Source organism: Paraburkholderia sp. (assembly GCF_024281035.1).
Taxonomy (GTDB): Bacteria; Pseudomonadota; Gammaproteobacteria; order Burkholderiales; family Burkholderiaceae; genus Paraburkholderia.
The window spans coordinates 1-50,431 of record NZ_JAMXLH010000071.1 but is presented as its reverse complement, the minus strand read 5'-3'; the positions used below and the strand labels follow the sequence as shown (position 1 = coordinate 50,431).

General features: G+C 62.5%; 38 protein-coding genes and 1 pseudogene. 23 read left to right on the top strand and 16 right to left on the bottom strand.

Annotated elements, in window-relative coordinates:
• From Q0L30_RS23245 to Q0L30_RS23230, 4 genes are all read right to left on the bottom strand, one after another.
• The coding region (locus Q0L30_RS23245) for an efflux RND transporter permease subunit (protein WP_296662005.1) at positions 1-2,601 on the bottom strand (2,601 nt) is incomplete at its 3' end.
• 18 nt (positions 2,602-2,619) lie between these two features.
• Positions 2,620-3,801: an efflux RND transporter periplasmic adaptor subunit gene (locus Q0L30_RS23240; protein ID WP_296662008.1), complete on the bottom strand. Its 1,182-nt coding sequence runs from the start codon at positions 3,799-3,801 to the stop codon at positions 2,620-2,622.
• Between the two features lie 729 nt (positions 3,802-4,530).
• On the bottom strand, positions 4,531-5,769 hold the full coding sequence (locus tag Q0L30_RS23235; RefSeq protein ID WP_296662004.1) for an NnrS family protein: 1,239 nt from the start codon (positions 5,767-5,769) through the stop codon (positions 4,531-4,533).
• Positions 5,750-5,932, bottom strand: coding sequence for a hypothetical protein (locus tag Q0L30_RS23230; protein ID WP_296662003.1), 183 nt, complete (start codon positions 5,930-5,932; stop codon positions 5,750-5,752). Before Q0L30_RS23230 ends, Q0L30_RS23235 begins: the two co-directional genes overlap by 20 nt.
• A 469-nt stretch (positions 5,933-6,401) precedes the next feature.
• On the opposite strand from Q0L30_RS23230, the gene Q0L30_RS23225 reads away from it, so the two are divergent.
• From Q0L30_RS23225 to ubiM, 11 genes are all read left to right on the top strand, one after another.
• Positions 6,402-7,775: a nitrate/nitrite transporter gene (locus Q0L30_RS23225; RefSeq protein WP_296662002.1), complete on the top strand. Its 1,374-nt coding sequence runs from the start codon at positions 6,402-6,404 to the stop codon at positions 7,773-7,775.
• A 50-nt stretch (positions 7,776-7,825) separates the two neighbouring features.
• Complete coding sequence (locus Q0L30_RS23220; RefSeq protein ID WP_296662001.1) at positions 7,826-9,211, top strand: NarK family nitrate/nitrite MFS transporter; 1,386 nt, start codon at positions 7,826-7,828, stop codon at positions 9,209-9,211.
• Positions 9,212-9,425: 214 nt separating this feature from the next.
• The gene (locus Q0L30_RS23215) at positions 9,426-13,151 is read left to right on the top strand and encodes a nitrate reductase subunit alpha (protein WP_296662000.1); all 3,726 of its coding nucleotides are present in this window, start codon (positions 9,426-9,428) and stop codon (positions 13,149-13,151) included.
• Positions 13,148-14,701, top strand: coding sequence for a nitrate reductase subunit beta (gene narH / locus Q0L30_RS23210; protein WP_296661999.1), 1,554 nt, complete (start codon positions 13,148-13,150; stop codon positions 14,699-14,701). The genes Q0L30_RS23215 and narH (Q0L30_RS23210) overlap by 4 nt, the downstream gene beginning before the upstream one ends.
• A 15-nt stretch (positions 14,702-14,716) precedes the next feature.
• Positions 14,717-15,382, top strand: a complete 666-nt coding sequence (gene narJ / locus Q0L30_RS23205; protein ID WP_296661998.1) for a nitrate reductase molybdenum cofactor assembly chaperone — start codon at positions 14,717-14,719, stop codon at positions 15,380-15,382.
• Positions 15,379-16,062, top strand: a complete 684-nt coding sequence (gene narI, locus Q0L30_RS23200; RefSeq protein WP_296661997.1) for a respiratory nitrate reductase subunit gamma — start codon at positions 15,379-15,381, stop codon at positions 16,060-16,062. The genes narJ (Q0L30_RS23205) and narI (Q0L30_RS23200) overlap by 4 nt, the downstream gene beginning before the upstream one ends.
• 95 nt (positions 16,063-16,157) lie before the next feature.
• Positions 16,158-16,691, top strand: a complete 534-nt coding sequence (gene mobB / locus Q0L30_RS23195; RefSeq protein WP_296661996.1) for a molybdopterin-guanine dinucleotide biosynthesis protein B — start codon at positions 16,158-16,160, stop codon at positions 16,689-16,691.
• 23 nt (positions 16,692-16,714) lie between these two features.
• Positions 16,715-18,676 (top strand): type IV pili methyl-accepting chemotaxis transducer N-terminal domain-containing protein, encoded by a 1,962-nt coding sequence (locus tag Q0L30_RS23190; RefSeq protein ID WP_296661995.1) that lies wholly within the window; start codon positions 16,715-16,717, stop codon positions 18,674-18,676.
• A gap of 28 nt (positions 18,677-18,704) precedes the next feature.
• Entirely contained in the window at positions 18,705-19,397 is a 693-nt protein-coding gene (locus tag Q0L30_RS23185) for a response regulator transcription factor (RefSeq protein ID WP_296661994.1), read from the top strand.
• Between the two features lie 460 nt (positions 19,398-19,857).
• Positions 19,858-20,106 (top strand): DUF3079 domain-containing protein, encoded by a 249-nt coding sequence (locus tag Q0L30_RS23180; RefSeq protein WP_296662007.1) that lies wholly within the window; start codon positions 19,858-19,860, stop codon positions 20,104-20,106.
• A 32-nt stretch (positions 20,107-20,138) separates the two neighbouring features.
• Positions 20,139-21,368, top strand: coding sequence for a 5-demethoxyubiquinol-8 5-hydroxylase UbiM (ubiM, locus tag Q0L30_RS23175; protein WP_296661993.1), 1,230 nt, complete (start codon positions 20,139-20,141; stop codon positions 21,366-21,368).
• An 88-nt stretch (positions 21,369-21,456) separates the two neighbouring features.
• Here the strand turns inward: ubiM and Q0L30_RS23170 are convergent, their stop codons facing one another.
• Genes Q0L30_RS23170 through Q0L30_RS23145 form a run of 6 tightly spaced genes read right to left on the bottom strand, consistent with a single transcriptional unit; the run spans position 21,457 to position 30,328 of the window.
• Positions 21,457-22,737, bottom strand: coding sequence for a nitrate/nitrite transporter (locus Q0L30_RS23170; protein WP_296661992.1), 1,281 nt, complete (start codon positions 22,735-22,737; stop codon positions 21,457-21,459).
• Between the two features lie 50 nt (positions 22,738-22,787).
• Positions 22,788-23,576 (bottom strand): peptidylprolyl isomerase, encoded by a 789-nt coding sequence (locus Q0L30_RS23165; protein ID WP_296661991.1) that lies wholly within the window; start codon positions 23,574-23,576, stop codon positions 22,788-22,790.
• Between the two features lie 31 nt (positions 23,577-23,607).
• Positions 23,608-24,291 carry a respiratory nitrate reductase subunit gamma gene (gene narI, locus Q0L30_RS23160; protein ID WP_296661990.1) on the bottom strand — a complete coding sequence of 228 codons (684 nt, stop codon included), beginning with the start codon at positions 24,289-24,291 and terminating at the stop codon, positions 23,608-23,610.
• Between the two features lie 43 nt (positions 24,292-24,334).
• Positions 24,335-25,030 (bottom strand): nitrate reductase molybdenum cofactor assembly chaperone, encoded by a 696-nt coding sequence (gene narJ / locus Q0L30_RS23155; RefSeq protein ID WP_296661989.1) that lies wholly within the window; start codon positions 25,028-25,030, stop codon positions 24,335-24,337.
• A gap of 1 nt (position 25,031) precedes the next feature.
• Positions 25,032-26,555 carry a nitrate reductase subunit beta gene (gene narH / locus Q0L30_RS23150; RefSeq protein ID WP_296661988.1) on the bottom strand — a complete coding sequence of 508 codons (1,524 nt, stop codon included), beginning with the start codon at positions 26,553-26,555 and terminating at the stop codon, positions 25,032-25,034.
• Positions 26,552-30,328 (bottom strand): nitrate reductase subunit alpha, encoded by a 3,777-nt coding sequence (locus Q0L30_RS23145; RefSeq protein ID WP_296661987.1) that lies wholly within the window; start codon positions 30,326-30,328, stop codon positions 26,552-26,554. The genes narH (Q0L30_RS23150) and Q0L30_RS23145 overlap by 4 nt, the downstream gene beginning before the upstream one ends.
• A 1,050-nt stretch (positions 30,329-31,378) precedes the next feature.
• On the opposite strand from Q0L30_RS23145, the gene Q0L30_RS23140 reads away from it, so the two are divergent.
• Both Q0L30_RS23140 and Q0L30_RS23135 read left to right on the top strand, forming a co-directional pair.
• Positions 31,379-31,687 (top strand): DUF1840 domain-containing protein, encoded by a 309-nt coding sequence (locus Q0L30_RS23140; RefSeq protein WP_296662006.1) that lies wholly within the window; start codon positions 31,379-31,381, stop codon positions 31,685-31,687.
• 126 nt (positions 31,688-31,813) lie between these two features.
• Positions 31,814-32,233: a hypothetical protein gene (locus Q0L30_RS23135; protein WP_296661986.1), complete on the top strand. Its 420-nt coding sequence runs from the start codon at positions 31,814-31,816 to the stop codon at positions 32,231-32,233.
• A gap of 55 nt (positions 32,234-32,288) precedes the next feature.
• Here the strand turns inward: Q0L30_RS23135 and Q0L30_RS23130 are convergent, their stop codons facing one another.
• The 3 genes from Q0L30_RS23130 to Q0L30_RS23120 form a co-directional block, all read right to left on the bottom strand.
• Positions 32,289-32,702, bottom strand: a complete 414-nt coding sequence (locus Q0L30_RS23130; RefSeq protein ID WP_296661985.1) for a MarR family winged helix-turn-helix transcriptional regulator — start codon at positions 32,700-32,702, stop codon at positions 32,289-32,291.
• Between the two features lie 134 nt (positions 32,703-32,836).
• A complete protein-coding gene (locus Q0L30_RS23125) occupies positions 32,837-33,235 on the bottom strand; it encodes a hypothetical protein (RefSeq protein ID WP_296661984.1) in 399 nt (132 codons plus the stop codon).
• Positions 33,236-33,380: 145 nt separating this feature from the next.
• Complete coding sequence (locus Q0L30_RS23120; protein ID WP_296661983.1) at positions 33,381-33,788, bottom strand: PAS domain S-box protein; 408 nt, start codon at positions 33,786-33,788, stop codon at positions 33,381-33,383.
• A gap of 447 nt (positions 33,789-34,235) precedes the next feature.
• Between Q0L30_RS23120 and Q0L30_RS23115 the strand changes: the two genes are divergently transcribed.
• Entirely contained in the window at positions 34,236-35,426 is a 1,191-nt protein-coding gene (locus Q0L30_RS23115) for a DnaJ domain-containing protein (RefSeq protein ID WP_296661982.1), read from the top strand.
• Here Q0L30_RS23115 and Q0L30_RS23110 read toward each other — a convergent pair.
• On the bottom strand, positions 35,388-36,965 hold the full coding sequence (locus tag Q0L30_RS23110; protein WP_296661981.1) for an inorganic phosphate transporter: 1,578 nt from the start codon (positions 36,963-36,965) through the stop codon (positions 35,388-35,390). The genes Q0L30_RS23115 and Q0L30_RS23110 overlap by 39 nt on opposite strands.
• A gap of 576 nt (positions 36,966-37,541) precedes the next feature.
• Here Q0L30_RS23110 and Q0L30_RS23105 point away from each other — a divergent pair.
• From Q0L30_RS23105 to Q0L30_RS23095, 3 genes are all read left to right on the top strand, one after another.
• Positions 37,542-38,060: a sigma-70 family RNA polymerase sigma factor gene (locus Q0L30_RS23105; protein ID WP_296661980.1), complete on the top strand. Its 519-nt coding sequence runs from the start codon at positions 37,542-37,544 to the stop codon at positions 38,058-38,060.
• Positions 38,057-38,887 carry an anti-sigma factor gene (locus tag Q0L30_RS23100; protein WP_296661979.1) on the top strand — a complete coding sequence of 277 codons (831 nt, stop codon included), beginning with the start codon at positions 38,057-38,059 and terminating at the stop codon, positions 38,885-38,887. Before Q0L30_RS23105 ends, Q0L30_RS23100 begins: the two co-directional genes overlap by 4 nt.
• 169 nt (positions 38,888-39,056) lie before the next feature.
• On the top strand, positions 39,057-40,889 hold the full coding sequence (locus Q0L30_RS23095) for a diguanylate cyclase (protein ID WP_296661978.1): 1,833 nt from the start codon (positions 39,057-39,059) through the stop codon (positions 40,887-40,889).
• Positions 40,890-41,673: 784 nt separating this feature from the next.
• Here the strand turns inward: Q0L30_RS23095 and Q0L30_RS23090 are convergent.
• Positions 41,674-42,192 (bottom strand): DUF1697 domain-containing protein, encoded by a 519-nt coding sequence (locus Q0L30_RS23090; RefSeq protein WP_296661977.1) that lies wholly within the window; start codon positions 42,190-42,192, stop codon positions 41,674-41,676.
• Between the two features lie 244 nt (positions 42,193-42,436).
• On the opposite strand from Q0L30_RS23090, the gene Q0L30_RS23085 reads away from it, so the two are divergent.
• A complete protein-coding gene (locus tag Q0L30_RS23085) occupies positions 42,437-42,961 on the top strand; it encodes a hypothetical protein (RefSeq protein WP_296661976.1) in 525 nt (174 codons plus the stop codon).
• Here Q0L30_RS23085 and Q0L30_RS23080 read toward each other — a convergent pair.
• Entirely contained in the window at positions 42,930-43,271 is a 342-nt protein-coding gene (locus tag Q0L30_RS23080; RefSeq protein ID WP_296661975.1) for a hypothetical protein, read from the bottom strand. The two genes, Q0L30_RS23085 and Q0L30_RS23080, sit on opposite strands and share 32 nt — an antisense overlap.
• 12 nt (positions 43,272-43,283) lie before the next feature.
• Between Q0L30_RS23080 and Q0L30_RS23075 the strand changes: the two genes are divergently transcribed.
• From Q0L30_RS23075 to Q0L30_RS23055, 5 genes and pseudogenes are all read left to right on the top strand, one after another.
• A complete protein-coding gene (locus Q0L30_RS23075; RefSeq protein WP_296661974.1) occupies positions 43,284-44,657 on the top strand; it encodes a tryptophanase in 1,374 nt (457 codons plus the stop codon).
• Between the two features lie 1,274 nt (positions 44,658-45,931).
• Positions 45,932-46,123: pseudogene (locus Q0L30_RS23070) on the top strand (transposase); the annotation flags it as partial.
• A gap of 703 nt (positions 46,124-46,826) precedes the next feature.
• Complete coding sequence (locus Q0L30_RS23065) at positions 46,827-47,846, top strand: peptidylprolyl isomerase (protein ID WP_296661973.1); 1,020 nt, start codon at positions 46,827-46,829, stop codon at positions 47,844-47,846.
• A gap of 22 nt (positions 47,847-47,868) precedes the next feature.
• Positions 47,869-48,003 (top strand): hypothetical protein, encoded by a 135-nt coding sequence (locus tag Q0L30_RS23060; protein WP_296661972.1) that lies wholly within the window; start codon positions 47,869-47,871, stop codon positions 48,001-48,003.
• Between the two features lie 209 nt (positions 48,004-48,212).
• Positions 48,213-50,431: ESPR-type extended signal peptide-containing protein (locus tag Q0L30_RS23055; protein WP_296661971.1), on the top strand; the 2,219-nt coding region annotated here is incomplete at its 3' end.

Here is a 50,431-nt window from a genome sequence, read left to right as displayed (position 1 = left end):
GGTGATCAGGGCGGCCAGGATCAGAATGGGTTCGTTGGCGATGGACTTCAAGAAAGCCGCGGCGGTGCCCTGGAAGGTGGCCCGGACGCTTGGCGGCATGCCCAGCTCCCCTTTCACCCTGTTGATGGCGTCCACGGCATCGCCGAGCGAAGCATTGGGGGCCAGATTGAAGGACACAGTGACCACCGGGAACTGCCCCTGATGGTTCAGGGCCAGAGCGCTCGGCGCGGTCGAGACGGTAGTGAACGTACTCAGCGGGACTTGCGTGCCGTTCGAAGAGCGCACGTAGATGTCCTTGAGCGCGTCGGGAGTCTGCTGAAACTTGGGATCCGCCTCGAGCACCACGTGATACTGGTTCAGCTGGGTATAGATGGTGGAGACCTGGCGCTGGCCGAAAGCGTCGTACAGCGTGTTGTCGACGTCCGCCGGCAGCACGCCCAGCCGTGATGCGGAGTCGCGATCGATGGTCAGATGCACCAGCAGGCCGCCATTCAACTGGTCGCTCGCGACGTCGCGGAGTTCCGGAAGCTTCTTCAGACGCTCCATGAAGCGCGGCACCCACACCGCCAGTTCTTTGGGATCCACATCTTCCAGGCTGTACTGAAACTGGGTGCGGCTGACGCGGTCTTCCACGGTCAGGTCCTGCACCGGCTGCATGAACAGCGTGATGCCGTCAATTTTGTCGAGCCTCGGCTGCAAGCGACGGATGACGTCGGAGGCGCTGAGCTTGCGTTCCTTGAGCGGCTTCAAATTGATCTGGATGCGGCCGCTGTTGAGGGTGGTGTCGGTGCCGTCGATGCCGATGAACGAGGAAAGACTCTCTACCGCGGGATCCTCGAGAATGGCGTCAGCCAAAGCTCGTTGCCGCTCACCCATGGCCTGGAAAGAGATGCTCTGCGGCGCTTCAGAAACCCCCAGGATCACCCCGGTGTCCTGCACCGGGAAGAACCCTTTGGGAACGTAGATGTACAGAAGAATGGTGCCCACCAGAGTGGCAGCGGTGACCAGCAGGGTGATGGTCCGGAAACGCAGGACAAACTGCAGGGTGCGGCCGTAAAACCGGATGACGGCGTTAAACACGTCTTCCGATTTGCGATAAAACCAGGTGGCCTCCTCCTTTTTCTGATGGCGCAGCAGCTTGGCGCACATCATGGGAGTCAGGGTCAGCGAGACCACCGCCGAAACCAGGATGGTAACGGCTAGAGTAATGGCAAATTCGCGGAACAGGCGGCCCACGATTTCGCCCATGAACAGCAGCGGAATCAGTACGGCGATCAGCGAAATGGTCAGCGAGAGAATGGTGAAGCCGATCTGTCCCGCACCTTCGAGCGCCGCCTGCAAGGGCCGTTTGCCCTCTTCGAGGTAGCGCACGATGTTCTCGATCATCACGATCGAATCGTCCACCACGAAACCGGTCGCGATGATGAGCGCCATCAGCGAGAGGTTGTCGATGGAGTAGTTCAGCTCGTACATCAGCGCGAGCGTGCCGATCAGCGAGACCGGCACCGAAATGCTCGGAATGATCGTGGCGGGCACGTTGCGCAGGAACACGAAGATCACCGCGACCACCAGCACGACGGCGAGCACGAGTTCGAACGCCGCGTCGGCCACCGATGCGCGGATCACGCCGACGCTGTTCGAGACCACGGTCACCTGCATGCCCGCGGGCAGCGTCGATTCGAGCTGCGGCAACTGCTTCATGATCTGGTTGACCGTGGCGATCACGTTCGCGCCCGGCTGGCGCTGCACGTTCAGCACGATGGCGGGCGCGTGGTTGTACCAGGCGCCGCGCTCGATGTCCTGCGCCGCGCTCGTCACGCGCGCGACGTCGCGCATGAACACGGGCGAGCCGTTCTGGTAGGCGATGACCGTATTTTCGTAATCCTGCGGCGCGGAAATCTGGTCGTTCGAATTGATCGTGTAGTTGAGCTCGGGGCCGTCGAAGTTGCCCTTCGGGTTGCTCACGTTCACGTTGGCGAGCAGCGTGCGCAGATCGTCGAGATTGAGGCCGTAGGCGGCGAGCTTCTGCGGGTCGGCCTCCACGCGCACGGCGGGCACGTTGCCGCCTGCGGTGGTGACGAGACCCACGCCGGGCACTTCGGAAATCTTTGTCGCGAGGCGGTTGTTGGCCGCGTCCTGCAACTGCGTGAGCGACATCGACTTCGACGTGACCGCGAGCGTGAGAATCGGCTGATCCGCGGGATTGACCTTCGCGTAGGTCGGCGGTGCGGGCAGGCCGCTCGGCAGGAAGCTGTTGGCCGAGTTGATGGCCTGCTGGACGTTCTGTTCGGCGACGTCGAGATTCAGCGCGAGGTCGAACTGCAGCGTGATGATCGAGGCGCCTTCCGAACTGTACGAGACCATCTGCTGCAGGCCAGGAATCTCGCCTAGCTGAACTTCGAGCGGCGCGGTGACGGTGGTGGCCATCACCGAAGGGCTCGCACCGGGATAGAAGGTCTGCACCTGGATCGTCGGGTAATCGACCGAGGGCAGCGACGAAACCGGCAAGAACTTCATCGCAACGAGGCCGATGAGCACCATCGCGATCATCAGGAGCGATGTCGCGACCGGCCGGAGGATAAACAGGCGGGAAATATTCATCGGCGCCGGATCAGAGGCTTACGACGCCGGCGACGCCGGTGATGCGGGCGACGCTGCGCTGCTCGCGTGCGCGCCGCTCGCCTCGTGTGCGCCGCCGGTCGCTGCGGGGTGCCCGGTCGAAGGCTTGATCTTCGCGCCGTCCGCGAGGCGGTCGAGGCCGTCGGTCACCACGCGCTCGCCAGCCGCGAGGCCCGCGACGACCACCGTGTGCTTGCCGTCGCTCGGCCCGAGCGTGACTTTGTGGACCGAGACGGTGTCGTTGGCGTTCACGAGATAGACGTAATCGCCGGGCGCGCCGGTCTGCACGGCGGGCGTGGGCACGAGCACGGCGTTTTGCAGCGTGTCGACCAGCAGCGTCACGTTCACGAATTCGTTGGGGAAGAGCGCTTCGTCGTTATTGGGCAGGCTCGCGCGCAGCGTGACCGTGCCGGTGGCCGTCGCCATCTGGTTGTTGATCGCGAACAGCTCGCCGGTGGCGATCCGCCGCGTGTTGTCGCTGCTGAAGATCGTGACCGGCAGCTTCGCCCCCGCGTTGACGCGCTGCAGCACGCCGCCCAGCGCATTCTGCGGCACAGCGAACTGGACGGTGGTGGGCTTCATCTGCGTGATCACGACGATGCCGGGCTGGCTCGACGCGGTCACGAAGTTGCCCGGATCGACGAGCCGCAAACCGACACGTCCGGCCACCGGCGCCGTGATGTGGCAATACTCGATGTCCAGGTTGAACTGCGCGATGCTCGCGAGGTCGGCTTTCACGGCGGCCTCGGCTTGCTGGACGACGAACTGCTGGTTGAAGAACGTCTGCTCGGCGATGGACTGGCGCTCGTGCAGCAGCGTAAAGCGCTGCAAGTCGGCACGGGCCTGGGCGAGCGCGGCCTGGTCTTTCGCGAGTTGCGCCTCGGCCTGCTGTTTGCTGATCTCGTACTGGCGCTGATCGATCTGCGCGATGAACTGGCCTTTCTCGACGTCCTGGCCTTCGTGATAGCCCACGGCGGTCAAGAAGCCGCTCAGTTGCGGCAGGACCGTGACGGTGGCGATGGGCGTAATCGTGCCGAGTGCGTTGAGCGTCACGGGCATCGGGCCGAGTGCGACGGTGGCCACGGTGACGACCTGTACGGTCGGCCCGGCTGCGGGCTTCTTGCCGCGCAGCAGATGCACGACGACGAGCGCAATCAGGATGATGACGATGAGGGCGATCACGAGCGGGCCGCGCCGTTTGCGCGGCGGCTGCGCGGGCGGTTGCGCCGGTGGTTGCGTCGGTGGCGGGCCCGGCGGCTGCTCCGATGGCTGCGATGGCTTTTGCGATTCCGGTTGCGACTGCGGTTGCGACTGCGGGGTTGGCGCGGTGCTCACGCTTGCCTCCATCGGTAAGCGGTCACTGAAAGACGGCGTGCCTGTTCGGACGCGGGAGCGGCGGGCATCCGAAGCGCGGATTCCGTGTGGTGCGTTGAACGCGGTGGCCATATCGCGTCGACGGCATGCCGGGAGCTTTCGGATCGCTGCATACGCATTCTCATGGTTGTTATGTCGTCGCTGCGCAGCCGGACGGGCTACGCAGAGAAGGCTCAGACTCGAAGTCTAACCAACCCGGGCGCGGATTTCGAAACGTCAGTGATTTGAAAGGTTATGGCGCGTTACAACGACCCGATTCTGTGACGCGATGTAACGGAGCGCGGTGAAACTGGCGCGAGGCTGGCGTGCTTGTCAGCGAGCGTTGTCGCGCGCACGCAGCCGTGTGAAACGGCGCTTGAACTGCGCGCGCGATCGGTGCGGAAAACGAGGAGCCGTTGCCACGGCAAGTGGCGCGCGCGAAGCGGGTGCATGGTGCACCCGCTTCGCGCTGGCTTGGAGAGTTACTGCGATGGTTACTGCGGATATCGGCGTGTTCCGAGGCCGGAAACATCCCGGCCCGTCACGGGACGCTGCGCGTTAGCCTTCCTTGCCGTCGATGCGCGCCCTCACGAGCCAGGGCGCGTAGCGCACGAAATAAGCGCCGAACGCGACGAACCAGCACACCGCCGACACGTTGATCGCGACGAACGTCAATTGCGGAGCGAGCGCGGGAACCAGCGCGCGAAAGAGTGCGGCGAGCACGAGCAGCGCGTAGCAGAGTTTCTCGACGGCGCCTGCCACGAGCGGCCGGCCGGTATGGCCGCGCGCCGTACGCGTGATCATGGCCATGATCGCGCCGCTGACTGCGCCTACCGTGAACGCGTGGATCGCGAGCGAGTGCGAGACGACGCCCAATGCCGCCAGAGCGAGCATCAGGAAGCCGACGGCAATCCACGAGTAGGCGATGTGAAGGATCGCGAGGATCGGACGATTGCCGACGTGCCAGACGCGCCAGCCGATCACGCGCATGGCCTGGACGACGGCGGCGGCAGCGGCGGCAGCCGCGAGCACGGGGCCGGACACGCCGAAACCGTCGAGCACGAACGGCAGCAAGGTCAGCGGCATGATGCTGGCTTCGACGAAGCGCCACTTCTTGATCGTCTGGCCGGGAATGGCGTTCGTGGTGAAAGTCGGAATCACGCGCCCGCCGATGATCGTCACGAACAGCACGAGCAGGCCGACCGCCATGTAGGCGCTACGCAGCGCCCAGTCCATGTGTCCGCTCGCCGCCGAAAAGTGGAAGGCGAAATTCGTGGTTGCCAGCAGCGCGAGCGCGGCGGGCAGGAAGATGTTGTGTTTGTTCTGCCCATGCACGAGCACGCGCAGTAGAACGATCGCACTGACCGGCAGGAACGCGATGTCGACGGTCATGGCGACGGCGGCCGGCGCGCACGCCACCGCGACGCGGCCCGCGAGCCACAACACGCACAGCGCAATGAGCGATTTGCCCGCGGCGGGCGTAACAGATGTCCATGCCCGCACGGCGGTCAGCAGGAAGCCCACCACGATTGCCGAGGCGAACCCGAAGATCATCTCGTGGACGTGCCACAGCGAGCCCGGCAGATACGCGTGCAGTGCGGCCATCGGAAAGCCGTCGAGTTCGGCCAGCCACGCGAGGACGGCGGCGGTGCCAAAGAGTGCGCCGCCCAGATAGAACGGGCGGAAGCCCAGCGCCCACAGTGCGAAACCGCGCGGAGCGGGCGGCGCTGGCGGAGCGACGCGTGGCTGTTCGCGCGGTTTTTCGCGCGGCTGTTCGTCAATTCGGATGAGGGCCATGCTTGCTCTCCAGCAAATAGATGGATTTTATATGAATCTTATATGCGATGCAGCCGTAGCGCAGATGTGGCAATTCCACGCAACGCTCGCCTGGGTCCGGCATTCTGCTCTCCCGCGGCGTATCGCCGCGCCTGTTCGCGAGACCGCCTGCTTCATTTTCCATGGTGCTCCATGTGCTCTTCGTGACGAGACATGTTTGCAGGCCCCGCTTGCGGGCATGGCGAACATCGCCGCTTCAAGATCGGGATCGAGGCGGTGCGCCCGATCGGGTTCGTGATCTTGATATCGCGTGCAGCACTGTCGCCAGTGCGCAACACAAATAGATCACAATGTGAGTAATAATACCGATTAATCAGAATCGGTGTGGCGGATACGCTGATGCCGTTCATTTCGCCGCACTGCCCGCACTATTTGCCCGCACAACGATTATCAGAAAAGGGCTGCACGGCGCGTCAAAGTTTCGAGACGCGTGAAAAAACCCTCAAACGCCCGCCCGTACTAATCCGGATGGGGGGTGGAGGAGTAATCAGAACGGAGTAGTGTCCGTTTGTCACACGATCCACAAGGGTAATGGAATAGCGCCGAATACTGCGTAAGCTGGCTTACAGTTAAATCCGTGAGCAAGCCTAAAAATGATCACGCAGAATATCCCCGGCAATAACAGCAATAACCAGAGTGCCGCATGGCGCGTGCTTGGATCGAGTACTTTCGCTTTCACCATCTGCTTTGCAGTCTGGATGATGTTTGCGATTCTCGGTATTCCGCTTAAAAAGCAGCTTCATCTCACCGACGCGGAATTCGGCCTCGTTGCCGCCATGCCCGTGTTGACCGGTTCGCTCGCACGCGTGCCGCTCGGCATCTGGACCGACCGCTTCGGCGGCCGGATCGTGTTCTTCCTGATCATGCTCGCAACCGTCGTGCCGATCTGGCTCGTTTCGTATGCGACGCAATTCTGGCAGTTCCTCGTGCTCGGCCTGTTCGTCGGCTTCGCGGGCGCCTCGTTCTCGGTCGGCACGCCCTACGTCGCACGCTGGTTTCCGAAGTCGCGCCAGGGCCTCGCGATGGGTATCTTCGGCGCGGGCAATTCCGGCGCCGCACTCAACAAGTTCGTTGCACCGGTACTGATTGTCGCAGCCGGTACGTGGACGATCGTGCCGAAGGTCTACGCCATCGCGATGCTCGTCACGGCGTTCGGCTTTCTTCTGCTTTCGTCGAGCAATCCGGCGCATCGCGTCGTCGGCGGGACGCGGGCCGGGAATCAGCTCAAGGTGCTCGGCGATCCGCGCGTTTTGCGCTACGCGCAGTACTACTCCGTCGTGTTCGGCGGCTACGTCGGCCTCTCGCTCTGGATGCCGCAGTACTACGTGAACCAGTACGGCTTCGGCATCGAGGCAGCGGCGTTTCTCGCGGCCTGCTTCTCGCTGCCGGGCGGCGTGCTGCGCGCGATGGGCGGCTGGCTCTCCGACCGCTTCGGCGCCTATCGCACGACGTGGGCCGTCATGTGGGTCGCGCTTGCCGGTTTCTTCGTGCTGAGCTACCCGTCGACCGACCTGGTGATCCACAGCGCGAAGGGTCCGGTTGCATTCCATATCGGTCTCGGCCCGGTGTTCTACACCGTGATCATGTTCATCGTCGGCGTGGCGATGGCCGTGGGCAAGGCGTCGGTCTTCAAGTTCATCGGCGACAGCTATACGGACAACATCGGCGCGGTGTCCGGCGTCGTCGGCCTGGCTGGCGGCCTGGGCGGCTTCGTGCTGCCGATCCTGTTCGGCCTGCTCGTCGATCTGACTGGTGTGCGCACCACCTGTTTCATGCTGATGTTCGGCGCGACGGCGGTCAGCCTGTTGTTCATGCACTTCTCGTTCCGCCCCGAAGCGCTCGCCACGGCGCGTGCCGCAGAAGAGCGCGCAGCCCTGCAAAAAGAGGCGCGCGCACACGAGGCACAAGCGGCACAAACAGCACCCGCAACAGGCGCGGTACACGCACACGAAGCGCTGGCCGACTGATTCCCACGCGCGTCGCACTTGCGGCGCGCTTTTTTGATTGAGCAAACACCATGTCCAAATATCTGTTAACGCAGTGGGAGCCGGAGAATGCCGGTTTCTGGAAGGCGAGTGGCGAGCAGGTGGCCAACCGCAATCTCTGGATCTCCATCCCCGCGCTGATGCTGGCGTTCGTCGTCTGGTCGCTGTGGAGCGTCGCCGTCGTGAATCTCGACAAGGGCGGCTTCCACTTCACCAAGAACCAGCTCTTCTGGCTCACGGCGCTTCCCGCGCTTTCGGGCGCGACGCTGCGCATTTTCTATTCGTTCCTCGTGCCGATTTTCGGCGGACGGCGCTTCACCGCCATTTCGACGGCCAGCCTGCTGATTCCCGCGCTCGGCATGGGCTTCGCGCTGCGCGACCCGTCGACGTCGTATGAAATGCTGCTCGTGCTCGCCCTCCTGTGCGGCTTCGGCGGCGCGAACTTCAGCTCGTCGATGGCCAACATCAGCTTCTTCTTCCCGAAGAAGCGCAAGGGCTTCGCCACCGGCATGAACGCGGGCATCGGCAACCTCGGGGTGTCGATGGTCCAGTTCGTCACGCCGATCGTCATCTCCACCGCAGCGTTCAGCGGCATTCTCGGCGGCGGTCAAACCTACGTTGCGAAGGGCGTCGAACACTCGATCTGGCTGCAAAACGCAGGCTTCGTCTGGGTTCCGCTCATCATCGTGGCAGCGGTTGCCGCGTGGTACGGCATGAACGACATCGCCGACGCAAAGGCATCGTTCAGCGAACAGGCCGTCATCTTCCGCCGCAGCCACAACTGGCTGATGTGCTTCCTCTATGTCGGCACGTTCGGCTCGTTCATCGGTTTCTCGGCGGGTCTTGCGCTGCTCACGAAGGCGGAATTCCCCGCGATCAACCCGACCGCCTATGCGTTCCTCGGGCCGCTCGCAGGCGCCATGACGCGTCCGCTCGGCGGCTGGATCTCGGACCGCCTCGGCGGCGCGCGCGTCACGCTCCTCACGTTCATCGCGATGATCGCGGCCGTGGCAGGCGTGATCGCCTTCCTGCCGTCGGCGGGCTCGGCCGGCAACTTCGGCGGCTTCCTCGCCATGTTCATCGTGCTGTTCGCGCTGACCGGCATCGGTAACGGCTCCACCTTCCGCATGATCCCGGTGATCTTCCTCACGCAGCAGCAGCGCGCCGCGAAGGGCAAGGGTCCCGATGCGCAACAGCGCGCGCTCGCCGAGGCCGGCAAGGAATCGGCTGCGGTGCTCGGCTTTGCCGGTGCGATGGGCGCCTACGGCGGCTTCTTCATCCCGAAGAGCTTCGGTACGTCGATCGACGTCACGGGCTCGCCGGTCACGGCCCTGCTGTGCTTCATCGGCTTCTATGTCGTGTGCGCCGCGGTCACGTGGTTCTTCTACGCGCGCCGCAACGCGCCGATGCCCTGCTGATTCTGATTCGCACGGGAAGCCGTGCGCGCATGGGTGGACTAGTCCTTCAGGCGTAGTTCGGGCCGGTCGGGCTAGTCCTAATTCGTTTGCGGGCTGCTCCTGCTGGCGAATAGGCGGGCACGCGCGCGCTCGTCATACTCATGCAGCACGAATTCGCTGAGTCCACGCGGTCGCAGACAGCTCACTGGGCGCAGCTTTAGTTTCGGAGAACAAGATGAGTTACTTTCTGGACCGTCTGAAGTTCATGTCGCGTGTCAAGGCGACGTTCTCAAACGGTCATGGCGCGGTCGTCGACGAGGACCGCAAGTGGGAAGACGGCTATCGCAGCCGTTGGCAACACGACAAGATCGTTCGATCGACGCACGGGGTCAACTGCACCGGATCGTGTTCGTGGAAGGTCTACGTGAAGAACGGTCTGATCACGTGGGAAACCCAGCAGACCGATTACCCCCGCACGCGCGCCGACCTGCCCAATCACGAGCCGCGCGGCTGCCCGCGCGGCGCCTCCTATAGCTGGTACGTCTATTCGGCGCAACGCGTGAAGCACCCGATGATCCGCGGGCGCCTGATGGACCTGTGGCACGAAGCGCGCCGCACGCTCGGCCCGGTCGAGGCGTGGGCATCGATCGTCGAGAATCCCGAGAAGGCTGCGCGCTACAAGCGCGTGCGCGGGCTCGGCGGCTTCGTGCGCGCCGACTGGGACACGGCGGCCGAAATCATTGCGGCCGCAAACGCCTACACGATCGGCAAGTACGGCCCGGACCGCGTGGTCGGCTTCTCGCCGATTCCGGCGATGTCGATGGTTTCCTATGCGGCTGGCGCGCGCTACCTGAGCCTGATCGGCGGAGCGTGCCTGTCGTTCTACGACTGGTACTGCGATTTGCCGCCGTCCTCGCCGCAGGTGTGGGGCGAGCAGACCGACGTGCCCGAATCCGCGGACTGGTACAACTCCACCTATCTGATGGTGTGGGGCTCGAATGTGCCGCAAACGCGCACGCCCGACGCCCACTTCTACACCGAGGTCCGCTACAAGGGCACCAAGACGGTTGCGGTGTCATCGGACTTCGGCGAGATGGTCAAGTTCGGCGACATCTGGCTCGCGCCGAAGCAGGGCACCGACGCGGCGCTCGCGATGGCGATGGGCCACGTCGTGCTCAAGGAATTCCACGCGAGCGGCAAGTCCGCGTACTTCCGCGACTACCTGAAGCAGTACACCGACATGCCGCTGCTCGTCACGCTCTCCGAGCGCGACGGCGCGATCGTGCCGGACCAGTTCCTGCGCGCGTCGCAGCTCGCGGGCGGCCTGGACGAAGCGAATAACCCGCAGTGGAAGACGCTCGCGATCGATGCGACGAGCGGCAACATCGTCGCGCCGAACGGTTCGGTCGGCTTCCGCTGGGGCGAGTCGGAACACAACGACGGCGCGAAGGTCGGCCGCTGGAATCTCGAACTCAAGGACGGCGGCAGCGGTCGCGAAATCGATCCGTGCCTGTCGCTCATCGCGGCGCACGATGAAGTCGTCGAAGTGAGCTTCCCGTATTTCGGCGGGGAACACGGCGCGCTGCTCGCACGGCGCGTGCCGGCCAAACGCGTCGCGCTGGCGGACGGCACGAGCGTGCTCGTCGCCACCGTCTACGACCTGCAGATGGCGAACTACGGCGTCGACCAGGGCCTCGGCGGCCCGAACGTCGCCGCGTCGTATGACGACGACGTGCCCTGCACGCCCGCATGGCAGGAAAAGCACACGACGGTGCCGCGCAAGCTTGTGATCCAGGTGGCGCGCGAATTCGCGGACAACGCGGATCGCACGCACGGCAAGAGCATGGTGATTCTCGGTGCGGCGCTGAACCACTGGTATCACAACGACATGATCTACCGCAGCATCATCAATCTGCTGATGATGTGCGGCTGTATCGGCCAAAGCGGCGGCGGCTGGGCGCACTACGTCGGCCAGGAGAAGCTGCGTCCGCAGTTCGGCTGGGCGCCGCTTGCGTTCGCGCTCGACTGGTCGCGTCCGCCGCGCCAGATGAACGGCACGTCGTTCTTCTACAACCACACGAGCCAGTGGCGTCACGAAAAGGTCGGCCTCGACGAGATTCTCAGCCCGGGCGCCGATCACAAGCGCTACAAGGGCCTCAGCATGCTCGACCTCAATGCGAAGTCCGAGCGGATGGGCTGGCTGCCCTCGGCGCCGCAGCTTGGCACGAATCCGCTCGACCTCGTCGACGCGGCGAAGCGCGAAGGCCGCGAACCGATCGACTACACGGTCGAGAAACTGAAGTCCGGCGCGCTCGATTTCTCGTGCGACGACCCCGACAATCCCGTTAATTTCCCGCGCAACATGTTCGTGTGGCGCTCGAACATTCTCGGCAGCTCGGGCAAGGGCCACGAGTATTTCCTCAAGTACCTGCTCGGTACGCAGAACGCGCTCTTCGGCGACGAAGCGGATGCCATCAAGCCATCGGAAGTGAAGGTGCGCGAGGCCGCCGAGGGCAAGCTCGACCTGCTCGCGGTGCTCGACTTCCGCATGAGCACGACCTGCCTCTATGGCGACATCGTGCTGCCGTCGGCGACGTTCTACGAGAAGGACGATCTGAACACGTCCGACATGCACCCGTTCATCCATCCGCTTTCGGAGGCGGTGCAGCCGTTGTGGGAGAGCAAGAGCGACTGGGAAATCTACAAGACCATCGCGAAGAAGTTCTCGGAGATCGGCGGCGCGCATCTCGGCACGCGTACCGACCTCGTCTGCACGCCGCTCATGCACGACACCCCGGGCGAACTCGGCCAGGCGTTCGAGCCGAAGGACTGGCGTCATGGCGAATGCGACCTGATCCCCGGCAAGACCGCGCCTGCGATGACGCTGGTGGAGCGCGACTATCGCGAGATCTACAACAAGTTCACCTCGGTCGGGCCGCTGCTCGACAAGCTCGGCAACGGCGGCAAGGGCATCAACTGGAACACCGCGCACGAAGTGGGCGAGCTCGCGAATCTCACGGGCACGTCGCGCCATGAGGGTGTGACCCAGGGCCGTCCGCGCCTCGAAACCGCGATCGATGCGGCTGAGATGATCCTCACCTTCGCACCGGAGACCAACGGTCATGTGGCGGTGAAGGCGTGGGATGCGCTCTCGAAGATTACGGGCCGCGATCATACGCACCTGGCCGAAGGCCGCGAGCACGACAAGATCCGCTTCCGCGACGTGCAGGCGCAGCCGCGCAAGATCATCTCGGCGCCGACGTGGTCGGGCCTCGAATCCGAGGAAGTCAGCTACAACGCGGGCTACACGAACGTGCATGAGCTGATTCCCTGGCGCACGCTGACCGGGCGGCAGCAGTTCTATCAGGACCACCGCTGGATGCTCGACTTTGGCGAGGGCTCGTGCAGCTACAAGCCGGCCATCAACACGAAGACCGTTGGGCCGATGCTCGGTGCGAAGCCGAACGGCGAACACGAACTCGTGCTGAACTGGATCACGCCGCACCAGAAGTGGGGCATCCACTCGACGTACACGGACAACATCCGCATGCTCACGCTGTCGCGCGGCGGCCCGCACGTCTGGGTCTCGGAATCCGAAGCGAAGGAAGCCGGGATCAAGGACAACGACTGGGTCGAAGTGTTCAACGTGAACGGGACGCTGACTGCGCGCGTGGTGGTGAGCCAGCGCGTGCCGCGCGGCATGTGCCTCATGTATCACGCCCAGGAGAAGATCGTGAACGTGCCGGGCGCTCAGACGAGCGGCATGCGCGGCGGCATTCACAACTCCGTGACGCGCACGGTGCTCAAGCCCACGCACATGATCGGCGGCTATGCACAGCTTGCATACGGCTTCAACTACTACGGCACCGTCGGCAGCAATCGCGATGAATACGTGATCGTGCGCAAAATGAACAAGGTGGAGTGGCTCGAAGGGCCGCTCGTCGAAGGAGCAGCATCATGAAGATCCGCGCCCAGGTGGCGATGGTCCTGAACCTGGACAAGTGCATCGGGTGCCATACGTGCTCGGTGACCTGCAAGAATGTGTGGACGTCGCGTGACGGCGTCGAATACGCATGGTTCAACAACGTCGAGACGAAACCCGGCATCGGTTATCCGAAAGAGTGGGAAAACCAGAAGAAGTGGAACGGCGGCTGGAAGCGCAATGAAGACGGCAGCATCGAGCCTCGCCAGGGGACGAAGCTCAAGGTGCTCGCGAACCTGTTCGCGAACCCGAATCTGCCGGCCATCGACGACTACTACGAGCCGTTCACGTTCGACTACGAGCATCTGCAAAAAGCACCGCTTTCGCAGACGCCGCCCACGGCACGTCCCGTCTCGGTGATTACCGGCAAGAAGATGGACAAGATCCACTGGGGTCCGAACTGGGAAGACGACCTCGGCGGCGAGTTCGAATCGCGCGGGCGCGATGCGCTCTTCGAGAACGTGCAGAAGGAGATGTATTCGACCTTCGAAAACACCTTCATGATGTACCTGCCGCGCCTGTGCGAGCACTGCCTGAATCCGGCGTGCGTCGCATCGTGCCCGTCCGGCTCGGTGTACAAGCGCGAAGACGACGGCATCGTGCTCGTCGACCAGGACAAGTGCCGCGGCTGGCGCATGTGCGTGTCCGGTTGCCCGTACAAGAAGATGTACTTCAACTGGAAGACCGGCAAGGCCGAAAAGTGCGTCTTCTGCTATCCGCGCATCGAAGCCGGTCAGCCGACGGTGTGCGCGGAAACCTGCGTGGGCCGCATCCGCTATCTGGGCGTGCTGCTCTACGACGCGGACCGCATCAGCGAAGCGGCAAGCGTCGAGAAAGAAACCGATCTCTACCAGGCGCAACTCGACGTGTTCCTCGATCCGCACGATCCTGAGGTTCAGGCCGAAGCGCGCCGCCAGGGCATCGCGCAAAGCTGGCTCGACGCCGCCGTGCGCTCGCCGGTCTACAAGATGGCCTGCGAGTGGAAGATCGCGTTCCCGCTGCACCCCGAGTACCGCACGCTGCCGATGGTCTGGTACGTGCCGCCGCTCTCGCCGATCCAGTCGGCGGCCGACGCGGGCCACATCGGCAGCGACGGCATGATCCCCGACGTCGAGAGCCTGCGCATTCCGATGCGCTATCTCGCGAATCTGCTGACCGCGGGCGACGAAGCGCCGGTGGTCGCCGCGCTGCGCCGCATGCTCGCGATGCGCGCGTACAAGCGCGGGCAGGCCGTCGACGGTGTCGAAGATCCCGCGCTGCTCACGGCGGCGGGGCTCACGGCCGCGCAGGTCGAAGACATGTACCGCATCATGGCGCTCGCGAATTACGAGGACCGTTTTGTCGTGCCGTCGTCGCACAAGGAGATGGTCGAGGACAGCTTCAACGAGAAGGGAAGCTGCGGTTTCTCGTTCGGCAACGGCTGTTCGGGCGGCGTGACGGAAGGGTCGCTGTTCGGCTCGAAGACGCAAGGCAGCGTGGTATTTGCGGACATGCCGAAGTCGCGCCGCAAATTGACGCCGAGCACGTAAGGGGAGAGCCACACGATGTCGATCTATCCCGTTCTTGCGGCGCTGCTCGATTATCCGCAGCAGGCGCTGCTCGATGCCCTCGACGAAATCGACGCGGCGCTCGTCGCGCATCCGGACGCGGCGCGCGAGTTGGCGCCGCTCGTCGGCGAGCTGCGCGGCCGTTCGCTAATCGAGTCCCAGGAGGAATACGTCGCGACGTTCGACCGCAATCCGCGTCACTCGCTGCATCTGTTCGAGCACGTGCACGGAGAGAGCCGCGACCGCGGCCAGGCGATGGTCGATCTGCTCGCGGAGTATCGGCGCTTCGGCCTCGAAATTTCGACCAACGAGCTGCCCGATTACGTGCCGCTCTTTCTCGAAGTGCTCGGCCTCATCGATGCTGACGATGCGTCGGCGCTGCTCGGCGAAGCGGTTCATGTGCTCGCTGCCATCGGCAAGCACCTGTTGGACTCCGGCAGTGCCTACGCGAGCATCTTCACCGTGCTGTGCGAGATGTCCGTGGTTGCGCCCGAACCGCTCACCGTCGCGCCGGTGCGCGACATGGACGAAGCGCTGGAAGTGTTCGGCGTCGGCGAGGATGGCGTCGAGCCGCTCATCATGCGCAGCGAGGTGCAGCCTGTCCATTTTCATCCGCGTGCCGAGCGGCTTAATGCAACGGCCCGTGCAAAGGAAATGCAATGAATACGTTCAACCAGTTCCTGTTCGGCATTTATCCGTACATTGCGCTCGCGATCTTTCTGTTCGGCTCGCTCGCACGCTTCGAGCGCGAGCAGTACACGTGGAAGACGGACAGCTCGCAGCTCCTCTACCGGGGACAACTGCGGCTCGGCAACATCCTCTTTCACGTCGGCATTCTGGGGCTCTTCTTCGGCCACATGTTCGGTCTGCTGACGCCGGTTGTCGTGTGGGATACCCTCGGTGTGCCGCACAGCGCCAAGCAGATGGTCGCGATGGTCGCGGGCGGCGTGATGGGCTCGATGTGTCTCGCCGGGCTCGCGATCCTGCTGCATCGTCGTCTGTCGAATGAACGCGTGTCGGCTGTCACGCGCACCGCGGACAAGGTGCTGCTGCTGTGGATTCTCGTGACGCTGCTGCTCGGTCTTTCGACGATCGCCGAATCGGCCAGCCACATGGACGGTACGATGATGGTGCGGCTCATGACGTGGGCCCAGCACATCGTCACGTTCCGCGGCGACGCGGCAAGCTATGTGAGCGAAGCGCCGCTCATCTTCCGCGTTCACCTGTTCATGGGCATGTCGCTCTTCGTGATCTTCCCGTTCACGCGTCTCGTGCACGTGTGGAGCGGTTTTGCTTCAGTCGGTTATCTCTCGCGCGCATGGCAGCTCGTGCGTAGCCGTTAATCACCATCGACGGCCTGCAGTACCGGGGCCGTAATTTACCCGGGTGATCCGCCTCGCGCGATCGCCCGGTTTTTTTTTTCAGGAGTGTGGGTGCCATGGCACGTCTCTTTGGCATTGCAGGCCGTTCGGGGCAGGGCAAGACAACCTTGATCGAGGCGCTGCTCGCCCATTACCGGTCGCGCGGGCTCGTCGTCAACGTGATCAAGCACAGCCACCACAGGCTCGAACTCGAACCGCCGCGCAAGGACAGCGCGCGCTTTCGCTCGGCGGGCGCAGGCGAGGTGCTGATTGTGTCGCCCACGTCGTGGGCGATTCTGCACGATGGACCGGAACCGTCGTTCGACGCGCTGTTGGCGCGGCTCGGACCGGCCGATCTCACGCTGGTCGAAGGCTACACGCGCGTGGATCTGCCGCGGCTCGAAGTCGTGCGCGGCGGCAGCGGCTGCGGCAGTGGCTATGAAGCGCTTTACCCGCACGATCCGCGCATCGTCGCGATTGCGTCCGACCTCGTGCTCGACACGCATTTGCCGGTCTTCGCACTCGACGATGTGGCGCGCATTGCCGCATTCATCGGCGAGAGCGCGGCGGAGTACGCCGTTACCGACGCTTCGGCGGATAATGCAGCCTGAGCCGCACACCGATCCATTCCGCCATGCCCCAGTCCACCGCCGTGTCGTCAAACTCTCGCAACGCTGCGCCGCGTGCGCCGTTTCGCCAGCGACTTTCGACCCGCATCATCGTCCTCTCGGCGGTGGCGCTCACGCTCGTGCTCTCGATGATCAGCGGCACGCTTTGGCTGTCGTGGCAGCTCGAAGGCGCGGGCGCCGCAATCAACGATGCGGGCAGCCTGCGCATGCGCGCGAACGCGGTGGCCATCGCGTTGTGGGAGACGCGCCTGGGACAGGCCTCCCAGCTCGATGACCAGATTCACCAGATGGACGCCACGCTCAGACGGTTGCGCGGCGGCGACCCGGCACGTCCGCTCTTCCTGCCCAACGACAAGGTGATCCACGCGCAGTTCGTGCGCGTGGCAGCCGCATGGCAAGACGAACTGAGGCCCGCCGCGCTGCACGAACGCGATCTGGCCATGCGCGAGCCCGGTGCCTATATCGCGCTGCTGCCAGGTTTCGTTGCCGAAGCCAACCGGCTCGTCAGCCTGATCGAGCACGAAAATTCGCGCAAAACAGCGTGGCTGCGCATGTCGCAGCTTGCGCTCGCCGCGCTGTCGTGCGTCGGAACCGCGGCCATCGTCTATATGCTTTATCTGTGGTTCGTCGTGCCGGTGCAGCGGCTGCAGGATGGGCTTTCGCGCATCGAGGCGCGGGAGTTCGACACGCGGCTGCCGGTCAACACCGAGGACGAGTTCGGACAGCTTGCGAACGGCTTCAACCGGATGGTCGCGGAGCTGCAGGCGCTGTACCTCGAACTCGAGGCGCGCGTGGAGGCGAAGACGGCGCAGCTTGCCGCGCAAAATCGTGAATTGGCGCTGCTCTATGAAATGGCGGCATGCCTGAATTCGCCCGAAACGGCCGAGGTGCTGTGCCACGACTTCCTCACGCGCCTGATGCGCGAATTCAATGCCGACGGCGGTACGGTGCGCGTGATATCGGCCGAGGACAACAACCTGCATCTGCTCGCGGCCGAGGGATTGACGGAGGAACTGGCGAATGCCGAGCGGTGCATGTCCGCGCACAATTGCATCTGCGGCGTGGCTTCTTTTACCGATGAACCGGTTATCGGCGATTTGCGCATCATGACGGGCGACGATCGCGAACTCGTGAAACGCTGCGTGCAGGCCGGTTTTGTCACGGTTGCGGCGTTCGCCATTGTTTCGCAGGACGAGACGCTCGGCACGTTCTCGCTGCACTTCAAGCGGCCCCGGCAAATTCCGGCGTCCGAAATCCAGTTGCTGCGCACGCTCGGGCGGCATCTCGGCGTCGCGCTCAAAAACCGCCGTCTGGTTGCGCTGGCGCGGCAGCTTGCCGTATCCGAAGAGCGTAATCTTGTCGCGCAGGGCCTGCACGACAGCATTGCTCAGGGTCTGAGTTATCTGAAGATGCAGGTGCAATTGCTCGGCGAGGCCGGGCGCGCGGGCAATCTTGATGAAATCCGGGAACTCGTGCCGCTTCTTTCGGGCGGAGTTGAGGAAAGCTATCAAGACGTGCGAGAGCTGCTGCTAAACTTCCGCACGCGGATCGGGCCGGGGGCATTGAGGCCCGCAGTCGAAGATACGGTCGCGCGCTTTCGGCGGCAGTCGGAAGCCGAGGTGACGCTGGACTATCGCGACGAAGGCGGTCCGCCGCTGCCGTCCGATCAGCAGTTGCAGGTGTTGTTCATCCTGCAGGAAGCGCTTTCGAACGTGCGCAAGCATGCCGAGGCGCAGTCGGTGCACGTTACGGTGGTCAACGGACGCGATTTCCAGCTGCTTGTCGAGGACGACGGTATTGGCTACGAGCCGGCCGAGCTCGATTCGGCCGGTGAAGCGCACGTGGGTTTCCACATCATGCGCGAGCGTGCCAAGCGCCTTGCGGCGGCGCTGCATCTCGACGGCAGCCCGGGCCACGGCGCGCGCGTGGAACTGATTCTCGGCGCCCAGGCTCGCATGGCTGCGTGACGTGCATGACCTTTGAACTTACGCTCACATGACGATACGCATTCTGCTCATTGACGATCACACGCTTTTTCGTTCGGGCGTGAAGGCGCTGTTGCAGCGCCAGCCCGATTTCGAGGTGGTGGACGAGGCGGCCGATGGCGTAGAAGGGATCAAGCGGGCAAAGCAGCACACGCCGGATGTGGTGCTGCTCGATCTGAACATGCCGGGGCTCTCGGGAATCGAAACGCTGCAGTTGCTCGCGCAGGACCTGCCTGGCACGGCGTTCGTCATGCTGACGGTCTCCGAGGATGCGGACGACCTGACCGCTGCCATGCGCGCCGGCGCGTGTGGTTATCTGTTGAAGGACATCGAGGCCGATACGCTGGCCGACGCGATTCGCAGGGCGGCGGCCGGCCACCCCGTGATTACCGAGCACATGACGGCGAAGCTCCTTGAGCAGATGCGCAGACCGGCTCAGGCACCCGTGCCGCGCGCGGGCGATACGAGCGAAGCGCTGACCGCGCGCGAAGAGGAGATCGTGCGCGAACTGGCGCGCGGCGCCAGCAACAAGGAAATCGCGCGCACGCTCGATCTGGCCGAAAGCACGGTGAAAATTCACGTGCGCAATATTTTGCGCAAGCTGAAGATGACGAGCCGCGTGCAGATTGCGCTCTATGCGAAAGAGCGCGAGGGCAATGCCGGTGCGGGTGCCGCCACGCGAAATGCTGCCGCGGACGAATAGCGCGCTTCCTGCCATTTTCTGAAAGCCGCGGCGCGATGTTTTAACGCCGCGTTTTAACACCACCGCCTTAACACCGCCGCTTTAACCCCCCGCTAGCAGCCGTCGCCGCGCTTCGTGGCTGACGGCTGCATTTGATTTAAATCAATTATTGTTGCGCAAACTCAGTCGCTGCCAAAACACAGCTTGCTGCAGGTGAATTAGCATCCAGTGCGTTGTCGTTGGGCTCAAACCGTTGCGCTGCGGTGCGCTCTTTCATGTCAAGGCATTCCCCGGATGAGAGTGGGCCAATTTCCGCGAATTCGCGTGACGGCTTTATATCCGGCATGATGCGGTCATGGCCCGCGTGTCCGGCTGCGAAAAAGCTATCTCGATCTACTTCCCGATACTTTCAAACACGGCATTTCCGGCGCAGGCCGCCGTTTGCCCGGGCATGTCGCCTGCGTTCCGAAGGAGTTCGAAGATGGCCAAGAAGTTTCCGCTGATCCCCAGTCATCCTGAAAGATTGTGCTGGGGTTGCGACCACTACTGTCCGGCTGAAGATATGCGCTGCGGCAACGGACAAAGCCGAACTCAGCATCCGATCGAACTGCTTGGCGACGATTGGTATTTGCATGGCGACTGGGGCATCGAGATTCCCGCCGACGACAACAACGCTGAAGCCCAGAGCGGCTCCGAGCCTGTCCTGGCTGCTTTATGTAAATCGGATTAAACAAGTCGGATCAAGCAAATCAGGAAGTCATTGTGAATGCGGACATTGTGATTGTCGGCGCAGGTCCAGTCGGACTGTGCCTTGCCCACGCGTTGTCGGGAGCCGGACTGCGGATCACGCTCGTGGAGAAGCAGGGGCTGGACGCGCTGAGCGAGCCCGCATTCGACGGGCGCGAAATTGCGCTGACGCACAACACGGTGGCGCTCATGAAGCGCTGGGGACTGTGGGACCGAATCGAAGACGTCGCGAAGTCGCGTCTGGTCAACGCAAAGGTATTCAACGGTTCTTCGTCGCGTGCGCTTCAGATCGGGCATGAGCTGAGCGACCATCAGGAACTGGGCTGGCTGGTCGCGAATCAGCTGATCCGCAAGGCCGCCTTCGATGTGGTGGAAGAAGGGCGCGCCAGCAATCGGATCGACTTCCTGACCAACGAAGAGGTTGTCGGGATCGAGAACGGCCGCGAAGCGATTGAGGCGAGCCTTGCTAGCGGAAAGAAACTCTCGGCGCGTCTGCTTATCGCTGCCGATAGCCGGTTCTCGCTGACGAGAAGAATGATGGGCATTGGGGCCGACATGCGCGATTTCGGCAAGTCGATGCTGGTCTGCAACATGACGCACGAGAAGCCGCACGATCACACCGCGTGGGAGTGGTTCGGCTATGGCCAGACGCTCGCGCTGCTGCCGATGAATCCGGACCCTGAGAGCGGTGCTTTCCGGTCTTCCGTCGTGGTGACCTTGCCGGGCCGCGAGATAGACCGGCTCCAGCAAGTCGATGCGCACGCATTCAACACGGAAATCGAGCGCCGGTTTGAGCATCGCCTCGGCGGTATGAAGCTCGTGTCGACGCGCCACGCTTATCCGCTGGTCGCGGTGTATCCGAGACAGTTCGTGGCAAAGCGTTTCGCGACGGTGGGCGACGCGGCGGTGGGCATGCATCCGGTAACGGCGCATGGCTTCAATTTCGGTGTGTCGAGTATCGAGTCGCTGGCGAACGCGATTTTGTCCGCGCACGGCGCAGGCAAGGATTTCGCCGACGATGCCGTGTTGAAGCGCTACGAGAACCGGCACCGCCGGAGCACGCGTCCGCTGTATCTGATGACGGACGTCGTGACCACGCTTTATAACCGGGAAAACCTTCCGGCGAAGCTGGCCAGGAATTTCATGCTGCACGTCGGCGAAAATCTGCCGCTGGTCAAGCATGCCATCGCGGCGCATCTCGCCGGAAGCAGGAAAGAAAACAGGAAAGAAGTCGCGGCCTGGTGAGCGCCGCGCACCTTCAAAGCCGCTCAACTGCTACATCTGCCGCTACGCGTGCCGCTGCATTTGCGCCGGTACGTGCAGCGGCCGCTGCTCAGTGCTGCGGTTGTTCGAGCACCGGCGTACGCCGGACCTCGGACAGGTACATCAAGATCAGCGACACCCACACGACGCCGTAAAGCAGCATGAAGCAGCTCGAGCGGACCTTGAAGATATCCAGCAGCGCGCCGAACATGATCGGCAGCAGGAAGCCGCCAAGCCCGCCCGCGAGCCCGACGATACCCGTCACGACGCCCATGTTGGTCGGAAAATCATCGGCGACGTATTTGAACGTGGACGCCATGCCGAACGCGAACACGCTGCCGAGCAGGAATGCCAGCATGACGAAGCCCGCGATGGGAACGTAGATGTGCAGCGTGACGTCGCCGCTGATCGTGTGAATCACGAGATCGGTGGGCGGGTACGAGAGGATGAAGAGGCAGATCCATGCGACCCACAGGCCCCACCACGTCACATTGTGTGCGCCGAGCTTGTCGGCGAGCAGGCCGCCCACGGCGCGCAGGATCGAGCCCGGCAGCGAGAATCCCGCCGCGAATGCGGCCGCGACCACCAGCGTCATGCCGTACTCGGCCTTGAGGTATTGCGGAATCCACAGCGAAAGCGCGGTGAAGCCGCCGAAGGTGATCGAGTAGTACTGGCACAGCCGCCATACGCGGGGGTCGCGCAGCACCTTGAACGACTCGGTCCACGAACCCTTTGAGGCACCCGCGCCCGGATCGCGCGCGGAACCCAGCCAGAAAATCACCGCGGTTACGAGCAGCGCGACGGCATAGACGCGCGGTACGAAGCGCCACCCGAAGGCTGCCTCCAGCGAGGGCGTGACGAACAGGTTGACCGCCGCGCCGACCGTGCCCGCGCCGAAAAAACCCATCGCGAAACCGCGCCGTTCAGGCGGAAAGAAACGCGCGACGTAAGGTGTGCCCACCGCGAACGACGCGCCGACGCAACCGAGAAAGAGCCCGATGAGCAGGAACTGCCAGAGCTGGCTGGCGTAACTGACGATATACACCGGGATTGCGCAGACCACGAGCAGGCTGGTCATGACGATGCGGCCGCCGAAGCGGTCGGTCCAGGCGCCGAGCGGCAACCGCATGACTGCGCCGGTCAGCACGGGCGTTGCCGTGAGCAGGCCGAATTCGGTGCTGTTCAGGCCCAGCTCGTCGCGCAGCCGCACGCCGAGCACGCCGAACATCATCCACACGACGAAGCAAACAAGAAATGCGAGCGTGCTGACAAGCAGGACCGACCACGCCTGAATGCCGACGCTGGCTGGGGCAGCCGGACCCCGGCGGGCGGATTCGCTGGGCAGATTCATGTTGCCTCCAACCAGGGCCTGTTATTCATATGAACAGGCCCTGACGTTCTTCATTGAACGAGTGGGCTGGTTGCCGCTTCAAGCGCGGCATTCTCGAGTGAAGCTTCAGAAGCAAGAATCGATACGTATTGCTGGATGGCCTTGTTGCGCACGCGCTCGCTCAGATAGCGCGCGATATCGTCGGCTGCGTCGTCGAACGAGACGGGCACGCCCGGCACGCGGCGGTCGACGCGCACGAGATGAAAGCCGAAGCGCGTGCGCACGACATGCGGCAGAATGCCGACGTCGGTGCAATCGAACAGTGCCGCCTCGAATTCGGGCACCGTGTCGCCGCGCGCAAGCTGGCCGAGACTGCCGCCGACGCCCGAGGACGGACAGTTGGAAAGTTCGCGGGCAACGGCCTCGAACGTGTCGGGAGCGTGCAGCAGCTGGTGCAGGGTTTCTTCGGCTTTCTGGCGCAGAAACGTAACCGGCACGCGTTCAGTCACGGCGAAGAGAATGTGGCTTGCAAATACGAGTTCGTTGCGTACGAAACGTGCTGGGTTCTGCTCGAAATAGCGCGCGCAGTCCTCGCGCGTGGCTTCGGGGACGCGCAATTCGCGCCCAAGCAGCGTTTCGAGCGTGTCGTCGTCGAGCGTGCCGTCGGGCGCGATCAATTCAAGCGCCGCGGCACGCTGCCGCAGCAGTTCCTGAACCACCAGTGCACGACGTGCCGCAAGCGCCGGATCGGGCGCATTCGTATAGTTGCTGCTTTCGGCGTCGATTGTCGCGGCGCTGATTTCCACGTCGTTGACGCGCGCGGGCAATTCGCCCGCGCCTGACTGCGGTGCTGCGTCCATCGATAAGTTCCTTGATTCCTGATTGAAGTGTTTAGCGCTTGCGCACGAGCTGGTACGGCCGGATCAGATACGCGACCGACGCGATGCCGCTCCAGATATGAACCATGCGCGTGAAGGGCGAGACGAGGAAGATCGTGAAGCCAAGTGCGATGTGCGTCTGGTAGACGAGCGGCACGCCGTCGAGCAGACCGGCAATATTCGGCCGGAACGTGACGACACCCTTCACGTAATCGGTGAGCTGTTCGAACATCGCGCCGTCCATGTGATGCGAGGAAAGCACGACGGTCCCGAGGCCGAGCGCAAGCTGCGCCCACAACATTAACACGATGACGATATCCGAGGCCTTGCTGTTATGGCGAATGCGTGTGTCGCCGAGGCGCCGGAAGATCAGGATCGTGAGACCGACGATCGCAAACGATCCGGCGATGCCGCCGGCGACCATCGCGAGCAACTGGTGGACCGTCGCCGACATGAACGGCGCAGTGAGCCAGTGCGGCGCGAGAAAGCCGACGAAGTGCCCGAGCACCACGACGAGCACGCCCCAGTGGAAGAGATTGCTGCCGATGCGCAACGCGCCGCGTCGCAGCAGCTGCGACGTGTCGCTTTTCCACGTGTACTGTTCGCGGTCGAAGCGCGCAAGCGAGCCGAATAGCAGCACCGCAAGGCAGATGTACGGATAGATGCCGAACAGGAACTGATGCAGATATTGGCCCATGACTGTTCCTCGCTGCGCGCGCGGTTGGCGCAAGGTGGGTTATTCAGCGCGTGGTGCGCCGCGGGTGAAATTCCACGGGCGCGGTGGCCGGCTGGCCGGCGCCCATGAACTGCACAGGTTCGTCGGCCCACGCGGCGTCGAGCGCGCGCAGCCCGTCTTTGTCGTGCGGCGCGCCGGCGTCGTCGTCGTGCGCGAATTCGGGCAGCTCGGTCTTGCCCAATCCCGCGAACGGCAGCAGCGCACCGATGACATAAGCGTAGTGGCTGTTGCGACGGCTCAACCCGGCCGTGATCGACTGCAGGATCTCCGCCGTTTCGCCGAGCAGCTTGTGCGCTTCGCCTGCATCGAGAATCGACAGATATTCGAGGAACACGGGCAAATAATCGGGCAACTGGCCGGGGCGCAGCAGCATGCCGTGCTTCTCGTACATCTGTAGCAGATCGATCATCGCCTGGCCGCGATCGCGCGATTCGCCGTGCACGTGTTCGAACAGATGCAGCGACGTGGAGCGGCCGCGATCGAACAGCGCGACGTAATTCTCCTGGAGCACGAGCAACTCGCGTGAGCCGAGATAGTCGATGAAGCGTATCAGCTTCTCGCGCACCTCGGCTCCGAACGCGCGCTCGTCGCGCACCATCGCGCGGACTTCGTCGAGCGCTTCGATGAGCGCGGGCTCCGGGTACTCCAGGAGCGTCGCGATCAGGCGGTAGGTCATGGGTTGAGGACGGCTTGCAAACATCTCAGATCTCCTTGATCGGGATCTGGCGACGCCCGGTCTTCGGTGCGAAGAGACTGGCTTCGGTGCGCCCGTCCGAGCAGCCGTTGCCGAAGGTGAAGCCGCACGACGAGCGCAGATCGAACGCATCTTCCGCGTATTCACGGTGCGTCGACGGAATCACGAAGCGGTCCTCGTAATTGGCGATCGCGAGATAGCGGTACATGTCCTCGACCTGCGCGAGCGACAACCCGACCTGATCGAGCACCTGCGGTGCGTCCACGCGGTCGACCTGGCGCGCACGCATGAATGCGCGCATGGCCAGCAGCCGCTCCAGCGCGACCTGCACGGGTTTTTCGTCGCCGGCGGTCAGCAGGTTCGCGAGATAGCGCAGCGGAATGCGCAGCGAGTGGACATCGGGCAGCCAGCCGTTCATGCCGAGTTCGCCGCTGTTGGCCGCCGCGTTGATCGGCGAGAGCGGCGGCACGTACCAGACCATCGGCAGCGTGCGGTACTCTGGATGCAGCGGGAATGCGATCTTCCAGTCAACCGCCATCTTGTAGACCGGCGAGCGCCGCGCGCCTTCGAGCCACGCCTGCGGAACGCCGTCGCGCGTGGCCTGTTCGATCACGGCCGGATCGAACGGATCGAGAAACACGTCGAGTTGCGCCTGGTAGAGATCGGTTTCTTTTTCGACGCTTGCCGCTTCGTGAATGCGGTCGGCATCGTAGAGCAGCACGCCGAGGTAGCGGATCCGCCCCACACACGTTTCGGAACACACTGTGGGCTGGCCCACCTCGATACGCGGATAGCAGAAGATGCACTTCTCGGCCTTGCCGCTCTTCCAGTTGAAATAGATCTTCTTGTACGGGCAGCCGGAGACGCACATGCGCCAGCCGCGGCACTTGTCCTGGTCGATGAGCACGATGCCGTCTTCCTCGCGCTTGTAGATCGAGCCGGACGGGCAGGAAGCGACGCACGCGGGATTGAGGCAGTGCTCGCACAGCCGCGGCAGATACATCATGAAGGTGTTTTCGAACTCGCCGTAGATCTCTTTTTGCACGTTCTCGAAGTTATAGTCCTTCGAGCGTTTCTCGAACTCGCCGCCGAGAATTTCTTCCCAGTTCGGCCCCCACTCGATCTTTTCCATGCGCTCGCCGCTCACGAGCGAGCGCGGCCGTGCGACCGGCATCGCATTCGTGTGGCCCGCTTCCTGCAGATGGGCGTAGTCGAAGGTGAACGGCTCGTAGTAGTCGTCGATTTCGGGCAGATGCGGATTGGCAAAAATCTTTGCGAGCAGCCGCCACTTGCTGCCCTGACGCGGCTCGATATCGCCGCCCGGTTTGCGCACCCAGCCGCCTTGCCAGCGGTCCTGGTTTTCCCAATCCTTCGGATAGCCGATACCGGGCTTCGTCTCGACGTTGTTGAACCACGCGTATTCCATGCCCTCGCGGCTCGTCCAGACGTTCTTGCAGGTCACGGAGCACGTGTGGCAGCCGATGCACTTGTCGAGGTTCAGCACCATTGCAATCTGTGCACGGACTTTCATGAGGTCTCTCCCTGGCGAAGTGCTTGCGGCATGGCGTCGACCGGCGTTTCCTCGTCGAGCCAGTCGACGCGCTTCATCTTGCGCACGATGAGGAATTCGTCGCGATTCGAGCCTACTGTGCCGTAGTAATTGAAACCGTATGAGAGCTGTGCGTAACCGCCGATCATGTGCGTCGGTTTGATCGCAACGCGCGTAACCGAGTTGTGAATGCCGCCGCGTGTGCCGGTGATCTCCGAGCCCGGCGTGTTCACGATCTTTTCCTGGGCGTGGTACATCAGCACCATGCCGCGCGGAATGCGCTGGCTCACCACGGCGCGCGCGCACAGCGCGCCGTTCGCGTTGTAGCACTCGATCCAGTCGTTATCGGCCACGCCGATTTGCGCGGCGTCCTTCTCCGAGATCCAGACAATCGGCCCGCCGCGCGAGAGCGTGAGCATCAGCAGATTGTCGGTGTACGTGCTGTGAATGCCCCACTTCTGGTGCGGCGTAATGAAGTTGAGCACGATCTCCGGATTGCCGTTCGAACGCACGCCGGACAGCTTCTCGTAGCTGCCGGTGTCGATCGGAGGTTTGTAGACGCACAACTCCTCGCCGAATGCACGCATCCACGCGTGATCCTGGTAAAGCTGCTGCCGCCCGCTCAGCGTGCGCCATGGAATCAGTTCGTGAACGTTCGTGTAACCCGCGTTGTACGAAACGTGTTCCGATTCGATTCCGCTCCACGTCGGCGACGAAATGATCTTGCGCGGCTGGGCCTGGATGTCGCGAAAGCGGATTTTCTCGTCGGCGCGCGCTTCGGCCAGATGCGTGTGGTCGATGCCGGTGAAGGACGAAAGCGCCTGCCATGCCTTCATCGCGACCGCGCCATTGGTTTCCGGTGCGAGCGAGAGAATGACTTCGGCGGCGTCGATAGCCGTGTCGATGCGCGGCCGTCCCTGCGCGTCGCCCGCTTCGGGTGCCTCTGCACGATAGTTCAGGTCGCCGAGATGGTCGACTTCCGACTGCGTGTTCCAGTTGATGCCCTTGCCGCCGTTGCCGAGCTGGTCCATCAGCGGGCCGAGCGAGGTGAAACGGTGATACGTCTCGGGGTAATGGCGCTCGATCGTGATCACGGACGGCATCGTCTTGCCCGGAACCGGCTCGCACTCGCCGCGCTTCCAGTCCTTCACCTCGAACGGCTGCGCAAGCTCGCCGGGCGCATCGTGCGCAATCGGCGCGAGCACCACGTCGCGCTCGACGCCGAGATGGCCCTTGCTCATTTCGGAGAAGCGCTTCGCGATGGCCTTGAAGATTTCCCAGTCGCTGCGCGATTGCCACGCCGGGTCGACGGCTGCCGAGAGCGGGTGAATGAACGGGTGCATGTCGGACGTGTTCATGTCGTCCTTCTCGTACCACGTGGCCGTGGGCAGCACGATGTCCGAATACATGCATGTCGTCGACATGCGGAAGTCCAGCGTGACGAGCAGATCGAGCTTGCCGCGCGGTGCTTCCTCGTGCCACGTGATTTCATCGGGGCGCGGCAGCCCGTGTTTCGTCACTTCTTCGCCTTGCACGCCGTTCGTCGTGCCGAGCAGGTGCTTCAGGAAATACTCGTGCCCCTTGCCCGATGAGCCGAGCAGATTCGAGCGCCACACGAACATGTTGCGCGGGAAAGCAACCGGATTGTCGGGGTCTTCGCAGGCGAGCTGGAGACTGCCGTCCTTGAGGCGGCGCGCGACTTCCGCGCCGGCCTTCGACGGGTCGTCGAGCGAGCGGCCGAGATCGAGCGGATTGCTCATGAGTTGCGGCGCCGAGGGCAGCCAGCCCATGCGTTCGGCCCGCACGTTGTAGTCGATCGGCAGGCCGTGGTACGCCGATTTATCGGCGAGCGGCGAGAGCAGATCGGTGGGATTCATCGGATCGTAGCGCCACTGGTCGGTGTGCGCGTAGAAGAACGACGTGCCGTTCATGTGGCGCGGCGGCCGGTTCCAGTCGAGTGCGAAGGCGAGCGCGGTCCAGCCTGTTTGCGGCCGCAGTTTCTCCTGGCCGACGTAATGCGACCAGCCGCCGCCGGACTTGCCGATGCAGCCGCACATCACGAGCATGTTGATGATGGCGCGATACGCCATATCCATGTGGAACCAGTGATTGATGCCCGCGCCGATGATCACCATCGAGCGCCCTTCGGTCTTGTCCGCGTTTTCCGCGAACTGCCGTGCGACGTTGATGACGTCGTCGCGCTTGACGCCGGTGATCGCTTCCTGCCAGGCGGGCGTATAGGGCACATCGTCGTCGTAGCTCCTGGCGACGTCCTTGCCGCCCAGACCCTGATCGAGTCCATAGTTCGCGACGAAGAGGTCGTAGACCGTGGCGACGAGGCGCTCGCCCTCGCGTGTCGCGACGCGCCGCACGCCGATGCGCCGCGTCAGGACCGAGTCGTGTCCCGTGTGCGGGAAGTGCGGATGCACGACATTGCCGAAGTAGGGGAAGCCGACGTCGACGACATCGTCATGACCCGATACGAGCGACAGCGCCGGTGTGAACGCGTTGCCCTCGGAAGTCTCTTCGCGCAGGTTCCACTTGCCGCGGTCGCCGCCTTCCTGCTGGCCCCAGCGAAAACCGACCGAGCCGACCGGCACGACGAACGCGTTCGTTGTCGAGTCGATTGCTACGGTTTTCCATTCGGGATTGTTCGCCTGGCCGAGCGCGTCGCTGAAATCGCTCGCACGCAGATAGCGGTCGGGCACATACCGGCCATCGCGTTCGACGAGCGTGACGAGGCACGGCATATCGGTGAAGCGCCGGCAGTAATCGGCGAAATACGCGCTCTTGCCCGCGAGATGGAATTCCTTGAGGATCACGTGTCCCATCGCCAGCGCGAGCGCCGCGTCGGTGCCTTGCTTCGGATGCAGCCAGATATCGCCGAATTTCGCGCCTTCGGCGTAATCGGGGAAAACGGAAACGATCTTCGTGCCGCGGTAACGCGACTCGACGAGGAAGTGGGCGTCGGGCGTGCGCGTTTGCGGCACGTTCGACCCCCACATGATGATGAAGGCTGAGTTGTACCAGTCGGCGGATTCGGGCACGTCGGTCTGCTCGCCCCACGTTTGCGGCGAGGCGGGCGGCAGATCGCAATACCAGTCGTAGAACGAGAGGCACACGCCGCCGATGAGCGAGAGATAACGCGAGCCCGCCGCATACGAGACCATCGACATGGCGGGAATCGGCGAGAAGCCGATCACGCGATCGGGGCCGTGGCGCTTGATGGTATGCACATTCGCGGCGGCAATGATTTCGAGCGCCTCGTCCCAATTGGCGCGCACGAACCCGCCAAGGCCGCGACGCGTTTGATAACTTTTACGCGCCTCATCGTCGTCGACGATGGCTTGCCACGCGGCTACCGGATCGAGCGTGCGGCGCTTCTCGCGCCACAGCTTGACGAGCGCGCTGCGCATGAGCGGATATTTGAGGCGATTCGCGCTGTAGAGGTACCACGAATACGACGCGCCGCGCGAGCAGCCGCGCGGCTCGTGATTGGGCATGTCGGGGCGCGTGCGCGGATAGTCCGTCTGCTGCGTTTCCCACGTGACGATGCCGCCTTTCACGTAGATCTTCCAGGAGCACGAACCGGTGCAATTGACGCCGTGTGTCGAACGGACAATTTTGTCGTGCTGCCAGCGCGTGCGGTATGCGTCTTCCCATTGCCGGTCTTCATCTGTGACGGCGCCGTGGCCGTCGGCAAATTGGGGGCGCGCCGTAGTGAAGTAACGCAGACGATCCAGAAAATGACTCATGGCATCTCCAGGTTTCGCGTTCGAGCTACGCGTTCAAGCAGGTACTTATTAAATGGGAAGACCTGAAATAAGTAAAGGCTGTGAATGAAACACGAAGGGCGAGCATTCCCCCGTTGTCGATACGCACGCCCGGATATATCGCGTTGGCGATGTACCGGTCTTCAAATCAGAATCTAGCGCATTGCGCATCTATTCGTATCCAACACTGCCATACGATCAGGCTGGCTACGTGTGCTATTCGTGCTGCACTGCCTTTTTGCGCGGGTTCGCGCCAGTCGGCGACGTTTCGGCCAGCTCATGCTGTCCCCTCCGAATCGCACTATTCAGGTTGAAGTATTGGCTAAGCCATAGGGAATTTGCGGCGCGCGTAACTTTGGTGGTTCGGCGGTTGACCAGGCTGTTCACCCTGCTGTTTACCCGGCTGTTCATCCGATAGTTGGTTCGGCTGGAATGAACAAATCGTCGAAATAAAAGCAATCATGTGTCGTGTGTCGAAACAATAGGACAGCATGCAGATCACCAATATACGCGGACTACCGGTACTGAATCAGGTCATGTTCACATATGAACTATACGTGCACACGCCAGATTTTGACTCCTGCGCGTGACGGCTTCGGGGCGACAGGTTCGCCGCACTGCCGCAAACACCGCAAGATTGAAGAACCGATCTTGTGACGATGGCGGAACCCGCGTGTGACGAACTTCCCAGCCCGCCACCGCAACACGCGCGGAAGACGCACACATGAAACGCAGCGCTAATACACCGTTTATGCAACGCTTGTGCAAATCAGGCATTGCATTTGCAATGAGGCTCGTAGCGCATAGGCTTGAACGTATCACAACATGACGTAAAATAAAAGCAAGCCCACGGTGGGCGGCGTCCAGATCCGACGCGGTTCGCCGCAGAATACAGACATGATTGGCACGGATGGCGCGCATTCCCGAGGGATGTGCACCTGCGCCGACCTGCTTGACCGTTCCACCTTGGGCCCCGGCTTTTTCACCGTTGGCGGGCAGCGAAAAAACGCTATGCGCCCGGGGAGAACAACTATGCTGGTGACGTTTCAATCGCGTGCCGCACCTGACGTGGTGATGCTCAGGGATCTCGCGCAATATCTGCTGGGACTCATGGGCAGGCGGCTCGATACGCGCGGCGTTATTCTGCATGACGAACTACATCATGCGCTAGAACGCATGGAGTCGGAAATTGCAGACGCTGAACGCCATGAATCCGCCCTGCAATATTCGCGCGGTCGCAATCGCACAGCCGCGAACGAACTCTCTCAGCGTGCATGGCCCCTTATCACCATGATGAGAGCGGCCGACACGGTGCACGCGGACATCATCTGGGGACTGTAGCGCTGCAGGACAGCGCGGCGCGGCATGGGCGGCGTGGTCCGCTCGCTGCCGTGCGCCGCCATGCCGGAAGACACTTTCGCACGGGACGTCATGACGCGAGCGTTCCGGCCCGGGAAAGGAGACGCAGTGAATTCAGGGTGCGTGTCGAGCCATCCGGATGTCATGGCGATGGTGACAGCTTCGGCGTTTGCCGTTGCCCTGTTTGCAGTGCCTTGCGTGCAGGCCGATGCGCAAGACGCGTGCTCGACGCAGGGTGCCGGTGTTCAATGCTGCGGTGCGTCGTGCACTCAACCTGGCGTTCGACGCACTCAATGGACCCTGCGCGCGCTACAAGGCCCCGATCGCTATCGCACCGAAGTTCCCATCCCGCCGCCGGTTGTCGCCCTGCTGCCGCCGTTCGATCCGCAGTTCAGTGTGCCGTTCACGCTTGCGACGTGGCCCGGCGAACGGTTGACGAGCGGTGCGCTTGCGCCGTCGCCGAATGCGTCCCCCGCAGGTGAGCGCGGCAGCGGCATGCACGTGAATTTCCTGTGGCTTTCCGTCTAATCCTGCAATCGGATCGACATCTTTATCGATGCGGCGCGATGCGGGCGCGCGACATTCACTTCTCGATTTGTGGAATCGTGAATGTGCCTTCGAGTGTGCGCAATTCGGCGCGGTGCATTTCTGCGAGACGAACGAGAATTTGTTCACCCGCGTCGAGCAAATGAACTTCGACTTGCCGCCGGTCCTTGTCGCTCACCTTGCGCGCGACCAGTTGCAGCGCCTCGCAGCGCGAGACCAATGCGACCACGCCGTGATGCTGTGCCTGGAGCCGTTCGGCGAGCTCGCCGATCGTCGCCCATTCGCGGCCCGGGTAACCCTTGATGTGCAGTAGCAGCAAATATTGAAGCGGCGTGATGCCTTCGCCTTGGGCAGCCTGTTCGGAGAAGCGCTCGAAGCGTCTCATCTGATACCGGAACGCCGAGAGCTGCTCAAAATTCAATTTGGTCAGTTCGTGCGTGGATGTTTTCATCGGCCATCCATTGCAGAGATTGAGCGAAAAAAATTGTCACAGGGTGATATTCGCGGAAGCGAAAAGATTATCACAGGGTGATATACGCTGGCGGCCCGCGGTCTGTGGCGAATGCGCGCGGCATAGTGTGCCGGTCATTTGCCCGCGCCGGTGGACGGCACGCAGGTCAGTACGAGCGTGCCGTTGTGTCTCGATGCGTTGCGGACCATTGCACGATGAAATATGCCTTGCCCGCAGGACCATTCGGCGACCAGATCGGCCGGGCAGTTGTGCTGGTTTGTAACCGCGTTTGTGCCCGCGCTTGTACCCACGCTTGTACCCGCGTTTGTACCATTCGCTGCCGACGAGATCGCAAAGCGGCAGGTGACGAGCGTATTGCAGCGCGCAGCGAGATCGCGCGTGACATTGCCCTCGCGCGCGCCGCAGTTGGCGCCGTAGCTGCCCGACTCGATGTGAATGGATTGAGCGAACGCGCCCGCGCCGGCCGACCACGCGCAGGCGATGCAGAGCAACGCACCGGCTTGCCGAAACATGATGACTCCCCCTACGACTCGCGCTACCGCGCGAGCATGGCTTCGGTTCCCCGAAGCTCATCGACCGCCAACGTGGGCGGTTGATTCAATCATGGAGCCATGACGGTGTGCGGCCGCGCGTTGTCTGCACGTCGGCAGTTCAACCTTATTGCGCCTGCGTTTGTGCGGCCGCGCGCGCGGCGCGTTCGCGTTCCACGCGTTCGGTCACGTCACGCGCCATGGCCACCGAACCGATGACCTGAGCGTCGTCGTCCTTGACGATTGCGAAGGACATTTCCACGTAAAGCTTCTGTCCATTCTTGTGAGCCGCACGCGTGAGCGTCGGACGGCCGCCGAGCCGCGTGACGCCGCTCGCGACGGCGGCATCGAAGCCCTTCCAGTGCGGTGCGCGCAGATGTTCGGGAATGATGAGATCTAGACTGGCGCCGAGCGCTTCTTCCTTGCTGAAGCCGAACATGTGGCTCGCTGCCGCGTTCCAGCGGACGATCTTTCCATCACGACCGGCGTAAATGAGGGCGTCGGTCGTCTGTTCGAGAATCCATTCTGCGATCATGGGATGGTTTGGAGTGGGTTTGGGAAACTTGAGTGTATCCGCAATTTTCCCGCATGCGGAGGCTGGTATATACCGCGTTTACGATATGGCGATGCGCACGCAGCCCGGTGAAGGGTGACTTGAGCCTCGCTTGCATTTTGCACATATCGGGCTTTTGCGGCCGGTATTCGATCACTATTGGCGCCGCAATTTCGCCGCGTGTTCCGCAGACACGAGTTGCAGCACGGCGTCGCGGTTTTCGAGCAGATGGCTGCGCAAAATAACGCGGTCGTGAATGGCCTGGTTGCGCGCCGGTTTTCACGCACCGGGGTTCGCACGCCGGGGTTTACAGGCCGGGGTTTACAGGCATAAAGCAGCCTTGCGCCGCCCGGATACGTGGATTACCGTGACTGAAGCATTTGCTTCAACCTCAGCGTACGGCAATTCAACTGAAGAAAGACGGCGGCCATGGCGAATCGCGATCCAGGCCATCCGGTCGATTATGACCGGCTCTACTATCGGCTCGACCTGGAGCCGGGGGCGTCTGCGGCCGAAATCACGCGTAAATACCGGCAACTCGCGCAGATTCTCCATCCCGACAAGTGGCGGCATTCGACGCCCGCGCAGCAGCACTGGGCCAACGAGCAATTCAAGAACATGAAGCACGCGCGCGAGGTGCTCGATCGTTACTGGTCGGAGCATCACGAAGCGCCGTCGAGCCATGCGGCGGCGGGCCGCGAGCAGATCGAATCGCTGCACGCTGCATTGCAGCAGTTGCAGACGCAACGTGAGCGCGTGCGGGCAGAGCTGGGTGCGCTGCACATGGAAAAGGCACGCGGCCTCGACGAACTGCTGCGCATGAAGGCCGAACGCGATGCTTTGCTCACGGAACTCGTGAGCCTGCACGATCAGGCTGCCCGTGGGCGTGTGCAGGCCGCGCAATTGCGCGATCAGGTGATCGCGGATGCGGCGCATCCAATCGATGGCGCACCGCAGCAACATGGCGCCGTGCGGGTGCATCTCAACGATCCGCGCTATGTCTGGCTGTTCAGTTTCGGCGCGATTGTCGCGGTGTTCTTCGCGCTCTATCTGCTCGCGCACAAGCTCGTCGCAATGCTGTTCGCGCCGTTTGCGCTCCACAACGAAGTACGGTGGCTCGCGAGCCTGCTGCAATGGGCGCTCGTGATGGGCGGTGCGGTGCTCGTCTACGGCAATGGCTGGGCGCTCTACACGCTGCATCGGGCGCAGCACGCCGGGCAAGAACGGATCGTGCCGCTGCCGCCCGATCAGTTATGGCAGCGCGTGCTCGCTGCGTTGCGCAGTCAGGAACGCAGCGGCGTGGCGTGGTCGATCGAGTCGTGCGAAATCGCGCCGGACGATTCCGCGCTCGAACTTCGCGCAGTCATGCGACTGTCGCCGCGCAGGCGGCGGGCCGCCGCGCGTACGCATCGGCATATCGTGACGTTTCGGTGCTGGGCGCGCCCGGCGGGCGCGTCGCAGACGGCGCTGCGCTTCGGTTTCGATGTGGCCGCACCGATCGGGTGGCGCGTGCCTGTCGCGAGCGCGGTCGGCGCATTGTGCGCGCGGATGGCGGACGATCTCGCCCGCCGGCCCGGCGATTCAGAATACCTGCCTGAACACCCAGTAAAGGGCCGCTGACAACGCAATCGACGCAGGCAGCGTGAGCACCCAGGCCAGGATCAGATTGCGCACCGTGGCCCACTGGAGCCCGGAGCCGCTGGCGGCCATCGTGCCGGCCACGCCCGAGGCGAGGACGTGCGTGGTGGAGACAGGCAGACCGTACATGTCGGCCATGCCGATGGTGAGCATGGCGACCGCTTCTGCCGACGCGCCCTGCCCATACGTGAGGTGCTGCTTGCCGATCTTTTCGCCCACCGTTACGACGATGCGCTTCCATCCCACCATCGTGCCGAGCCCGAGCGCAATCGCCACGGCCACTTTCACCCAGGTGGGAATGAACTTGGTTGCGTGGTCCATCTGTTTGCGGAATGCGCCGAGTGTCGCTGCATCCTCCGGGGCGAAGGCGGGTGTTCTGGCTTTATCCATCAGGCGAATCGCCTCGGATGCCACGTACATGTTGTTGCGCACGTTATCGACCATCGACTGCGGCACGGCCGCCATCGAACCCGAGCGGCTCACCTGGTCGGCGATGGTGTCGGTGAGCTGGCGCAGCGCGGGCAGCGTGGCGGGCTTGAGCTGATGCGTGCGCACAAACGCTTCGACTTCCGCGCGCGGGTGCTCGGGCGGCGCGTCTTGCGTATATCGCCCGAGCGTCGCGGATGCGTGGCGCGCGACCGCAACGAAAGTGCTGGTTTCGGCAGGCGTGACGGCCTTGTTGAGTGCATAGGCCGTCGGCACCACGCCGATCAGGATCAGCATGATGAGGCCCATGCCTTTCTGGCCGTCGTTCGAACCGTGCGCGAACGATACGCCGGTGCAGGTTGCCACGAGCAGCGCGCGGATCCAGAACGGCGGCGGCTCCTGGCCTTGCGGCTGCCTATAGAGCTTCGGTGCGCGCACAAGGAATTTCAGCACGATGAACAACAGGCCCGAAAACAGGAAGCCGACGACCGGCGAGAACAGCAGCGCCTTGCCGACGCCGCCCGCCTGGCTCCAGTCGACGCCGCTCGTGCCGGAGGGGCCGTTGATCAGCTGGTTCATGATGCCCACGCCGATGATCGAGCCCACGAGCGTGTGCGAGCTGGACGAGGGCAGGCCGAAATACCACGTGCTGAGATTCCAGATGATCGCGGCGATGAGCAGCGCGAAGACCATCGCGAAGCCCGCATGGCTGCCCACCTGAAGGATCAGCTCGACGGGCAGCAGCTGCAGGATGCCGAACGCGACGGCGCCGCTCGAAACGAGCACGCCGAGAAAATTCCACGCGCCCGACCAGACCACGGCGAGATGCGGATCGAGCGAGTTCGTATAGATGACGGTGGCGACGGCGTTCGCGGTGTCGTGAAATCCGTTCACGAATTCGAAGCCGAGCGCGATGACGAGGGCAAGCGCGAGGAGGACAAACGGGAGTGCGGAGCTTTCGCGCACGGCGCGCAAGTCTACGACGAGATGCTGGACAACATAGAGCGTGCCAGCCGCCAGGATCATGACGAACAGGCCGGTGGCAAGTCCGCGTCGGCCCGTGGGGCGCAGCTGGGTATAGGTTATGTCCGGCATTGTGGTTCCCGGTTGGACGGCGTGAGCTTGTCGCGCGGATACCTGGCTATACCGCGAGGGCACGGCGCACCGTTCGCAAAGTTTCGCGACGGGCGCGGACGCAGTTGAGCCGCCGGGCCGGGAGATCTGTGAAAACGCGCCAGTTTCTCACAAATGGGGCGCGCAGGTGTCCGGCGCGGACGTGCTTTTGCGCACTGGCCGACAATGGACTTGCCCGGTCATGCAAGGCCTGTCGCGTTGCGCAGCGCGCGCAGAGCGGGAATCAAGGTTGCATCGCTGCCGGAGCGTCGCGAAAGCCGGACGCGGAGCGGGCGGCGGCTCTGCGGCAACACGCCTCAGGCGTAGCCGCATAATCCGCGTTGCGCCTACCTGTAACGGCGCGGGGCAGCCGGACCTTCCGCTACATGCGCGCGGCGGCCGATTGATGGTGTTCGTAGACGGGAATAAAGCCTTCCACGAGGTGTTAGCCAAATATCCCAACCTTACGCGGTTGAAAGGTTGTGAATCTCACTTATTGTTTTTTCGATTTTTTCGAGTGCGCGCGACCCATGTTGAGCAAGCGAACGAGAACGGGACATGAACATCCGTGACGAACTGATCGAACACGTGCCGCGCCTGCGCCGCTACGCGCGGGCGTTGATCAACAACCGCGAGCTGGCGGACGACCTCGTGCAGGACACGCTGGAGCGCGCGCTTGGCCGCGCAGGCCTCTTTCGCACGGGCACCGACCTGCGCGCCTGGCTGTTCACGATCATGCACAACATCTTCGTCAACCAGGTACGCAAATCCTCGGCGCGCGGCACGCATGTATCCGTCGACGACGAGAACATCCCCGAGGCCGAATACGCGGTCCCATCGAGCCAGCTGGGCACGCTGGAGGTGCGCGATCTCGACTATGCGCTGCAACGTCTGCCCGACGAGCAACGCGAGGTCGTGCTGCTGGTGGGCCTCGAAGAAATGAGTTACGCCGATGTGGCGCTGGCGCTCGACATTCCGATCGGCACGGTCATGTCGCGTCTTTCGAGGGGGCGTGAGCGGCTGCGTGCGCTCATGGCGGGTGCGGTTCCGCGAGCGAACCTGAAGGTGGTGCGATGAGCGATCAAATGAATCCGGTTACGGAAGAGGAACTCCACGCCTATGTGGACGGCGCGCTGCCGGAATCGCGCAGGGCGGATGTCGAGCGCGAACTCGCACGCCGTCCCGAATCCGCTGCGCGCGTGAGCGACTATTTTTCGCTGAACCATCTGCTGCACGACCGCTATGACCGCATCTTGAGCGAGCCTGTGCCCGCGCAGCTGCGTTCGGCGCCGGAAGCGCGCCGGAAGCGTGAGGCCGCGAACTGGCCGCGTTTTGCGGGGATGGCGGCGGCGCTCGTGATGGGCATCGGCATCGGCTGGGGTGTGCATTTCGGCACGGACGCGATGACGGCTTCGACGAACGGCAGCGATATTCACGCGGTCAGTGCGGACAGCAGCGAGCTTTTCGCGCGCCAGGCGGCGTTTGCGCACGTGGTCTACATGCCGGAGATCGCACGCCCGGACAACATGAGCCGCCGTTCGCAGGAACAGGACTTCGTCCAGTGGCTGTCGAACCGGCTCGGCACTAATGTTCACCCGCCGATGCTCGAACAAAGCGGCTTCAGACTCGCGGGCGGAAGGCTGTTGCCTGGCGACGGCGGCACGCAGATCGCCCAGTTCATGTATCACAACGCGCAGGGCGAGCGCATCACGCTTTGCATCTCGCACCGTAAGGTCAGTTCGAACACCACGGCGTTCAAGCTGTATCAGGACGGTCCGGTGAATGTGTTCTACTGGGTCGATGGCGATTTCGGTTACGCGCTTTCGGGCGGCATTGACCGCGATGTGCTGCTGCGGGTGTCGCACGATGTCTATGCGCAGCTGAATGCACGCAAGGTGAATTGACCTGCAGTGCAACGCAAGTCGGGCGCAATGCCCGCCTTTTTGCAGGGGCTGGCGGCAAGGTATGGGTGGAGGAAAGCCACTACACGGCGTGTCATTTCGGCATGAAACGTGCGCTATATACTAGGCGCTCGCTCCAGACTACACGCCTGCTATACAAGCCAAACCCGCTATGTCCGCCACGCCGCTACCTGCCGAAGCACAGGCTGCCCCATCCGCACCGCAAGGTGTCCGCGCAACTATTCCCGAAACGGATCTGCAACTTGATGCGCTAATGCGGCTGGCCGAGCGCTATTTCGGTGTGGCGGCGGCCTGCGTGATACCGGGGGAATCCAGTGGCCGCTGGAGCGGCGCGGGACTCGACGCGCCGTTGCGCGAGGCGCTGCGCGGACTGCAGGACGCGAGCGGCGCATGGGCCAGCGAGCCGCTGGTCGTCGCCGACACGAACACGGCCCCGGCCTGGCGCGCCTGTCTATCCACGGCGCGCGCCTTGCCGTTTCGCTTCGCCGCGGCCTGGCCGTTGCGCGACGCGGCGGGCGAGCGCATCGGCAGCCTGTGTCTGATCGACCACGCGCCGCGCGACCTGGGCGACACCGAACGCGCGAGTCTCGACGACTTCGCGCGCCTCGCATCGGTGCTCGTGGAGCAGCATGCACGCGATACAGTCCAGCGCCACGAAGCCAAAACCGAAACCGAAACCGAAACCGAAACCGAAGCAGTGCGCGCGCGCGAACGGTTGCTCACGCTTGCGATCGGCGGCAGCGGCACGGGTGTCTGGGACCGCGATGTCGTGACGGGCGAGATCCGCTACTCGACGGGCTGGAAGGCGATGCTCGGTTATGCCGAAGACGAGGTGACGAACCGCATCGAGGACAGCTACCAGCGTTTGCATCCCGACGACGCCGATTACGTGAAGGCCGCGATGCAGGCGCATTTCGACGGCCGCACCGAAATCTACGAGGTCGAGCATCGCATCCGCTGCAAGGACGGCCGCTACAAGTGGATTTGCAGCCGCGGCAAAGTAATGAGCCGCGACAGTGAAGGGCGCGCGTTGCGCATGATCGGCACGACGACCGATATCACGTCGACGCGCGAAATGGCCGAGCGCCTGCGCGAAACGGTGAACCTCATCACCAATCTGACCAACGAGGTGCCCGGGCTCGTATTCCAGTGCCGCCGTACGCCGGACGGGCGCGTCTCGGTTCCGTACGCGAGCGCGGGTATTACCGAGATCTACGAATTGACGCCGGAAGCCGTTGCGGAAGACGCCTCCTGCATCGACGCGCTGATTCATCCCGACGACCTGGAGATATGGCTCGCATCGTTTGCGGAGTCCGCCGCGTGTCTTGCGCCGTGGCACCTTGAATATCGCGTGCAGTTGCCGGTGCAGGGGCTGCGCTGGCGGCAGGGCGATGCGAAGCCGCAGCGGCTCGCAGGCGGCGTCACGGTATGGCACGGCTTCATTACCGACGTTACCGAACGCAAGCGCATCGAAGCCGAGTTGCATGAATTCGCCACGACCGATGGCCTCACGGGTCTTTCGAATCGCCGTCACTTCATGGCGCGCCTGGAAGCACAGCTTGCGCAACTGCGCTGCACGGGCGTTCCGCCGGCCGCCGTGCTGATGTGCGACCTCGATCACTTCAAGTCGATCAACGATCGCTGGGGCCACGCAGTCGGCGATCGTGCGCTGCGCCACTTCGCCGATATTCTGCGCACGCATTTGCGTACAGGTGACGTCGCGGGCCGAATTGGCGGTGAGGAGTTCGCAATCGTGCTCGGCTCGGCGAATCTCGAATCCGCACGTGCGGTCGGCCAGCGCATCCAGCGCTGTATCGCGGAGCAGCCGCTCATGGGCGGCAACGAGCCGGTCTTGCTCGCCGTGAGTATCGGCATCACCGAGATGACCGCCGCGGATTCGAGCGCCGAAATGACGCTGTCGCGCAGCGACTTCGCGTTGTACCGCGCGAAGAGAAACGGCCGCAACCGTATCGAATGTGTGTGAGTGGAACGCATCGGGGTGCCGTGCCTCGCAGGGCAGAATAAATATATCGGAGTGCTACGGCATTTTCGGCGGCAAATGATTTTCGCGTAATGCGAATCACCGCTTTACCCGAGTTGATGACTCGATGTCATTCAGGCTGAAGCTTGCGGAGATTCATCGCGGCCAGGCGAGTGCTTCCAGTTGACGAGCAAATTGCGCGCCCGGCGTCACGATTTTTTTCATTGAACAGGCAATCAATAACCCGTGCATGTCCAGCGTGACAGGGCAGCGACGCGACCGGCATGTGCATCGATTCGCTTGGTGCCGCTGCGGGATTCGACTATAACAAGTACAAGCTGACAGGCATCGCTCATGCAACGTTAAGGCATCGTTCTGCAGTTCGTTGCGCAGACGATCACATCCTGGGCTCGGCTGCTTGCCGTCGCCTGGCGTGGTAACCCATCTCCCCAAGTGTGATGTTTTTAATCCTTATGGGATGGTAATCATGCATTCGACAGGCCGTCGCGAACCGCGCTGGATTCCCTTCGCGGTCTGCTTTGCCGTAAGCGGCACCGCCTGGGGTTCGACGACCAGGACACCAACAACCCGAATCATCCAACGCGCCGGCTCGCGGTCATGATTGACGACTGGCGCGTGTCGGCCAGCGCGCATATTCCGTTGACCCACTCGCGCGATGTTGGCGCGAGCGTCAATGTTCGCCACAAGTTCTGAACTGCTCGCCTCTTGCGGCGCGACCGCATCATCAGGCGTGCGCCGTGTCGTCCGGTCACTGCATCGATCGCGGTTATGCGAGACGCGAGGCAGTCAATTCGGCCAGCCTGGCGATGGTATTCATATTACGGGCGGTTCCCGTCCGGGCGGCGGGGATTTTCAGTTTTGAGCGCGCAATTCCGTCCGGGTAATGGACGTAAATTTCGCGTTTCCCCAATGCAATTTCTTCCGTATTGATGCCGCTCACCGTGGCGAGCGTATTCGCAGGCGGTGCTGCGTCGAGAAAAATCGCAACGGTTCGGTCGGGCTGCGCCGAGGCGAACGGATTGGCGTCGACAATCGCGGCGAGTTCCTTGCCGGTTCGGACCAGCACGCCAACGGGTTTTCCCGCGTAGGCCTTGAGCGTGCGTTCGAGTGCGGCCTTGATATCGGCCTCGGCAAGTGCGCTTTCGAAGACGACGTTACCGCTTGCGATATACGTGCGAACGTTAGCAAAGCCGAGCTGTTCGCACATCGCGCGAAGTTCGGCCATGGAGAGTTTGCCGGTGCCGCCGACATTCACGGCACGCAGCAGGGCGGCGTAGTGGTGCATCCAGGTAGTTTAAGGTCTTTCAGCCGACTGCGATGCGCAGGCGATTTCCGCTTTCCGTGGCCTGATTGATTGGCACTCCAATGCAAATCAGGCCGGAAATCATGACGCCATGTTCATGACGGAACGTCCGACCGTTTCTTTCAACCATGCAAGGAAAGCATGGTCGAACCCGGTCCGGCGTGTAAATAAGCTACAAACGTGTAAAACGGTATATACTGTTTTCTCCGTGATACGGGTGACCAACATGACCAATCCAAACCTGCGTGAGCCCACCAAAAAGGCTTTTCATTTCCCGAAATCCGCCGAAGCACATGAAGAAAAACCGGTGGAAAAGCCCGTGGCCAAATCCGGGAAGCGCGGTGCCGCAACCACGCGCGTGAAGACGAAGGCCAAGGCCAAACCGGAAGCAACGGAGGCCAAGGCCAAACCCTCAGCGCCTGAGGCCAAGGCCAAGCCGGAAACGACTGAGGTCGTGGCTGCCGAACCGGCTCTGAACGGCAAATCCGCTCGCGCGAAGAAAGAAAACCCGAAAAAAGCCAGCGCAAAGAAGGAAAAGGTGGTGCGCGACAGTTTCACGATGCCCAAGACCGACTACGAGAAGATTGCAATCCTCAAAAAGAAGTGTCTCGATGCGGGCGTCGCGGTGAAGAAGAGCGAACTGCTGCGTGCCGGATTGCAGTTGCTCGAGTCGACGTCCGAGAAACGCCTTCTCGCTGCGATTGCCGCCGTTGAAACCGTCAAGACCGGCCGTCCTTCGAAAGCGGTTTGAGGCGCGTGCGATTGCACGATTGAATCAGGCCAAAGCGATGAATGCACGCTGCGCATTCATCGCCTGAACGGCACAAAAACGAGCGCGTCGATGCCGCGCTCGTTTTTTTTCGCCCCTCCTTGTTTCTGCGCGGGCCATCGATCGCATGGCCTCCGATCGCTCGCAGCGGCGGCTGCAAGCGGTGTCGATCCCCTGATGCATCAACCTTGCGCTGCGTGCGTACGATCGAGAATTTTTCGGAAACGTTGCGAAAAACCGACACCGTGCCGTGTCGCCTCGACATACTTTTGGCGCTTTCAAAAATATGCATCGGGGAGACACCATGCCGAAAACCCTTATCGAACCCTTCCGGATCAAGAGCGTCGAGCCCATCCGCATGACCGCGCGTGAAGAGCGCGTGCGCCTGCTCGAAGAGGCGAAGCTCAACGTCTTCAAGTTGCGCGCGGAGGACGTGCTGATCGACTGGCTGACCGACTCCGGCACCGGCGCGATGTCCTCACGTCAGTGGGGCGCGATTATGGAGGGCGACGAGAGCTACGCCGGCGCGCGGAGCTTTTACCGGCTCGAGGCAACGATTCGCAAGATCACCGGCATGCTGCACGTGGTGCCCACCCATCAGGGCCGTGCGGCCGAGAAGGTGCTGTTCACGGCGACCTGCAAGAGCGGCGACATCGTGCCCAACAACTGCCACTTCGATACGACGCGTGCGAACCTCGAATACCTCGGCGTCGAAGCCGTCGATCTGGTCATTCCCGAGGGCCTGCAGCCGAGCCTCGTTCATCCGTTCAAGGGCGACATCGATCTCGCGCGTGCCGAGGCGCTGCTCAAATCGGATGGGGACCGCATCCCATTCGGCATGCTCACTGTCACCAACAATACGGGCGGCGGCCAGCCTGTGTCGATGGCCAACATTCGCGCTTACTCGAAGCTGCTCAAGCAGTACGGCAAGCCGCTCGTTCTCGACATCTGCCGCTTCGCCGAGAACGCGATGTTCATCAAGATGCGCGAGCCGGGCTACGCCAATATGCCGGTTGCCGATATCGCCGCCGAGATGTTCTCCTATGCCGATGGAGCGACGATGAGCGCGAAGAAGGACGGCATGGTCAACATCGGCGGTTTTATCGTGCTGCGCGACGATTGCTGGATCGATGCGATCCGCAACAACCTGATCATGATGGAGGGGTTCCCGACCTACGGCGGGCTCGCCGGACGCGACCTCGAAGCGCTCGCCGTCGGCCTCGAAGAGGGGCTCGACGAGGACTACCTGCGCTACCGCCTGCGCACCGCCGAGTATCTCGGCGAAAAGCTCGATGCGGCGGGTGTCGGCTACGTGAAGCCGACCGGCGGCCATGCCGTGTATATCGACGCGCGCACGGTGCTGCCCGAGATGCCGGTCGCGCACTATCCGGCGTGGGCGCTGTGCAATGCGCTGTATCTCGAAGGCGGAATCCGCGGTGTCGAGATTGGTTCGGTCATGTTCGGCAAACGCCTCGACGACGGCAGCGAGACTTATCACAAGATGGAGCTGCTGCGGCTGGCGTTTCCGCGCCGCATGTACACGCAATCGCACTTCGACTATGCGGCGGAAGTGATCGCCGAAGTCAAGGCGAGCGCGGCGAGCATTCGCGGCGTGACGATCGTGAAGCAACCCAAATTCTTGCGGCACTTCACCGCCGAGTTCGCCTGGGCCGATTGAGCGTATGCGAAGGGCGGGCAGCGTGGACCGAAACGCCGCGCCGCGCATGCCCTTGCGAGCGTAGCAGCGGCTGCCCTGGCATGGGCCTGTCAAGAAATGGCAGCTTCGCGCCGTTATACAAGACGTAATGACTTTGATTCCGTTTTCTTATCAGGCGTGAGGTGCAAATGATCAGGCGTTGTGCGGCGATAGCGCTGCTGGTGGGTAGTTTGTTTGCGTTGGCGGGCTGCAATACGATCGCCGGCTTCGGTCAGGACATCACAGGGTCGGCCCGGGCCGTTCAGCGCATTATTTAACTGCCTTGAACACGATGTGTTGCGGGGGTTTTTCACCCGCAACGCACGCGGTTCGTTTAGACGTTTCGCAGACAACAAGTAAAAGATTCAACCCGATTCATCTGTTACCTGGCGGCGAATCCTGGGCGCTGCGCTTTAACACCACACGACCCGATCATAGGCGACGGTGCGACGGTAGACATTCTTGCCGCGCCAGCTTGTGTACTCCATATACGCGCAGTCCAGCACCACAATCCAGTTATTGACTCTCATTGCTGCCCCCATTACTTCTGTCCCGGTGGTCGCGCCCGGCTGTTATCCGGTCTCGAAACCAGTCTATGGCGAGAGAACTTGGCGCAATGTTCCGAGCAGAGACGGATATCGCGGCCAGTTCGCTTCTTCGACTCGTTTTGCGCATGGGCGCCCGGTTGTGGCACGTCGTTGCGTAGCGTAGTGGGGAAACGCTCGTTTCCCTGAACAACTTCGCAGCATCGCGCGTACCAGCATGCGCTTTTCGTGCACTCATTTCGATATTTATTCGCGCGTGTCTGTTTTTTGGCACGCTGGCGAGGCTGCAACGAGGGTGCAACGAGGGTCCAAATTACGCAACCGCGCAACCCCATCAGATCACAACGCTACTGAAGAACAGTTCGTCACCGCACGCGATGAACGAATTGGCGTATTCGACACGGCGAAGGTGAACGCATCGGCTACACAAGCGCCGCGAGCCGGTGCGGTTCGGCGGCCTGATATCTGATAAATGAGCGGATGAATGAGCGGACAAATGAGGGGGCAAATGAGGGGGCAAATGAGGGGGCAAACGAACGGGCAATCGATCCGGAAAATGACCCGGTAAGCAAGTTGGAAATTCAACGTTTTACATCGTATTATTTATGCTTGTCTTCCGGATGATTAGAGGGTTTTAGGAACTTCCCGCCAGACCCGGTCCCCTGGCGGAATGAACAAGCGCAGGCCCTGCCCAACTGATGTATCGGACTGCCCGAGGCGAAGAAAGGCTTTGTTCTGCTGCCGCGCCGCTGGGTGGTTGAGCGCAGCTTCGGATGGCTGAACCGCTTCAGGCGGCTGGCACACGACTACGAGCGTCTGCCTGACACTCTCGCTGGTCTGCACTTCGTCGTCTTCGCCATGCTCATGCTTGTTCACTTGGCAACCCTAAACAAAAATGCCTAACACGCTTCAGGGCGTTTGTGTGAGGAAATGTGGCGGACGCCATGCCGCCAATGTTCATGCGGCACGCCATCATCGCAGGTGTGCCCAATTCCGTTTGCGGGAACGCGAACGCGATTTGTTTTATCGATGTATTTCCTGCTTTACGGTACACCCCGTTTTTGCATGGGCAGAATTCGCAGGATTCGTTATTTTCAGGTGGTCGGGATTATTAATAAATATCGGTGTCGAATTATAGATTGTCGAATAATTATAAAGAAATGGTCGCCGAAATTATTTATTCAGGTTCAAATAAAGTGGTCGTGGTTTTCAGGATTATTGATCGGCTCTGCCTGTAGCTCTTTGCTGGCTTCGTGTCCGGTCATGCGGATCGTATAAAGCGTGCATGATTCCATTGAAGTTGCGCCTGCAAAATTTTGTCGGAAAAGAGAACTCCAATTTACAACCCCCAATGTTGTCAATGGTGATCGGCACTTATGGCAATTATTGCTTTCGAACAACTTACGCCATTCAAATTGTTAAATATCGTTAAATCGAGGTGCAATGCACACCGCCGGTGAATACCATTAAATCGCTGAAACGTTTGCTCCGGTCATTTTGCGGGGTGATTATTCGAGTCCGATATAGCCGGAATGGCATTGCGTGAACTCGAATTACCGGCCGCGGCGTTCTGGCTTGTTCAGCTTCCCAACGGGTTCTCTACGCAATGACCAAGCTTGATGACAGGCACAAGATTGACAGTACGCTTATTAGAATCGTTGTGCCGACTAACAGATGGGGCCGCTTCACAGAGAAAGAGCAGTCTCTCTCCAGCGGGAAGAGTGGATCGAAATTCCGGCGCTCCTGCATGACGGCGATACGTGTGATCTGCGTCGCGGCTTTTGCTTCAGTGTTTGCCGTGCAATGGCCCGCGTCGGCCTACGGGGCGGATACCGCTCCTGCGCGCGCTTCGCACGGTGGTCTGCCAGCAGGGGCCTTTGCGGTCGTCAACGGCGTAGCTCTGTCGCAGGCGCAACTGAACGCTGCCGCTCAGGCGATGGCGGCGCGCACGGGACGGCGGATCGACGCCGGGTTGGTCGCGGAGGTGAAGCAGCAGCTGATCGTGCGCGAAGTGCTGCGCCAGGCGGCGGAAAAAGAAAATTACGGCAAGCGTCCGGAAGTGCGGCAGGCCGCGCGCGCGGCGGTGGTGGACACCGAGACGCAACTGTATATCCAGAATCACATTCGCCCGCCGCGGGTGACAGAGGCGCAGGTCAAGTCGGCCTACGAAGCGGCAGTGGCTTCGCTCGGTCCCATCGAATACAAGCCGCGCCTGATCGCGGTGACGAGCGAGGCCGCGGCGCAACGCGTGCTGAGCGCACTCAGGTCGGGGCAGGACTTTGCGGCGGTGGCCCGCCAGTACAGCGTCTCGTCGACGATGGCGGTGGGTGGCGCGATGCCGTGGGTCAGTTTCCCGCTGCCGGTGACCGAGGACCGGACTCAGGGGTTGCCACTGCCGCTTGCGCAGGCGATCGCGTCTTTGCCGGCAGGCGGCGTAACCCCGCAGCCGGTGCAAATGGGCAATGTGTGGTTGCTGGTGAAGCTCGACGCGAAGCGTCTGACGCAGGTGCCGACGTTCGATCAAGCCAGAAGCCACACTCGGCGGCAACTGGAAGACAAGGCATTCGAGCGGCAGGCCGAACAATTGACTCGCTCGCTGTCGAGCAGCGCGGTGATCCAGAGATAGCGGTGACGAGATGAACCCGACAATGAACGATCCGCTATCCCTGGTCACGCAGCGCCTGTTCGCATTCGTGGACTTCACCGCGCAAACGTTTTCTGTGGAAACGTTGCGGGCGCAAATAGACGATCTGCGTGAAGCGCGATCATCGGCCGCCTTATAGGCCGGTATGTTCGTGAGTCGCCTCTTTGACGGGATAAATATCCGGGCAGCAATGGTTTGATGATCTGATTCAGTGATCCAGTTTGATTTGAAAAAATCAATTCTCTTAAATTCGCAGTACTGACGAGTAATTCACCATGCCGCGGCCGGCTGGAATCCAGACGCCGGGTCTGGGGTATCGCGTTTCGTATAAATTGGTAAGGAGCTTGAATGAACAGGGCATATAGGCTTATCTGGAACGAGCGTCTGGGCGCATGGGTGGTGACGGCGGAGAACGCGAAGGCGCGGGGAAAGGGCAGTCGGCGTACAAAGGGATTGCTGAAAAAGGCAGTGGCTGTATCGCTGGTGGGTTTGCTTTTCCTCTCCGGTATGCCACGGGCACTGGCAGGGTATGTGAATGCCAATGGCGCCAATACGGCAATTGATGGTTCTTCTTCCTATACGTACTACGGCAACACCATTTCATCATCCTTCAATGGCGTTGCAATGGCGGGTGCGATCGACTGCGGCGTGCTGAGTCCGGCGGCGGGTGCGAGCACGGCCAGCATGATCTACGGAACGGGCGCGAATTACGCCGGCGGGCTATACGGGTTCGGTAGCCAGGGAACCGCCATCTCATACGGTGTAGCCAGTAATGTCGGGGCTGGCCAGAGCGCGGGGATCAATACCTGGACGGGCGCCCAGACACTTGGCAACGTTCTGGTTTCTTCGGCCCAGGTGGCGATTCCGGGCGGGCTTGCCAACACACTGGCTACCGGCATGAATTCGCTTGCGACCGGGTGCGGCTCCCAGGCAACGGGACTGGGCGCCACGGCGATGGGCTGGGGGGCGGTGGCATCCGGAGCGGGCAGCTTCGCGTCAGGTATCAACACGAGCGCGACGGGCCAGGGCTCGCTGGCGATCGGCACGTATGCATCGGCAGTCGATACCGATGCGATTGCGCTGGGTACGCTTGCGACGGCAGGCGGTAACGCATCGATTGCCATTGGCGCTGGCGCACAGGCAATCGGCACGTCGTCGATCAGTGTCGGCAAGGGCAACGTGGTAAGCGGCAACAACTCGGGCGCAATCGGCGACCCGAACACGGTCAGCGGCAGCGGCAGCTACAGCATCGGCAACGACAACACGATCGCCAACGACAACAGCTTCGTGCTGGGCAACAACGTCACGACCACGCAGGACAACGCGGTGGTGCTGGGCAACAACAGCGCGGATCGCGCTGCAGCACAGGTCAGTAGCGGCACGATTAACGGCACGAGCTACGATTACGCGGGCACGGCATCCGGTGTCGTGAGCGTGGGGGCAGCAGGCGCCGGGCGTCAGATCATCAACGTGGCACCGGGTGAGGTGAGCGCGGCGAGTACGGATGCGGTGAACGGTTCGCAACTGTATGCCACGAATCAGGCAGTCGATTCGCTTGGCGGCCAGGCGGTGAAGTACGACACGAACCCGGACGGCTCGGTGAACGACAGCAGCGTGACGCTGGGCGGCACGACGTCGACCGATGGCGGCGTGACCGGCGGTACGAAGATCACGAACGTGACGCGGGGCGATCTGTCGTCGACGAGTACGGATGCGGTGAACGGTTCGCAGCTGTATGCGACCAACCAGAGCGTCGCGCAGAACACCACCGACATCACGAACATCAAAAGCGGTCAGTCGGGTCCGTTCGTGTCGGACAACTCGGTGACATCGACGCAGGCGGTATCGTCGGGTGGGAATGCGTCAGCGGGCGGGTTCGGCGCGTCGGCCACGGGTGCGAACTCGGTGGTTGTGGGCAACCAGTCGACAGACAACAGTAACGCGAACGCGACGGTGCTAGGGCAGGACGCGAGCATTGCTGCGAACGTGGCGGGTTCGAACGTGGCGCTGGGTCAGGGCTCGACGGTAGATTCGGCGGCGGTGGGCACGTCAGGTACGACGATCAACGGTACGAACTACAGCTTCGCGGGGGTGGCCCCCGCCGGGGTAGTGAGCGTAGGCAGCGCCGGTGCCGAGCGTCAGATCACGAACGTAGCGGCGGGGCAACTGGGCGCGACGAGTACAGATGCGGTGAACGGTTCACAGATGTACGCGACGAACCAGGCAGTCGATTCGCTGGGCGCGGCGCAGCAGCAACTGGGCGACCAGACGGTGAAGTACGACACGAATTCGGACGGCTCGGTGAACTACAGCAGCGTGACGCTGGGCGGCACGATATCGACCGATGGCGGCGTGACTGGTGGCACGAAGATCACGAACGTGGCGCAGGGTGATCTGTCGTCGACGAGCACGGATGCGGTGAACGGATCGCAGTTGAACACGACGAATCAGAACGTCGCGCAGAACACCACCGACATCGCCAGTCTGGGTGATCAGATGGGCAACGTCTACACGACGGGCACGGAGTACTTCCACGCGAACAGCACGGGCACGGACTCGCAGGCGGT

Excerpts from the sequence above, each read along its gene's own strand:
- Q0L30_RS23235 (WP_296662004.1), bottom strand. The coding sequence starts at position 5,769 with ATGGCCCTCATCCGAATTGACGAACAGCCGCGCGAAAAACCGCGCGAA.
- Q0L30_RS23230 (WP_296662003.1), bottom strand. The coding sequence starts at position 5,932 with ATGGAAAATGAAGCAGGCGGTCTCGCGAACAGGCGCGGCGATACGCCG.
- Q0L30_RS23225 (WP_296662002.1), top strand. The coding sequence starts at position 6,402 with ATGATCACGCAGAATATCCCCGGCAATAACAGCAATAACCAGAGTGCC.
- Q0L30_RS23220 (WP_296662001.1), top strand. The coding sequence starts at position 7,826 with ATGTCCAAATATCTGTTAACGCAGTGGGAGCCGGAGAATGCCGGTTTC.
- Q0L30_RS23215 (WP_296662000.1), top strand. The coding sequence starts at position 9,426 with ATGAGTTACTTTCTGGACCGTCTGAAGTTCATGTCGCGTGTCAAGGCG.
- narH (WP_296661999.1), top strand. The coding sequence starts at position 13,148 with ATGAAGATCCGCGCCCAGGTGGCGATGGTCCTGAACCTGGACAAGTGC.
- narJ (WP_296661998.1), top strand. The coding sequence starts at position 14,717 with ATGTCGATCTATCCCGTTCTTGCGGCGCTGCTCGATTATCCGCAGCAG.
- narI (WP_296661997.1), top strand. The coding sequence starts at position 15,379 with ATGAATACGTTCAACCAGTTCCTGTTCGGCATTTATCCGTACATTGCG.
- mobB (WP_296661996.1), top strand. The coding sequence starts at position 16,158 with ATGGCACGTCTCTTTGGCATTGCAGGCCGTTCGGGGCAGGGCAAGACA.
- Q0L30_RS23190 (WP_296661995.1), top strand. The coding sequence starts at position 16,715 with ATGCCCCAGTCCACCGCCGTGTCGTCAAACTCTCGCAACGCTGCGCCG.
- Q0L30_RS23185 (WP_296661994.1), top strand. The coding sequence starts at position 18,705 with ATGACGATACGCATTCTGCTCATTGACGATCACACGCTTTTTCGTTCG.
- Q0L30_RS23180 (WP_296662007.1), top strand. The coding sequence starts at position 19,858 with ATGGCCAAGAAGTTTCCGCTGATCCCCAGTCATCCTGAAAGATTGTGC.
- Q0L30_RS23170 (WP_296661992.1), bottom strand. The coding sequence starts at position 22,737 with ATGAATCTGCCCAGCGAATCCGCCCGCCGGGGTCCGGCTGCCCCAGCC.
- Q0L30_RS23165 (WP_296661991.1), bottom strand. The coding sequence starts at position 23,576 with ATGGACGCAGCACCGCAGTCAGGCGCGGGCGAATTGCCCGCGCGCGTC.
- narI (WP_296661990.1), bottom strand. The coding sequence starts at position 24,291 with ATGGGCCAATATCTGCATCAGTTCCTGTTCGGCATCTATCCGTACATC.
- narJ (WP_296661989.1), bottom strand. The coding sequence starts at position 25,030 with ATGTTTGCAAGCCGTCCTCAACCCATGACCTACCGCCTGATCGCGACG.
- narH (WP_296661988.1), bottom strand. The coding sequence starts at position 26,555 with ATGAAAGTCCGTGCACAGATTGCAATGGTGCTGAACCTCGACAAGTGC.
- Q0L30_RS23145 (WP_296661987.1), bottom strand. The coding sequence starts at position 30,328 with ATGAGTCATTTTCTGGATCGTCTGCGTTACTTCACTACGGCGCGCCCC.
- Q0L30_RS23140 (WP_296662006.1), top strand. The coding sequence starts at position 31,379 with ATGCTGGTGACGTTTCAATCGCGTGCCGCACCTGACGTGGTGATGCTC.
- Q0L30_RS23130 (WP_296661985.1), bottom strand. The coding sequence starts at position 32,702 with ATGAAAACATCCACGCACGAACTGACCAAATTGAATTTTGAGCAGCTC.
- Q0L30_RS23125 (WP_296661984.1), bottom strand. The coding sequence starts at position 33,235 with ATGTTTCGGCAAGCCGGTGCGTTGCTCTGCATCGCCTGCGCGTGGTCG.
- Q0L30_RS23120 (WP_296661983.1), bottom strand. The coding sequence starts at position 33,788 with ATGATCGCAGAATGGATTCTCGAACAGACGACCGACGCCCTCATTTAC.
- Q0L30_RS23115 (WP_296661982.1), top strand. The coding sequence starts at position 34,236 with ATGGCGAATCGCGATCCAGGCCATCCGGTCGATTATGACCGGCTCTAC.
- Q0L30_RS23110 (WP_296661981.1), bottom strand. The coding sequence starts at position 36,965 with ATGCCGGACATAACCTATACCCAGCTGCGCCCCACGGGCCGACGCGGA.
- Q0L30_RS23105 (WP_296661980.1), top strand. The coding sequence starts at position 37,542 with ATGAACATCCGTGACGAACTGATCGAACACGTGCCGCGCCTGCGCCGC.
- Q0L30_RS23100 (WP_296661979.1), top strand. The coding sequence starts at position 38,057 with ATGAGCGATCAAATGAATCCGGTTACGGAAGAGGAACTCCACGCCTAT.
- Q0L30_RS23095 (WP_296661978.1), top strand. The coding sequence starts at position 39,057 with ATGTCCGCCACGCCGCTACCTGCCGAAGCACAGGCTGCCCCATCCGCA.
- Q0L30_RS23090 (WP_296661977.1), bottom strand. The coding sequence starts at position 42,192 with ATGCACCACTACGCCGCCCTGCTGCGTGCCGTGAATGTCGGCGGCACC.
- Q0L30_RS23085 (WP_296661976.1), top strand. The coding sequence starts at position 42,437 with ATGACCAATCCAAACCTGCGTGAGCCCACCAAAAAGGCTTTTCATTTC.
- Q0L30_RS23080 (WP_296661975.1), bottom strand. The coding sequence starts at position 43,271 with ATGCATATTTTTGAAAGCGCCAAAAGTATGTCGAGGCGACACGGCACG.
- Q0L30_RS23075 (WP_296661974.1), top strand. The coding sequence starts at position 43,284 with ATGCCGAAAACCCTTATCGAACCCTTCCGGATCAAGAGCGTCGAGCCC.
- Q0L30_RS23065 (WP_296661973.1), top strand. The coding sequence starts at position 46,827 with ATGACCAAGCTTGATGACAGGCACAAGATTGACAGTACGCTTATTAGA.
- Q0L30_RS23060 (WP_296661972.1), top strand. The coding sequence starts at position 47,869 with ATGAACGATCCGCTATCCCTGGTCACGCAGCGCCTGTTCGCATTCGTG.